Origin of the sequence: Methylobacterium sp. OAE515, assembly GCF_041806315.1 — a bacterium.
GTDB classification, from domain to species: domain Bacteria; phylum Pseudomonadota; class Alphaproteobacteria; order Rhizobiales; family Beijerinckiaceae; genus Methylobacterium; species Methylobacterium tardum.
The window spans coordinates 4,911,456-4,966,691 of the sequence record NZ_JBGMUV010000001.1 but is presented as its reverse complement, the minus strand read 5'-3'; the positions used below and the strand labels follow the sequence as shown (position 1 = coordinate 4,966,691).

Sequence of the window (55,236 nt, the reverse complement as noted above, 5' to 3'; positions counted from 1 at the left end):
TTCGGCATGGTCGGGCCACGAATAGGGGTCAAGGGTCCGCTGCCTGCCGCTTGACTTTGCCGCCACGGCAGCTCCCATCCGCGCCCTGATGGACAGCCTCGACGCCTTCGCCCGCGGGAAACTCGACGCCCTTCAAGCCGGCAGCCTGCGGCGTCGCTTGACGCCGACCGAGCGCGGCCCCGGCGCCGCGGCGGCGCGGGGCGGCCGGACGCTCGTGTCGTTCTCCTGCAACGACTATCTCGGCCTCTCGCACCATCCCCGAGTGATCGCCGCCGCCCAGGCGGCAGTCGCGGCCCACGGCGCGGGCGCGGGCGGCTCACGGCTCGTGACCGGCGATCATCCGTATCTCGGTGCGCTGGAGGCGGGGCTCGCGCGCCACAAGGGCGCCGAGGCCGCCCTTGTCTTCGGCAGCGGCTATCTCGCCAATCTCGGCATCACCCCGGCGCTCGCCGGGCGGGGCGACCTCGTCCTGCTGGACGACCTCTCCCATGCCTGCATGTGGGCCGGGGCGCGGCTCTCCGGGGCGCGGGTGCTGACCTTCCGCCACAACGATCCCGGCGACCTCGCGCGGGTGCTCGCCGAGCACCGCGCCCAGCATGGACGCGCCCTCGTGCTCACCGAGCGGGTGTTCAGCATGGACGGCGACCGGGCGCCGCTCGGTGACATCCTGGGCGTCGCGCAGGATTTCGACGCCTGGACGCTGGTCGACGACGCCCACGGGATCGGGGTGGTCGAGGATGGGCCGCGGGCGCCGCTCGAGATGGGAACCCTGTCGAAGGCGCTGGGCTCCTACGGCGGCTATCTCTGCGCCTCGCGCCCGGTGATCGACCTGCTGACGAGCCGCGCCCGCAGCTTCGTCTACACCACGGGCCTGCCCCCGGCCTCGGCCGCCGCCGCCCTGGAGGCGCTGGCGATCCTGGAGGCGGAGCCCGAGCGGCGTGCCCGGCCCCTGACGCTGGCCCGGCGCTTCACCGCCCGGCTGGGCCTGCCCGAGGCCGAGAGCGCGGTGGTGCCGGTCCTGATCGGGGAGGCCCAAGCTGCGCTCGAGATCTCGGCGGCCTTGGAGGCCGCCGGCTTCCTCGTCGTGGCGATCCGCCCGCCGACCGTGCCGGCGGGGACCGCGCGGCTGCGGGTCGCCTTCTCGGCGGCCCACGACGAGACACAGGTCGATGCCCTCGCGGCGGCGGTGGCGGCCCTCACCGGCCGCGCCTGACAGCCGCTTCCCGTCGGCCCCGCCGGCACCTATACCGGGCCCGACGGAGCGCGCGGCGCTCCGCAACACCCGTCACCGACGAACGGGCGAGCAGGATCGAGAGGACGACGCCATGGATGCCAGCGCGCTGCGGGCCCTTCAGGCTCCCATCAAGGACAAGTACCGCACCGCGCCGGATTCCGCGGTCATCACCCTGAAGGCCAAGGGCACGCTGGACGACACCAAGATCGCCTGCAAGGTCGAGACCGGCCGCGCCATCGCGGAGGCGGGCCTGCACCCGGCCACCGGTGGATCGGGCGCGGAGCTGTGCTCGGGCGACATGCTGCTCGAGGCGCTGGTCGCCTGCGCGGGCGTGACGCTCAAGGCAGTGGCGACCGCCCTGGAGATCCCGCTGCGCGCCGGCACGGTCAGCGCCGAGGGCGACCTCGATTTCCGCGGCACCCTCGGGGTCGACAAGGAGGCGCCGGTGGGCTTCCGCAGCATCCGGCTGTTCTTCGAACTCGACACCGACGCGCCGGAGGACAAGCTCGCGCAGCTCCTCAAGCTTACCGAGCGCTACTGCGTGGTGTTCCAGACCCTGAACCACAAGCCCGAGCTGTCGGTGGCCACGACCACGGTCTGAGAGCGGAGGGCATCATGGCGGGCGGCATCACGCAGACCGAGTACTGGAACGGCGAGGTCGGCACCCGCTGGGCGCGCAACCAAGCGGTCCTCGACGCGATGTTCGTCCCGCTGACCGAGGCCCTGTTCGCGCCGCTGGCGCTGCGCGCAGGGGCATCGGTCCTCGATATCGGCTGCGGCGCGGGGGCGACGACCCTGGAGGTCGCGCGCCGGGTCGGTCCCGGCGGCCGCGTGACCGGCGCCGACATCTCAGCGCCTTTGCTGGCCGTGGCGCGGGATCGCGCGGCGGCCGAGGCCCCCGGAGGCGCCGCGATCCAGTTCATCGAGGCCGATGTCGAGGCCGTCGATCTCGGTCGCTTCGATCATAGTCTTTCGCGCTTCGGCGTTATGTTCTTTCCCGATTCCGCCCGCGCCTTCGCGAACGTTCGCCGGATGCTCAAGCCGGGCGGCCGGCTGACCTTCCTGTGCTGGCGCACCCTGCCCGAGAACCTATGGGTGAGCGTGCCGCGCGACGCGGTGCTGCCGCTGCTGGCGGAGATCCCGCCGCTGCCGGAGCCCGACACGCCGGGGCCGTTCCGCTTCGCCGATCCCGACCCGCTGGTTGCCCTGCTGCGCGGCACCGGTTTCGACAGCGTGACCTGCGATGCGGTCGATCGGGACATCGTCCTCGGACAGGGCGAGACCGACGCGGCGGCGACAGCGGCCGCCACCCACGTCTCCCTGAACCTCGGTCCGAACTCGCACCTCGTCCGCGAGGCCGCGCCGGATCTGCGGGCGCGGGCCGAAGTGGCGGTGACCGAAATCCTCCGCCCTCACGCTGAAGGCGGGACCGTGCGCCTGCGCGCCGCCTGCTGGCTCGTTCAGGCCGAATAGGTTCTGCGCTGCTAATTCGGTCTGGGCCGTTGCTGCGAGCCTGCCGTCTTTGCCAGCGGAATGAAGCAATCCAGGGCAGCGCCACGATCCCAGACGTCCCGCTGCCCTGGGTCACGTCGCTCCGCTCGTGATGACGGAGCGCGTGACACGCGCCGAAGGAGCCGACCGGAAACGGTCTCAGAGTCCCAGCGCGCCGCCGTCCGAGCGTGGATCGTGGGCCGCCTCGATCCGCCCGTCGCGGGGATGCCGGACCAGCATCCCCGCATGCCCGAGGGAGTCGATGTAGGAGCCGCCCAGTTCCTCGATGTCATGGCCGAGGCGGCCGAGCGCCGCGATGCAGGCCGGATCGAACCGGTCCTCCACCTTCACGCTGAGCGAGGGCGCGCCCCAGGTCCGACCGTAGAGGAGGCGCGGCGCGTCGACGGCATCGGCGACCGACATCCCGTGATCGGCGTAGCGGGTGAAGATCTGGGCCTGGAATTGCGGCTGCCCGTCACCGCCCATGCTGCCGTAGCTCATCACCCGTCCGTCGTCGAAGGCGGCGATGGCGGGAATCAACGTGTGGAACGGCCGCCGGCCCGGCTCCAGCGGGTTGACGGCCTTCGGGTCGAGGGAGAACGACATGCCGCGGTTCTGCCAGCAGATGCCGGTGGCCGGCAGCACCGTGCCGGAGCCGTACTCCCAGTAGACCGACTGGATGTAGGAGACGGCGAGGCCATCCCGGTCGATCGCCCCCATCCACACCGTGTCGCCGTGGCCCGGATCGGGCAGGGGCACGCGGGCGGCGCGGCCCATATCGACGAGCGCCGCCTCGCGGGCGAGCCGCTCCGGGGTCAGGAAGGCGGCCGGGTCGTGCCGCAGGCGGCCGAAATCGGTGACCACCCGGTCGCGAATCGCGAAGGCCCGCTTCGTCGCCTCGATCAGGCCGTGATAGTGGGCGGTGGTCTCGGGCTCCGTGACGTTCAGCCGGTCGAAGATCCCGAGGATCAGCAGCGCCGCGAGACCCTGGGTCGGCGGCGGGAAGTTGTAGAGCGTCGCGTCGCGGCGGCGGATCGACAGGGGCGCCCGCTCGGCCGCCGCGAAGGCTTCGAGATCCGCCCGGGTCACCGGCGCGCCGAGGCGTTCGAGATCGGCGGCGATCTCCCGCCCGATATCGCCGCGGTAGAAATCGCCGAGGCCCGCATGGGCGAGCTGCTCCAGGGTGGCGGCGAGCCGGGGAAGGGTCCGGATCTCTCCGGCCGGGTAGGGTTTCCCGTCCTTCAGGAAGGTTTTCGAAAAATTCGGCGCGTCGTGAAGCGTGTCGAGTTCCTGGGGCACGTAGCGCGCCTCGGAGGGTGAAACCGGGACGCCGTCCCGCGCCTGCTTGATGGCGTCTGCGAGAAGCGTCTCCAGGGGCAGCCGGCCGCCGAGCGCCCGGGCCAGCTCCAGGGCGAGGCGCCAGCCGCCGACCGCGCCGGCCACCGTCACCATGGCGTCGGGGCCGCGCGCGGGGATCGCGTCGTACTGCTTCTCACGGTAGCGCTGCATCGTGGCGAGGCGCCCGGCCGGGCCGCAGGCCTCGATGCCGCGCACCCGGCCGCCGCGCTCGCGCACCAGCCAGAAGCCGTCGCCGCCGATCCCGTTCATGTGCGGGTAGACCACCGCGATCGAAGCGGCCATCGCCACCATCGCCTCGATGGCGTTGCCGCCCTGGGCCAGCACCGTCTGGCCGGCCTGGGCGGCCAGGCTGTGCGGCGCGGCAACGGCGGCGGTGGAGAAGACGGGGGTCTCGGGCATCGGCGGTCCTGTGGTGTACCAGCCGCAGGGTTAGGCGAGCTTGTGCATCCTGCAAAGTCCGGACGTATCCGGGCTGTGCACCGTGCTATGCTGTGCCTGTGTCGGGACCGATTGCCGAAGCGGCGGAGCGTGGAGTGTCGATCCGTCCAACCCGCTCCATCATCCTGAGGTGCCGCGCAGCGGCCTTGAAGGATCGCTCCGCCTTCCGGACGCCTCCTGCGAGGCCTCCGCTGCGCCGCGGCGTCCCAGGATGAGGGATTGGACTGGATCCGCCGGTTGCCTCACCGGTGAAGCGCGCATCGCGGATCGCAGCAGCGCGCACCGGAACGGAAGCCTCACGCTGCCGGCCCGTCTCGCGGTCGGCCTCGGCCTCCTGGTCACGCCGGCCATGGCCCAGCAGCAGGTCCGGACCGCGTTCGAGGGCGCGGGCGCCGATCCGCGCGTCTCGGTCTCCCAGCCGGAGACCACCAGCCAGGCCTCGGGCGGCTATGTCCGCTCGGTCGAGCCTTATCTCGGGCCGCTCGGCGATCCGCTGGGGATCCGCCCCGTTCTGAAGGAACGCGGCATCGAGTACAGCCTGACCTACATCGCCGATGTGCTCGGCAACCCTGTCGGCGGAGTCCGGCAAGGTGCGATCGTCGAGGACCGCCTCAACCTGCGGCTCAACCTGGACCTCGACCGGCTCGCGGGCTGGCAGGGCGCCACGGTCCACGCCAACGCCTACTTCATCCACGGCACCGGCCTGTCGCGCTACTATGTCGGCAACCTGCTCACCACCAGCGTCATCGAGGCGCTCCCGTCGAGCCGGCTCTACGTGCTCTGGCTCGACCAGAGCCTGATGGACGGCCAGCTCGGCATCCGGATCGGCCAGCAGGCCGCCGATACCGAGTTCTTCGTCAGCCAGACCGCAACCCTGTTCGTGAACTCCACCTTCGGTTGGCCCGCCATCACCGGGCTCAACCTGCCGAGCGGCGGCCCGGCCTATCCGCTCGCGGCGCCGGCGATCCGTGCCAAGTACGTGCCCGGCAACGGCTTCTCGCTGCAGGTCGGGCTCTACGACGGCGATCCGGCCGGTGCGAACCGTCCCGGGGACGATCCGGAGGCGCAGCGCCTCGACCGGACGGGCACCAATTTTCGCCTCCACGACCCGGCCCTGCTGATCGCCGAGGCGACCTACGCGTACAACATCGCCCCCGGATCCACGGGCCTGCCGGGCGACATCACCCTGGGCGGCTGGCAGCATTTCGGCCGGTTCGACAGCCTGCGCTTCGACATCACCGGCGTGCCGCTTGCCGACCCGAACGCCACCGGGATCGGGCGGCCGGTGCGCGGCAATGCCGGCCTCTACGCGATCTTCGACCAGACGCTCTATCGGGAATCGGGCAAGGACGACGAGGGCCTGGGCTTCTTCGTGCGGGCCGCGTGGTCGCCGACCCGCTCCAGCCTGATCGACGCCTACCTGGATACCGGCCTCGCCTATAAGGGCCTGTTCGGCGGCCGCGACGACGACACGATCGGCGTCAGCGTCGCCTACGCCCGCATCAGCGACGAGGCCCAGCGGGCCGACCGGGACACGATCCTCTACACGGGCCTGCCGATCCCCCGCCGCCGCGCCGAGGCGGTGATCGAAGCGACCTATCAGGCCGTCGTGGTTCCGGGCTTCACGGTGCAGCCGGATGCCCAATACGTCATCCACCCGGGCGCCGGCATTGCCGGTCCGGACGGCCGGCGGCTGCGCAATGCGGCGGTGCTCGGCCTGCGCGCGACCGTTCAGTACTGAGCCGGCCTGCGACGGCTCGACCGGGAACGCTCGCACGACCCCGCCTCTTTCAAAGGCATGTTGATCTTCGAGTGGGTCGTCGGCGTGCTGTTCGGCGCGGTCCTGTTGGCCGGGCTGGCGCGGCGGCTCGGGGCGCCCTATCCGGCCTTCCTGGCGCTCGGGGGCGTCGCCCTCGCCTTCGTCCCGGGCGTACCCAACCTGCAGCTCGATCCCGAGCTGGCGCTGGCGCTGTTCCTCGCGCCGGTGCTGCTCGATGCCGGTTTCGACGCCTCCGTGCGGGACATGAAGGAGAACTGGCGGGCGGTGCTCGGGCTCGCGGTCGGCGCCGTCGTGGTGACGACGCTCGCCGTGGCCTTCGTGGCGCGGCTCGTCGTGCCGGACATGCCGCTCTCCGCCTGCATCGTGCTCGGGGCCGTGGTCGCCCCGCCCGACGCGGTGGCGGCCCTGGCCGTGCTCAAGCATGCGCCGATGCCCCATCGCCTCGCCACGATTCTGCGCGGCGAGAGCCTGCTCAACGACGCGGCCTCTCTGCTGATCTACCGGCTCGGCGTCGCGGCGGCGATGGCCGGCAGCTTCCACCCGGCCGAGGTGGCGCCGATCTTCCTGCTCGGCGTGGTGGCGAGCCTCATCGTCGGCCCCTGTCTCGGGCTCCTGTTCGTGGCCGTCACGCGGCGCGTCACGGACCCGGCGAGCGCGATCGTGCTGCAGTTCGTGGTCGCCTTCGGAATCTGGCTCGCCGCAGAGCGGCTGGAACTGTCCGGGGTGCTGACCATCGTCAGCTTCGCGGTCACGGTCGCCCGGCGGGCGCCGGGCACCACGGCACCGCGCGCCCGGGTGATCTCCTACGCGGTCTGGGACACGGCGGTCTTCGTGCTCAACGTCCTGGCCTTCGTGCTGATCGGCATCCAGGTCGACCCGATCCGGGAGCGGCTGACCGGCGGGGATGCGTGGCAGGCCCTGGTCCTCGCGGCCGCGACCTTCGCCACCGTGGTGGTGACGCGCCTTGCCTGGGTGCTGCCGACTACCCGGATGCGCGGCCTCGGCATCCGCCAGGCCGGGGCTCCGGCGCGCCTCGGGCCCGGGCTCGCGATGTCCTGGGCGGGCATGCGCGGCATCGTGACCGTCGCGGCCGCCCTGGCACTGCCCGCCGAATTCCCGCACCGGGACCTCGTGGTGTTCACCGCCTTCTTCACCGTGCTCGGCACCCTGATCGTCCAGGGCCTGACCCTGCGGCCGCTGCTGGCCCACCTGCGCCTGGAAGACGACGATCCGGTGGGCCGCGAGACCGGCCGCGCCCGGGCCGCCGCCTACAAGGCCGCCCTGGACAGCCTCGCGGATGCCGAGGACGAGCCGGCGACGGATGCGCTGCGCGCCGAGTTCCGGGCGGCGCTCGCTGAGGCCGAAGAGCACGAGGAAGGCTTGGCGCCCGAAAGCCTGCCGGCGGATGCCGCCCGGCGACGAGCCGTCGAGGCCGCCCGCGACGCGGTGCTGGCCCTGCGCCGCAAGGGCCGGATCGGCGACGACGCCTATTTCCTGCTGGAGGAGGAGTTCGATTGGGCCGAGCTCAGCGCGACGCCGCGCGCGGAGACGTGAGGGCGGCGCGGATCGGTCGCGCAGCGCAGGGCGATCAGACGCCCTTTCGGGCCGCGACCCGCGCCTCGATCGCATCCCACACCGCCACCGACAGGTCTGGGCCGCCGAGTCGCTGGATCGCTCGGATGCCGGTGGGGGAGGTCACGTTGATCTCGGTGAGGTGGCCGTCGATCACGTCGATCCCCACCAGGATCAGGCCGCGGCGCGCCAGCTCGGGGCCGATCGTCGCGCAGATCTCGCGCTCGCGCTCGGTCAGTTCCGACGCCGATGCGGCGCCGCCCCGGACCATGTTCGAGCGGATGTCGTTGGCGGCCGGGACGCGGTTGACCGCGCCCATGGGGACGCCATCCACCAGGATGATGCGCTTGTCGCCCTCGGTGACCCGGTCGAGGTAGCGCTGCACCACCCAGGCCTCCCGGAAGGTCGCGGCGAACAGGTCGAACATCGAGCCGAAGTTCGGATCCTTCTCGGTGACCTTGAAGACGGCCGCGCCGCCGTGCCCGTGGAGCGGCTTCATCGCCACGGTGCCGTGCTCCAGCCGGAACGCCTCGATTTCCGCCTTGTCGCGGCTGATCAGGGTCGGCGGCATCAGCTCGGGGAAGTCGAGGACGAACAGCTTCTCGGGGGCGTTGCGGACCTCGAACGGATCGTTGACGACCAGCGTCTCCGGATGGATCCGCTCCAGCATGTGGGTGGCCGTGATGTAGGCCATGTCGAAGGGCGGATCCTGGCGCATCAGCACCACGTCCGTCTCCGCGAGGTCGATCCGCTCCGGCGGCGTCAGGGTGAAATGCGCGCCCTCGACGTCCTGGACGGTCAGCCGCTCGACCCGCGCGGTCACGCGCCGGCCCTGCATCGAGAGCCGGTCGGGCGTGTAGTACACAAGGGAATGACCCCGCCGCTGGGCTTCCAGCAGCAGGGCGAAGGTGGTGTCACCCGCGATCCGGATATTCTGGATCGGGTCCATCTGAACGGCGACGGTCAGGCTCATCCAATACGCCCCTTGTCGGCGGCGGGATCCTCGACCGCGCGCCGCCTCAATCGTCGGACAGCGACTTGCTGCCCGTGCGCTTGTCGTAGTCGCCGATGGCGGAGCGGCACTCGGGCGAGAGGCGCTTGCGGTTGCGCATCATGCAGCGGTCCGCGTCCTGGCTGTTCGGGTCGACGCCGGCGCAGAGGCGGAAGTAGTCATTCGCACAGCCAAGCTGCAAGCCCTGGTCCTCGCGTTGGGCGTAGGCGGGGCCGGCGCTGAGCGCGAGCAGCGCCAGCGCCGCCGTGGCCAGGCCGCGGCGGGAGAAGCGCAGGGATCGTTCCGGAACCAGTCGCATCCAGCGGTGTCCTCAAATTTCGCTCGGGCGGAGAACCGACGTGGCGGTCCCCCCTCCACCCGCGTCCGGCATATCGGTCGCGACAGGCGCTAGGCAAGCACCGGAGGTCCACAGCGGTTCCGCACAGCGCCGTCGCGGCCGCGGCTCTCCGGGCTGTGCCCTCCGGGACGCAGCATCGTTCGCGCCGGCAAGAAAAAGGCCCCGCCCGGGATCGGGCAGGGCCTTGAAGTCGAAGGGAGGAAACGCCCGCCATGGGCAGATCAACAATCGCAAGTCGCGCGCCAACTCGCCCGCACGCCCGTCCGGACCCTGGTCCGAGCCGTCGAGCCCCGGAAAGACTCCGTTAACCATGGCGTGCTGGATTGTTTCCGTAGCCCTTGCCGACGCCCTCCGCAGGGCCCGGGCCGGACGCTCGGACCGCCGACAGGAGCCGGAGACCATGACGCTTTTCAAACCACAGGAGATCGGCTGCCCCCGTCTGTCCGCGCAGGCGATCAGCCCGATGCGCGAATCGACCGCAGCCGCCTCGGCGGTCCTCATCCCGTTTCCCGGCCCGGAGGCGCGGCGGACCTGCCGCGTCCCGCGCTCCGGTGAGCGGCGCGGCGAGATCCTGCTGTTCCTCGGCGTGCGCTACGAGCGCCTCGCCTCCTGAGCGGGCGGATGCCCGGACGGCCGCGCGACGTCTCCCACGGTTCTCTCATGCCAGTCCCGGACAGAAGGCGTGTCACCCGCTTCCGCACGGCAGCCTGCCTCCTGCCGACCGGCATAGCCCTGGCCCTGCTCGCGGCTTGCACGCAGAGCGGCGATTTCGGGCGGCCGCGGACGGGCGTCTGGAACGGCCTCATCGACACCACGGGCAGCTTCAGCACCCATGACCGCGGCCGCCTGCTGCTGGACTCGGGCCTGACCGACGACGAGCAGGCGCTGCGCGACCGCGCCTGGCGCTTCGTGCAGCCCGCCAGCACCTTCTCGGCCTTCCAGGACGCCGTACTCGGCCTCGCGAGCGCCCATGCGACGCCGGCCACGTGGCGCGTCGAGGAGATCGGCGCCTACTACGCGACGTTGACCGCCGCACCGTCCCGCTCGCCCGTCTCCCGCTATCGCCAGCTCGGCGACGACGCCACCGCGGATGCCCGCCTGATCCCGATCTTCACGGCGCTCGCGGCCCGGGTCATCGACGCGGATGCCGCCCGGCTGCGCAGCCTGCCCTTCGCCAAGACCCTGAACGATGCCGACATCCGGCTGGCCGCGCAGCGCGTCGCCGAGAACCGCTGCCTCATCGCCTGGGTGCGGGTCGAGGCGGGCCTTCGGCTCGCCCGTTACCGGTTCGCCCTGGAGCACCTGTTCGCCGAGGCGCCGGCCGCCGAGTCGGTCGGGGCGGAGCGGTCGCTGACGATGCTGGCGGCCCGCCGCAACCTGCTCGACCCGCTCCTGCCGCCCGACGCCGCGGCGCGGTGCGGCTTGGAGCCTGTCCCGCTCCCGGTCGCCCAGGCCGGCCCGCTCGTCGTGAAGGACTGAAGCCGCCGCTAGCGGCCAGTGCCCTTGCCGGACGTGTCCTTCGACGTGTCATCCGTCGCCGTGTCGGTCGAGCAGGAGACGGCCTGGACCGCGGCATTGGCGGCGGGGCGCTGGCTCGGCAGGCCGGCGATCACCCGCACCACCACGAAGCCGCGATTGTCCGGCGCGACGATGCGCACGTCGCGGCTCGGGTCGTTCTCGTCGTCGTCGGCGAGCGCCTCGTCGTACTGGGCGCGGGTGAGGATCACGAGGTCGAGGGCGCCGCGGACCGCCGCCTGATCGGTCACCGCGTAGAAGGCGCCACGCCGCGCATGGGCGGCGAGCGACAGCGACAGCGGACCGGTCCGGGCCGAGACGCGCATGGGACCGTCGGTCAGGTCGTAGGCGCAGACACCCACCGCCACCGCCGGATCCGGGATCGGCAGCCAGGCCTCCGGCGGGGAGGGGTCGTCGCCGGTGGCGACCGTGTAGATCGGCTGCGGATGCTCCAGACTCTCGCTGGTGCGGGCGCGCGAGACGGCATCCGTCTCCGACAGGTGCGGGATGGCCAGGACCGCCGCGATGTGGACGATGCCGGCGATCACGAGCCCGAGCAGCGTGGCGTAGACGAAGCGCAGGCTCACGAGGCGCATCCCAGGCGGGTGATGGCCGGCACCGAGGTGCGGTCGAGGGATCCGACGCTCGCGGCGGCCGGTGTGTCGTAGAGGCGCAGCGCCAGCCGCACCGGGCCGCTCGCCCGGGGGCTCGGGAGCCAGTTCCCGGGCTGGACATCGGGCCCGAGCATCACGCTGAACCGTCCATCGGGCGTCCGCAGGACCTCCGTCGAGGTGAAACCCTCGCGCACCGGCGGACGGCCCGGCTCGCGCGGGCCGCGGCCCGCCACCGTGAGCGTCCAGGCGCGGGCCGGGGGCGTCGCGCCGCCGATCTGGTAGGTGCAGGTGGCATCGAGCGCTCGGCCCATGTCGTCCACCGCCGCCGTCATCAGCAGGCCCTCGCCGACCGCGAGCGGGATCTCACCCCGCCGGGCATTGACCGCACGCGTGTACGGATCAGCATTCGCCGCGCTGGCCCGGGGCCATGCGGTCCAGGCGCCAACCTGTACGCCGCCGAACGGATAGCCGCCGCTCGTGGCCCAGTCGGCGGTGGCGAGGCCGAGGGCGCCGCCGAGTGCGAGGGCGTAGACGGCCAGTCCCGCCACGGAGCTCTTGCGCCAGAGGCGGGCGACGAGCCGCACGGCGCCGCTACGCCGGGGCCCCTCGACCGCCGACATGCGGCCGAGGGCTTCGGAAATCGCGAGCTTCATGCGCTCACCGCATCTCGATGAAGCCGCCGGCCGAGCGGCCGCCTTCGGCCACAGCGCGGGGCTGGCCCGCCGGTCCGGCCGATGCCCTGTCGTCGGGCTTCTTTCCGGACTTCGGATCCGCGGCGCCGGACCGGGCGCCCGGATCCGCGGCGGGCGCCCGGTCGACCGTGCGGAACAGGCCGTTCAGGCCGCTGATCACCTCGAAGGAGCGGCGCGAGAGCTTGCCGTAGGCACTGGCATTCGGGTCGGTCGGGGCCGTCGGGCCGCCGGAGGCCTGCTGCTGGGCAGCGCGCGGGCTGTCCTTCAGGCCCGGCAGGCCCTTGATCTCGATGCCCTGGTGGGCCGGCTCCATCACATCGTGCCAGGTCTGGGCCGGGAGCGAGCCGCCGGTCAGCTTGTTGGTCGAGGTGTGGTCGTCGTTCCCGAACCAGACCGCGCCGACGTAATTGCCGGTGTAGCCGACGAACCACGCGTCCCGGTAGGCGTTCGTGGTGCCGGACTTGCCTGCGACCTTCACGCCCTCGAGCTGCGCCCGCTTGCCGGTGCCTTCCTCGACGACCTTGTTGAGCATGAAGTTCATGTCGGCCACGACCTGGGGCGAGAGCACCCGCTCGGGCGCCTCGTCGGCGTGCCGGTAGATCACCTCGCCCGAGGAGTTCTTCACCTCCATGGCCGCGTAGGGCTTGGCCCGGAAGCCGCCGTTGGCGAACACCGCGTATCCGGCCGCCTGATCGATCACCGTCACCTCGTCCGAGCCGATCGGCATCGAGACCGTGTCGATCAGGTTCGAGGTGATGCCCATCTTGTGGGCCAGTTCGGTGATCTTCGCGCGCCCGGCCTTGGCGGCCCGGGCCTCGTGGCTGATGCCCATGGCCTTGCCCAGCGCGATCGAGATCTTGATCGGGATGGTGTTGATCGACTTCGCCACGGCGAGCCACATCGGCACCCGGCCCGCATAGGAGCGGCCGTAATTCTGCGGGCACCAGTTGCCGATGCAGACCGGGCTGTCGACGACCGTCGTATCGGGCTTGAACAGGCCCGAGGCCAGGGCTGCGGAATAGACGTAGGGCTTGAACGACGAGCCGGGCTGGCGCAGCGCGTCCGTGGCGCGGTTGAACTGGCTCTCGCCGTAATCGGCGCCGCCGACCATGGCGCGCAGCGCCCCGTCGGGGTCGAGGATGACCATGGCGGCCTCGTCGACATCCATGGCGTCGCCGGACTTGCGCAGGATGTCGGCCACCACCTCGTCGGCGCGCTTCTGGATCCCGAGGTCGAGGGGCGTCTTCACGGTCAGCACGCGGTCGTTGCGCAGCTTTCCGGCGTCGGCCATGCCCTTGATCTCGCCGAAGGCCCAGTCGAGGTAGTAGTCGGCGGTGATGTCGCGGGTGCGGGTCACCGGCGTCGCCGGGTTGCGCAGGGCCGTCTGGATCTGGCCCTCGGTGACGAAGCCGGCCTCGACCATGTTGTGCAGCACGTCGGCCGCCCGGGCGCGGGCCGCCGGCAGGTTGACGTGCGGGGCGTACTTGGTCGGCGCCTTGAACAGGCCCGCCAGCATGGCGGCCTCGGCGAGGCTGATGTCCTTGAGCGGCTTGCCGAAATAGTAATCCGCCGCCGCCACCGCGCCGAAGGTGCCGCCGCCCATATAGGCCCGGTCGAGGTAGAGCTTCAGGATCTCGTTCTTGGTCAGGTGGCTCTCGAGCCAGAGCGCCAGGAACGCCTCGTTCACCTTTCTTTCGAGCGAGCGCTCGTTCGTCAAAAACAGGTTCTTGGCGAGCTGCTGGGTGATCGAGGAGCCGCCCTGCGTGCCGCCGCCGCCCTTCGAGTTGTTCACGAGCGCCCGGAGGGTGCCGATCGGGTCGATGCCCCAATGCTCGTAGAAGCGCCGGTCCTCCGTGGAGACCAGCGCCTTGATCATGATGTCGGGAAACTCGTCGAGCTTGAGCGAGTCATCATGCTTAATGCCGCGGCGCCCGACCTCGGTGCCGTAGCGGTCGAGGAAGGTTACGGCGAGGTCCTGCTGCTTCAGCCAGTTCTCGCTGGTGAGCTGAAAGGCGGGCTGCGCCAGCGCCAGCATCAGCACGGCGCCGCCGGTGCCGATGGTGACGGCCTCGCTGGTGAGGTCGAGGGCGACGCGCTTCCAGCCGCGCACCGCGAAGCGGCTCATGACGCGCTGGAAGCGCTCGTAGGCCTCGCCGGTGGACTGGCCGCCGTCGTACAGGCTGGCATTGACCCAGGCGTCGAACGCGAGGGCGGCGCGTTCGAAGCGGATCTTGATCTCGGTGAGCGTCGGCAGGCGCACGATGTCGAACCCGGCTTGTCGAGCGCCTCTGCGGCGGATGGTGACGCACCCGCGCCGCCGGCGCGAAGCCTGCGCCCGGACCACCGCGCGGCGCTCCCGTCCATAGCAGGATCCGGAACCGTCGGCGAGGCTCTGCGCAGTCTCACGAATCGCCGCGGACGAGCTTGGGCATAACGCGTGAGGGCGCGATCGGGTCACACCGCTGCGCCGATCAGGCTTGGAGCCCATCGACCCCCGTGGTTCCGGGGCGCCGAAGCCGAGCCCGGAAGGACGGCGTTGGTCGTGCAAGGCGGCCACACGCATCGCCCAAAAACTCTGGCGCTCATGGGCCGACTGCTACGCTTGCAGCGGTCCCGCGGCTCGGGCAGAGAGACGCACCTCCCGATCGAGAGACCTGAAAGATGCCCAAGCCCGAGGCGCCGCGCCGCGGGGCCGTCGAGCCGTTCTGGCGGACCAAGACCCTCGACGCCATGAGCCCCTCCGAATGGGAGAGCCTGTGCGACGGGTGCGGCCGGTGCTGCCTGATGAAGCTCGAGGACGAGGATACCGGCGAGGTCCACCACACGGATGTCGGCTGCACGCTCCTTGACGGGCTCACCTGCCGCTGCCGCGACTATCCGCGCCGCCAGAAGCGGGTGCCGGACTGCGTCCGTTTGACACCCGAGGCGGTGCGCACAATCGCGTGGCTGCCGCCGACCTGCGCCTACCGTCTCGTCCGGGACGGTGAGCCGCTGTACCCGTGGCACCCCCTGATCTCGGGACGGGCCTCGAGCGTCCACGAGGCCGGCATCTCGGTCCGTGGCAGGCTCTCCGGCAACGAGGAGGAATTCTCCGAGGACGAGTTGCCGGACCGGATCGTGGACTGGCCGGCCCGCGACCCCTACGGGGATTGAGGCCGGGACAGGCGCTCAGCCGGTTCCGGCATCGCGGCCGATCAACCTGCCCCCGGCCAGCCCGTTCAGGGCGATAACGATGGCGACCGCCGCCGCGTGGATCAGGAGGTCGGTCGCCGTCGCGTCGTGCGGATGAACCGGCATCAGCAGCGCCGCCGCCGCCGCCGCCACCGCGAGGCCGCCCAGGGCCGCCGTGAGATTCGGCCGCAGAGGACAGGCGCGCCGCAGCATCACGACGATCAGCGCCGAAAGGGGCACCGACACGCAGATCAGGAAGCTGAAGCAGCCCGTCACCGTGTGGGCGCCCGGAATGTCGGATCCCGGCGCGACCCACTCGCGCAGGCAGCCGAGACCACTCGCCCCGATCCACAGGGCCAGCGGCGGCACGGGCAGGAACGCCCAGCCGATCGAGCGACCCGGCACGCTGGTGGCAAACGCCGCGAACGCGGCCGCAGCAGCGGTCAGCACGGCGCCCACGGCGGCCAGGGCGAGATCGGGGACGCGCATCCGAAGCATGAACCCGCCCGTGCCGAACCAGGCCGCCAGCCCAAGGCCGATCAGCAGGGCCGAGCCGAGCCACAGGGCCGCGCGCAGGCCCGGAGCCGGGAGCGGCCGCACGGGTTCGAGGTCGCCCGCGAGGTCCTCGACGAGTTGCTCGTGGCGGGACAGGCTACAGCCGACGCGTTCGGGCATCATTCCCTCTCCTGCGTCAGGCTGGCCCGGAGCGCCTTCAGCGCGCGGTGTAGATTGACCTTGAGCGCGCCCTTGCTCCGGCCGGTGAGCGCCGCGGTCTCATCGAGCGAGAGTTCGCGCAGGCCGAGATGCTCCACCGCCTGCCGCTGCCCCTCGGGGAGGGACGCCACCGCGCGCGCCAGGGCGGCGGCGCGGTCCCGGGCCTCGAGGCCTTGGCCGGGGGCGGGTCCGGGATCGACCTCGGCCTCGTAGGCCAGGGGGTCGTTGACCTCCCGCGGCCGGCGACCCGAACGGCGCAGGCGGTCGATCACCCGCCGCTGGGTGATCGCGCGCAGCCAGGGCAGGAACGGGCGCGTCGGATCGTAGCTCGCCCGCGCCCGGTGGACCGTCATCAGCGTATCCTGCACGACGTCGTCCACCGCCTCGCCGCGCACGCCCTGCCCCCTGGCGATCGCCGACACGACCGGCAGGCAGGCCTTCAGCAGGGCGCGATAGGCGGCTGCGTCGCCGCCCTGCGCCGCCGCCATCAGAGCCGCAAGATCCTCTTCGAGCGCCATCCGGGCTCCGCCGTTCCGTCCGCCGGCACGCGCCGTCTTTTGCCCGCGTTCGGGTCCCGGCGCCAGCGCCCAGCTGCAGGCATCGGCGCCCGGCAGGGTCAGCATCATCGCAGCGCCTCCCGGTCCGTTGCGGTGCCGGGCTGATCCAGGCGGGCGGCCCCGAGGATGCGCCCGTCCTCCGCCTGCACGAGCAGGGCCGCGGTCTCGCCCTCCGGCAGGGCGGCCGTGAAGGTCGCGGCGGCGCCGGACCAGGGACCGAGCTCGCGGATCGAGCGGACGATGTTGGCCTGCTCGATGGTGCGCCCGGCATTCTCGCCGCGCAGCACCCGGGTGGTGTGGCTCGGATCGAAGCCGATCAGCAGGACCCGGGCGGTGCCGTGGCCGGCCCCGACCTGCGCGGCGACGTGGTCGCCGTCACGGGAAAGCCTCGCCGAGACCGCCGGCCCGGCCTCCCGGGCACGCGCGATCGCGCCCCGCAGACCGGCCTCGTCGGAGCCGACGAGGCCGGTCCGACCGTCGATCACCGCTTCCGGCGTGTAGGCGCCGCCACCGAGCCGGGCCGCGTAGGCCTCCTGGCGCGCTGTGGCGGCGGGCAGGGCGTAGGGGTCGCGCCAGTTCAGGTGGTTCCAGTAGGTGACGTGGAAGGCGAGCGGCAGGATGTCGGCGTGCTCCCGCGCCAGCCGGCCGAGCAGCGCCTCGGCGGGCGGGCAGGAGGAGCAGCTCTGCGAGGTGAACAGCTCGACGACGACGGGACGCGCCGCCGCGGGGGTCGGGCCAGCGGCCGCGCACATCAGGGCGGCGATCAGCGCCGCAGGACGCAAGATTGGACCAATGACAGGACGCATGGCCGGGGCTCCCGCGCCGGCCCTCTGGGCCGGCGTACCGGCTCTTTCGCAGCGCGGCGGCAGCGGTTACGCCGGTTCCTGCCCGTCGAGCTCGAACGCGTCGACGTCGCGCAGGAGCGCCACGAAAGCCTGCGCCCCGTATTCCAGCGCGGCGTGGCCGGCTTCGGCCGTGCCGAGCCGCGCGTCGCCGATGGCGCCGGAGGGGTGGAGATCCTCGGCTTTCCAGGCGAAAGCGGCAGGGCGGCCGGCGCGCAGATGGGTGAAATCGCGGACCATCGCGCGGGTCCGCGGCGGGAAATCGGCGATCCGGTCGGTCCGCACGAGATCGGGGCGCAGCGCCAGCATCAGCGCGGTCTCGATGCCGCCGGCATGGATGCCGTGGGCGATCTCCTCGGCCGGGAACAGGCCGTCCGGATAGCCGAACCGCGCCCAGGAAGTCGTCACCGCGACCATGCCGAAGCGCGACCGCAGCTCTCCCGCCACAAGGTCGATGAGCGGGCTGTTGCCGCCATGGCTCGTGACGATCACCAGCTTGCGGCAGCCGGCGCGGCTGATCGCGGCGCCGAGCCCCGTCCAGGCCGCCAGCGCCGTCCCGGTCTCCAGGGACAGCGTCCCCGGGAAGGCGTCGTGCTCGTCGGATTTGCCCACCGTCTGCACGGGCAGCAGCAGCACGTCGAGCTCCGCTGGCACTCGCCCGCGCACGCGGGCGAGGTAGCCCTCGGCGATGTCGCAATCGGTCGAGAGTGGCAGATGGGGACCATGCTGCTCGATGGCGGCCACCGGCAGCACCGCGATCGCCCGCCGCATGTCGCGACGGGCGAAGTCGTTCGTGGTGAGGTCGGACCAGAGCCGCGCCGCCATATCCTGCAGAGGCCTCCTGCCGGCGCCGTGCGGCAACCGGTTACGGACGGCGATCTAACCGGAGCGTGGCCACCGAGTCGACGCCCGGACCGGCGATCCGGAGCGGCGCATCAGGCGAAGAGCGCGTCGATGTCGTCCTGGGAGGGTGTCGCCTCGACTGCCTGGGGGCCGTTGAGCAGCAGATCCTCGGCACGGGCGCGGCGGGCGCGCTCGGCCGGGTCCATAGCGCCGGTATCGCGGGCCTTCACGGCCCCGACGAACCGGGCCAGGCGCTGCTCGAACAGCCTGAGCGACTCCACCACCTTGGCGATCCGCTGACCGGTGATGTCCTGGAACGCGCAGGCCTCGAAGATCGTGTTGATCCGCTCCTCGACGGCGTCGCGGTAGCCGGGGCCGTCCGGGAGCCCGAGCATCGCTTCCGCGGCTTCCATGATGGTGTTGGTGGCGCCGGCAGTCGCCGCGACGACGCTGCCGAGCTCCTCATGCGCCATGGGGATCCGGTCGCGGCTCATCTCGTTCGCCCGCAGCGCGCCGATCTCCTCGCGCAGGTGGGCGATATAGTCCGCGATCTCGATCAACTCGGCGATGACGGCCTGCGGCTCCCGCATCCGCAAATCGGCCTGCCGCGCGACGGCTAACGACATGCTGTCCTCCTGGGATCGATGACCGTCCTGGCCGACCGTGCCGGTCCCGCGTGCCTTACGGCGCGTCGGTGATCCGGCGGGTCGGCGCGGGGGGCGCTGCATGGGGCCGATCAGCTCCCGCAGACCGCCTCGATCTTCGACTTCAGCGTGGCGGCGTTGAAGGGCTTGACGATATAATTGTTCACGCCGGCCTTCTTGGCGGCGATGACGTTCTCGGTCTTCGATTCGGCCGTCACCATGATGAACGGCGTCGTCCGAAGATTTTCATCCGCGCGCACGTGCCGGAGCAGCTCGTACCCGGTCATCGGCTCCATGTTCCAGTCGGAGATCACGAGGCCATACTTGCGGCCCTTGAGGCGCGCAAGAGCCTCGGTGCCATCCGAAGCATCATCGACTTCCTCGAATCCGAGCTGCTTCAGAAGATTACGGATAATGCGGACCATCGTCTGGTAATCGTCGACAACGAGGATCGGCATGCTCAGATCGAGAGCCATCGAACAACTGCTCCGTATTGCCCGGCGGGAAGCCGCGCCGGCTCCCGGATAGATTAACGCTTCGCTAACGCGGCAATTTAGCTGCGCTGCTCGTCATTTTAAATAGCGCACGCGCATTGCGAAGCCGTTAATCGGCGCGGTCGGCGCATGGCCCGGCGTCACGGCCGCGTTCCATGGGCCGGTCGCAGGGGCCCGCTTCGAGGCCTCGCTTGACCCTCCGGGCGCCTTTGGGCAGGGTCCGGCCGCGTCGGGCCCCTCGCGGACATGTCAGGCGAACCCATCCGACCCTTCCCAGCATCCGACCCCGGAACGATGGCCACAGGCGACGCAACGGCCGCGCGACCCTTCACGATCTGCCGCGCCGATGCGCCGGTGCCGCCGGCCCTGGCGGGGGCCGTGGCGGCGATCGGCAACTTCGACGGCGTCCATCTCGGTCACCGGGTGCTTGTCGATAGCGTGCGCCTAGCCGCCGCCGAGGCCGGACGGCCGGCGGCGGTGCTCACCTTCGAGCCGCATCCGCGGGCCTATTTCATGCCGGACGCGCCGATGTTCCGCCTCACCGGGCTCGCCGCCAAGGAGATCGTGTTCGCCCATCTCGGCCTCGACGGGCTGATCGTGCGCCGGTTCGACGGCGCCCTGGCGGCCACGGGCGCGCGCGCCTTCGTGCTCGATTTCCTCAAAGGGTCGCTCGGCCTGTCCGGCGTGGTCGTCGGTCACGATTTCCATTTCGGCTGTGGCCGCGAAGGCACGCCCACGATCCTGGCCGAGCTCTGCCGCGAGGCCGGGATGAGCTGCCGGATCGTCGACCCGGTCGCCCTCGGGGGCGAGACCGAGCCGGTCTCGTCGAGCGCGATCCGCGCCGCCCTCGGCGCCGGCGACGTGACCCGCGCCAACGCGCTACTCGGCTATCGCTGGTTCGTCCTCGGCCCGGTCCAGCACGGCGACAAGCGCGGCCGCCAGCTCGGCTTTCCGACCGCCAATGTCCGGCTGCCGGATTGCGGGCTCGCCCACGGGATCTACGCGGTCCGGGTCCGCCTCGGGTCCGGTCAGTTCTACGACGGGGTGGCGAGCTACGGACGCCGCCCGACCTTCGACGACGGCGCCCCGCTCCTGGAGACCTATCTGTTCGACTTCTCCGGTGATCTCTACGGGCAGGAGATCGCCGTCGAATTCGTCGGCTACATCCGCGGCGAGGAACGGTTCGACAGCGCCGACGCCCTGGTCGCGCGCATGCACATCGATGCATCCGCCGCGCGGGACCTGCTGGCGAGCGATGAAACCCGGTCGATGCTGACCTGATTCTTCAGAGGCAGCGCGGCCGGCGCGGATCGTGTAGAAGGCCGACATCGATCGGGAGGCGAATGTGCTGGGTCGTTACGAACGCGCGAACAACGGCGAGGCGGTCGTCGAGTACGGCGACGGCACCATGCGGGTGGTCAAGCCGGGCAGCTTCGTGCGCTGCGCGGTGACCGGCGAGCCGATCCCGCTCGACGCCCTGCGCTACTGGAGCGCGGTCCGGCAGGAGGCCTACATCTCCCCCGAGGCGATCCTGAAGCGGCTCAAGGAAACCGGCCGTCCCTGACCGTCACGGCGCGCCGGCGAGCGCGCCCTGAACCTGTCGGCGAAGAGCCCCCGCGTCGTCGAAGGCGAGCCGGACGCGCAGCACGCGCACCCGGGCCGCGAAGGCGGGCGGCAGGCGCACCGCATCCTTCTCGGTGGTGACGAGATCGGCGCCGAGCCGCTGCGCCTCGGCGGCCAGGGTGGCCAGCTCGCCGGCCCGATAGCGATGATGATCGGGAAAGGGGCGCGTCGCCGCGATCACCGTCCCCGCCTCGGCGAGCGTTGCGAAGAACTTGTCCGGTCGGCCGATCCCCGCGAAGGCGAGACAGCGGCGACCCGCCAGATCGTCCGTCTCCCGGACGAGGCGCGCCCGGTGGACCGGCAGCCCCCGAGCCTCGGCCGTGCGGGCGACCGCCTCGCCCGGTGCCCCGTCCCCGACCAGGATCAGCCCGGCGACGTGTCGCCATTGGCGGTCGAGCGGGGCGCGCAGCGGGCCGGCCGGGACCGGTAGACCGTTGCCGAGGCCGGCGGGACCGTCGATCACGGCGAGGCTGAGATCCTTCACGAGGCTCGGATTCTGCAGCCCGTCATCCATCACGATGGTGTCGGCCCCGAGCGCCCGGCACAGGGCGGCTCCAGCCGGCCGGTCACGGGACACCACCGTCGGCGCCCGGCGGGCTAGGAGCAGCGGCTCGTCGCCGACCGCGTCCGCATCATGCCGGGCGAGATCGACCTGCACCGGGCCGGCCGTTCGGCCGCCATAGCCGCGGGACAGGAAGGCGGGCGTGCGGCCGAGGGCGGCGAGCACGGCGGCCAGGGCCAAGGCGGCCGGCGTCTTGCCGGCGCCGCCGAGGGTGAAGTTTCCCAGGCACAGGATCGGGCAGCCCGCCCGCGCGCCCGGCCGGTCCATGCGCCGGGCCACGAGCGCTCCGTAGGCGGCCCCCAGCGGCGCGAGGCAGCGGGCGGCCGGATGATCCGGCCCCGCCGCCCAGAAGGCCGGCGGCCGCATCAGACCCGCGCGAGCGGGCGCACGGGACCGCCGCGGTCGAGCCGCTGAAGCTTCATCTGTGCGACGAACGGATCGAGCACCGCGAGGGTGCGCGCGACCGCGCCCTCGAAGGGCCGCAGGGCGCTCTGCCCGGCCAGCATCATGCCGCCGAAGCGTCCCGGATCGCCCAGGAGTTCGCCGGCGACCGCCGCCAGCTCGACGCCGTCGCGCACCTGCAGGGCGCCGCCGGCCCGGTCGAGGGCGCTGTAGATCACCGCGAAGTTCTCGGTGTGCGGGCCGTGCAGGACGACCGTGTCCAGACGCACCGGCTCGATCGGGTTCTGGCCGCCGCGCGACACCAGGGAGCCGCCGAGGAACACCAGAGGGGCGAGACGATAGAACAGGCCGAGTTCGCCGATCGTGTCGGCGACGTAGACCTCCACGGAAGGGTGGGGCCGTCCACCGGTGGAGCGCCGGGCACTGCGCAGGCCGAGGGCGTCCGCGCACGCGACCACCTCGGCGCCCCGGACCGGATGCCGCGGGGCGATGATGGTCAGGAGTTGCGGGAACCGGGCTTTCAGCACCGCGTGCGCATAGGCGACCATCGCCTCCTCGCCGGGATGCGTGCTCGCCGCCACCCAGACCGGACGGCCGGCGAGCATGGCGCCCAGATAGGCGAGTTGCTGCGGGTCGGCCGGCGGCACCGGCGCGTCGAACTTCAGGTTCCCCGCGATGCTCACCCGCGGCGCGCCGAGCTTGGCGAAGCGCTCGCCATCCTCCTGCGTCTGGGTCAGGCAGATCGCGATCCGCGACAGAAGCGCCTTGGCGGTGCGGGGGCAGCGTTCCCAGCCATGGAAGGAGCGCTCCGACATGCGCCCATTGACCAGGATCAGCGGGATCTCGCGGTCGTCCAGGGCGAGGATCGTGTTGGGCCAGATCTCCGACTCGGCGATCACCGCCAGGTCCGGCTGCCAATGGTCGAGGAAGCGCGCCATCCAGCGCGGGGCGTCGAGGGGCATGTACTGGTGCACCGCGCCGGACGGCAGGCGGGAGCCGATCAGTTCGGCGGCCGCGCGCGTGCCCGTGGTCACCAGCACGGAGAAGCCGCGGGCGATCATGCCCTCGACGAGGCCGATCAGCGACAGCGCCTCGCCGACGCTGGCTCCGTGCATCCAGGCCAGCGGCCCGACCGGGCGCGCCCGGCCCGGCAGCCCGCGCCGCTCGGGCAGCCGCAGCGGATCCTCCTTGCCGCGCTGCGCCCGCCACGCGAGGAGCCCGGTCAGCGCCGGCTCGCCGATCCGCAGGCCCGCCCGGTAGGCCTGGAGCGGCAGGGTCACAGAGGGGCGCCTCACGCGACGTCTCCCGCCGAGGCCGGGGCGGCCGTCGCGGCCGGATCCCGATAGAGCGCCGCGCGGTCGGCGCGCCCGACCAGCGCGTAGGCGCGCGCATGCACGCGGTTCATCTCGGCCTCGACGAAGCGGCGCAGCGTCTCGAAGGCGTCCCCCTCGCTGTCGCGCGGCACGTAGATGGGATCGCCGAGCACGATCGCGCCGCGCCCGAACGGCAGGCCGAGACAGGCGCGGTCCCAGGATCCAAAGCGCAGGTGCCGGCTCGTGACCACGGCGGCCGGGACGATGGGACGGCCGGAAAGGCGTGCCAGCGTCAGGATCCCGGCGTCGCAGCGACGCGAGATCTTCGGCACGTCCGCGCTGAAGGCGACCGACTCACCCTCCTTCAGGGCCCGGAGCATGCCCCGCAATCCCTCGGCCCCGCCCTTGGCGCGGTGGTCGGTCGTCCGGTTCCGGCCCCGGGCGCCGGAGGCCCGCATCACCCGCACGCCGAGGTGCTCCAACGCGATGGTGTTGATGTTGCCGTCCGGATTCTTCGAGATGATCGTGGCCACCCGGTCTTTCGGACGGCTCATGAACGGCATCATGATGTGCTGGCCGTGCCACATCCCGGCGATGAGCGGGATGTGGGCGTCCATCCAGGCGTCCACGCCTCCCGGAGGCGCGCTCCCGGCATAAATCTCGAAGCGGTTCGTGCGCCGCACCAGCCGGAGATAGGAGGCCGCGAGGCGCCCGAGACTGCGCTGCACGAGGGGATGTCGGAGAAAACGCTTGCCGAGGCTCATGTCATGCCTGGGGCGGCTGGAAAGCCGCCGCCCGATCGGTTCCGGATCGAATTTGACCGCGCATGGTCTAGCTCCCGCGCCGAAGCCGAAACAACCGGCCACGTCCACAACCAGACGTTTGTGATCGGCCCGCCGGGGCGGCCGTCCCGGCGCAGCGCTTGCTCCCGCCGCACGGCAAAAACACGGCACGAGCCCTTGTTTAGACACGTTCCAAACTATAGATTGGAATTCGTCTAAACAGGAATCCAGCCCATGGCAGCTGTTCTCGAAAGCTCCGGTGGCGCGGCCGCGGACGCCCATCGCACCTTCGTCCTGCGCTACGTCCAGCCCGGCCTCGCCGGCTTGATCGACGGCTCCGTGTCGACCCTCGCGCCGATCTTCGCGGCGGCCTTTGCCACGGGTCACAATGGCGCGACCTTCCTGGTCGGCCTGGCTGCCTCGGTGGGCGCCGGGATCAGCATGGGATTCACGGAAGCCCTGTCGGACGACGGCAGCGTCACCGGGCGGGGCGACCCGCTGATGCGCGGTCTCGTCTGCGGGGCCATGACGACGCTCGGCGGCCTCGGCCACACCTTGCCTTATGCGATCCCCGACACGCTTCCCGCGGGCTGGCCGAACCCGTTTCTCCTCGCCACGACCCTCGCCGTGCTGGTGGTAGCCGTCGAGCTCGTCGTCATCGCGGCGATCCGCACGCGCTTCATGGCGACGCCGTTCTGGCGGGCCGCGATGCAGGTGATGCTCGGCGGCGCGTTGGTGCTCGCCGCCGGGATCCTCATCGGTAGCGCTTGACGACGGGCCCCGCGCCCGCGATGCGGAGCGCGTCCCGTGGCCGTCTCGAGGGTGACCTCCGGCGTTGAACTTCCGCCTCGCCCATCTCAGCGACCCGCATGTCGGCCCCCTCGGTCGCGTGCGCCTGCACCAGCTCATTGGCAAACGCGCCACTGGCTACGCGAACTGGCGGCGCGGCCGCTCGCGCAGCCACGACATGACCGTCCTGGAAGCCCTGGTTGCCGACCTGAAAGGGCAGGGGGCGGGGCACGTCGCCTGTACGGGCGACCTGTGCAACATCGGCCTGCCGAGCGAGTGGGAAACGGCGCGGACCTTCCTCGAAGCCCTGGGCCCTCCCGAAACGGTGAGCTTCGTCCCGGGCAACCACGACGCCTATGTCCGCGGCTCGCTGGAGGGTTTGCTCGCCGCCTGCGGCCGCTACACGGGCGACGACACCGGGTCTTCGGGACGCTTCCCCTATCTTCGGCGCCGCGGGCCGCTTGCCCTCGTCGGCCTCTCCAGCGCGATCCCGACCAAGCCCTTCGTGGCCACCGGACGGCTCGGCGCGCCGCAGCTCGCCGCCGCCGAGGTGCTGCTGCGGGCGCTGGCCACGGAGCCGGGCCGGCCGTTCCGCGTCGTGATGATCCATCACCCGCCGCAGCCGGGAGGGGCCTCGCCGGGGCGTGAGCTGAAGGACGCGGCCGCCTTCACGGCGATGATCGGGCGGGCCGGCGCGGACCTGATCCTGCACGGCCATAACCACGTCACCAGCAGCGCCGTCATCCCGGGTCCGGACGGGCGCGGCGTGCCGGTCGTCGGCGCGCCTTCGGCCTCAGCCCGCCCCGACGGCCACGGGGCGATCGCCTCGCGCCGGGCCTCTTATCTGCTGTACGAGATCGCTCGGGCCGGAGACGGCTACGCGGTCAGCGCCCGGCGCCGGGGCCTCGATGCGGTGGGGGCAATGGGCGACCTTGGGCCCGTCGACCTCGCCTGAGATGATCGGCCGGCACGGCTCCCGTCCTCGGTCGCGCCGGCCTGATGATCGTCGATGGTCGTCCGTGGGAGATCAGACGCCGACCGCCGCGAGATCGGCGCGCTGTTGCCGGCTGAGACTCGCTTCGTAGCGCTCGGCCTGAAGACGTGTCAGGCCGCAGATCAGCGCGAGTGCCCCGCGATACACGGTGTAAGTGCCGTCATGTGTCGGCTTGACGCGAATCACCTCTGCCATGGGAGCCTGCCTTTGTTGGAGGTTGCCTGCCTTCGTCTGAGGAGATCGTCCTTTTTGCTGGATTGGCGGGTCGAACGCGCGAACGACGACTAGGTTAGCCGTCGTTTACGGGCTGGCAAGAGTGCGAGGCGGACGAATGCTTAGGTAATTCTGCTGCAGCGCGGCAAACCCTTGCGGGCCCTGACGATCCCCAGCTGCATAAAAAAGCGGCCGCCCGCTTGCATATTGAATTAGGTTCGCGGAGCGCCCGAGGCGCCGCGAATCGCAGGATGGATCGGCCCTGTCGGGCCAGACGAAAGGAACCCCCATGCAGCTCTGGCGTCTGACGGCGACCGATCTCGCGGCCCTGATCCGCGCCGGCCAGGTCTCGGCGCGCGAGGCCGCGCAGGATGCCCTCGCGCGGCTCGACGCGGTCAATGGCCGGATCAACGCCGTGGTCGAGCATCGTCCCGAGGACGTGCTGAGGCAGGCGGACGCCGTCGACGCGGCGCGGGCGCGCGGTGCGGAAGCAGGGATGCTCGCGGGCGTGCCGGTGACCGTCAAGGTGAATGCCGATCAGCGCGGCTTCGCGACGACGAACGGCCTGCGCCTGCAGCGGGACTTGGTTGCCCAGGAGGACAGTCCCGTGGTGGCCAATCTCCGGCGTGCCGGCGCGGTGCTGCTCGGGCGGACCAACACGCCGGCCTTCTCGCTGCGCTGGTTCACCACCAACCAGCTGCACGGCGAGACCAAGAACCCGCGCGATCCGGCACTGACGCCGGGGGGCTCGTCGGGCGGGGCGGGCGCCGCGGTCGCTGCTGGAATTGGAGCGATCGCCCACGGCACCGACATCGCCGGCTCGGTGCGCTATCCTGCCTATGCCTGTGGGGTCCATGGCCTTCGGCCGAGCCTCGGCCGCATCCCGGCCTGGAATCCGTCCTCACCCGAGCGCGGGATCGGGCCGCAGCTCATGGCGGTGTCGGGACCGCTCGCCCGCAGCATCGCGGATATCCGCCTCGGCCTGGAGGTCATGGCAGCGCCCGATCCGCGCGACCCCTGGTGGGTCCCCGCGCCCCTGGTGGGCCCGGAATGCCCGCGGCGGGCCACGCTCTGCGTCCGGCCGGGCGGTCTCGCTGTGGTCCCGGAGGTCGAGGCAGCGCTGCGGGACGCCGCGCGCCGCCTGACCGAGGCCGGCTGGACGGTCACGGAGATCGCCGACACGCCGCCGATCCGCGAGGCGAGCGAGCTCCAGCTCCAGCTCTGGCTGGGCGACGGCTACGCGGCCGTCCGCGCCGCCGCGGAGCGTGAGGGCGACCCTGCCGCGATCGGCCTTCTGGAGAGCTTCCGGACGCGGGCGGAGACGATGACGCCCGACGCCATCGCCCGGGCCCTCACCCGGCGGGCGACCCTCGCCCGGGACTGGTGCCTGTTCCTCGCCGAGAACCCGGTTCTGTTGGTGCCGGTCTCCGGCGAGCTGCCGTTCCCGGACGGGCTCGACCGCACCGGCGATGCGGGCATCGCCCGGGCCTTCGAGGCGAACCTGCTGCAGGTCGGCCTGGCGCCCCTCGGCATCCCGGCGCTCACCGTCACCACGGGCCTCGTCGGGCGCACGCCCGTGGGCGTGCAGCTCGTCGCCGCGCGCTATCGGGAGGATCTGTGTCTCGCGGCGGGCGCGGCGATCGAGGCCGGCGGGGTGCCGGACATGCCGGTGGATCCCGCCTGACGGGCGCGGGCCGCAGCGGATGCGGGCTCAGGCCTGCGCCGCTGCACCCAGATCCGCCAGCAGAGCCGCGAACAACTGCGCTCGCTGGGCCAGCGTGTCGATCAGTAGGTGCTCCTCCAGGGTATGATAGCCCTGGCCGAGCGGCCCGAGGCCGTCCAGCGTCGGGATGCCATTGGCGCCGGTGAAGTTGCCGTCGGAGCCGCCGCCGGCGCTGCGGTGGGGCAGGAGGTGGCCGAGCGCCTCGCTCAGACGCTGCGCCCGCTCATAGAGGGCCAGGCCGCCGGCATCCGGCTCCCAGACCGGCCGGGTCACACCCCGGGTCACGGTAAAGCGGACGCCGTCCGCCTCGCCCGACAGGGCCAGCATTCGCGCGACGCCGCGGTCGAGGTCGGCCTGGCGCTTGGCCATGCTGAGCGCCTGCCCGCGGCAAACGGTCGGAACGCAATTCACCCATTGCCCGCCCGAGACCACGCCCGTGGAGAAGGTGCAGTCGGCATCCGACATGGCGTCGATCGCGAGGATCATACGGGCCATCGCGCGGATGGCCGAGCGGCCCTCGTGCGGCGAGGATCCGGCGTGGCTCGGCCGGCCCAGAGCCTCCAGATCGAAGCGCGCGATGGCATAGCGTCCGGTGACGACGCCGTTCTCGGGCTGACCCGGCTCCGGCACCAGCACGAAGGCGTGCCGGGCGGCCTCGGCCTCGATCAGGTCGCGGGTCGAGGGGCTGCCGACCTCCTCGTCGCCGGTGAACAGGACGGTCACCGGCAGGGGCGTCGCGATGCCGGAAGCCACCAGGGCGCGGAGCGCCGCCAGCGCGATCACGTTGCCGCCCTTCATGTCGAGGATGCCCGGCCCGTAGGCTCGGTTGCCCTCGATCCGCCAGGGCAGGCTCCCGAGCGTGCCGACCGGATGCACCGTGTCGAGATGGCCGAGCACCAGGATGCCCGGCACGTCCGGTCGGGGGTGCGGGAACCGTGCGCGGACGCAGTCGCTCAGCCCCATCCGGCCCGGGATCGTCTCGACGGCGGCTCCCAGGAGTGCGAGGTCGCGGGCGGCCACGCCCATCATCCGGTTCACCGCCGCCGCGTCGTGGGTCGGGCTCTCGCACTCGACCCAGGGGCGCAGGGTCGCGAGAATCTCGCGCGCGTCGAAGTGGAGATCCGGGATCATCGGGCTTTCTCCTCGGCGAAGGGATCGGCGACCCGCGGCCAATAGGCGCCCGACCGCTTGGTGTAGGGGATGGCCCCGTAATCCGGCGGCACCGCCCCGGGCGCCGCGACGTAGCGGACCTCGCTCGCGATCGGCGCGAAGGCGGCGTAGAAATGCTGCATCGACTTCACCACGACGATGCGCTTGTCGTCGAGGCTGAGGCCGAGACCCGTGAAGGCGTCGGGCGCGAAGGCCTGCTGGCGCTTGTGGGTCAGCACGACGTGGATTCCGTCCGCCTCCACCCAGGCCGCGGGGCCGAGATGGGCCCGGCCGCCGCTGAGCCCGGTCTGACTGTGATCCTCCGAGAGGCCGCGCACGGTGACGCGCAGGTCCACGGGGTTACCCGAGGTGACGCCGCACTTGCCGCCGATCCGGAGCGTGAAGGTCGCCCCGAGCCCGGCCTCGTGGCAGATGCCGACCGCGCCGGGATCCCAGATCAGGCCCAGCGCCGCGTCCTTGACGCCCCGCTCGGCGAGACGCGCGAGGATCGCGGTGTTGTCCGAGGGCGCGCCCGCGCCGGCATTGTCGGCGAAGTCGGCGAGCACCATCGGGCGCGGGTCGTCGGAGGCGAGGGTGAGATCGATCGCCGCGTCGATCGTGTCGCAGCGGCTCGCCGCCTCCTCGCGCATGGCCCAGACGACGCCGGCGAGTTCGTCCGCGAGCGCCTGCGCCTTGCCGGCATCGCCGTCGGCAACGACCAGCATCTTGGCGCCGACATCGGCCACGTCGCCCCACGGAAAGCCGTGCCCGAAGGAGACCGATAGGATCCCGTCGCGACCCTCCAGCGCCTCCATCCGGCGCACGAAGCCCGCCACCGGCTCGCGGCTGGTCCGCCACATGTTGATGATCCGGCAATCGGCGTAGGCCATCACCGGCCGGATCTCCTTCGACACCGTCCGCACCACCAGCGGATAGAGGTCGCGGGCGCGGTCGACGATGTCGGTGTGGGGGTATTCCTTGTAGATCACGATGACGTCGGCGCTCGTCCGCATCGTGTCGGTGAGATGGCAGTGCAGGTCGAGCTCGACGCCGATCGTGGCGTCCGGCCCGACGATGGCGCGGACCCGCTCCAGCGTGTCGCCCTCGCAATCGTCATAGCCCTCCGCGACCATGGCGCCGTGCATGAACAGCAGCACCGCGTCGACCGGCATCGCGGCCTTCAGATCCTCCAGCAGGGCGTCGCGCAACTCCTCGTAGACGGCGCGCAGGGTGATCCCGCCGGGCTGCGCGAAGGTCGAGAGACTCTCGACGACAGCGTGCCCGTCCGCCTCGGCCAGGTCGCGCCAGGCCTTGAGGCCGATATTGCTGAGGCTCGGCGGGTTCCGGGTGCCGTCGCGGCGCGCGTAATCGGCCCGGAACGCCGCTCGGCCCGTGGGCAGCGGCGCGAAGGTGTTGGTCTCGGTGGCGAGGCCCGCGATGAAGATCTTCAAAGGTCTGTCCCAATCCGTCCCGACGGCCCGGTCAGGACGCGCACGGGCTCAAGGTGATGATCGTCTCGGTCGCTGCATCCACGGCCGCGCGGCCGTAGAGCATCGGCACATGATCCTGGGCGCCCCAGACCGGGGCGAGGTCGGCGTAGTGCGGGCTTCGCGGGTCTCCCGACTGGCCCGGAACGTTGATGAAGACCGACTTGTCCCAGTCCCCCACGTCCACGACCATGCGGAACGAGGCGCCGTGGGTGAGCCGGAACGTGTCGGTCCGGTACTCCGCGTGCATGACCGATGCCGCGGACCCGCCCACGGGCAGCGGCCCGACATCCCAGCGGGTTTCGGGCTTCTCAAGCGCGGTGAGGGGATGGGCGAACAGCGCGTGGTGCAGGCGGCCCCAGGACCAGCCTGCGCGGGGTTCGGGATGCGCGGTCGTCTCCGCACCCCGGCCGCCCCCCTCTGTAGGGGAGGGCGTGACGGCGCCTGCCGCTTCCGGTGCGAGCCTGCCCATGGGATCCGGCCCCATCCGTTCCAGGCAGTCGCGGAACGCGGCACCCAAGGCCTCCGCCAACAGCGCGTCGCGCACCGCCGGGTCGAGACTGGTCTCCAGCCGCTCGATCAGGCTCTGCGTGTCGCCCGGCGGCAGCAGGCGGCGCGTTCCGGCATCGGGCACCAGTGCGCCGAGCAGCGACGGGCGCAGGTGGTGGACCCACAGGACCTCGATCAGGGCGGCCGCCGCGGAGTCAGGATGCAGCGCCCCGTCGAACGCCGCCAGCAGGGCCCGGGCGGAGGCGTCATCGGGATCCGAGGGCGCCGGCAGCGCCCGTATCAGATCGGCGAGACGCAGGGCCGGCTCGGAGACGATGTCGGCCTGGAGCGCCTGCGAGTCGGCGAGGCTGTGCCGGGTCTGCCCGCCGAGCACCGCCCGGATGCGGCGGGCGCGCCAGGGCTCGGCCCACTCGAACCCGACCTTGCGGTCCTCGGCCGGAAAGTCCGGCGGCAGGTTCATCTCGTTGGCGGTGGCGAGCCAGCCCGTCTCCGGGTCGACGCTGCGGGGCAGGGCGGCCGGATCGTGGAAGCCGGCCCAGTCGTAGCGGCCATCGCCCGGAACCGGCAGCAGACCGTCATGGGCCGGCCGGACGGGCGCCTTGCCGGCCATGAACCACGCGATCCGGCCGGTCGCGTCGGCGTAGAGCTGATTGACCGAGGGCGCCGACCAGTGACGCAGGGCCGCGCCGAAGGCCTCGGGGCTGGTGGCGCCGAGATAGGCGAGACTGCCGAGATAGGCGGCAGCGCCCGGTTCCGACCAGACGGTCCGCAACGCGAAGGCGCGGCCCCCGGCCTCGCGGATGATCGGCCCGTGCCGGGTGAAGCCCAGCACCACGGTCTCGTCCGGCCCGCCGCGCACCGGGATGCTTTCCGTGATGCGCGCGATCCTCTCCCAGCCATCGCCAGACCGGTAGCGATCGGGATCGGCCGGGTCGGTCGCACAGACAAAAAGATCCTCCTGATCCATCGGCGCGATGGTCAGGCTGAAGGCCGCGTGGCCGTTATGGCCGATGGAGATGCCCGGGAGCGCCGGCTCGCCGGCCCCGATCACGTCGAGACCCGGGGCGGTGAGGTGGACCGCGTAGCGCAGGGACGGCTGCAGGTAGACCCGGTGCGGGTCGCTCGCGAGGATCGGGCGGCCGGTCTCGCTGCGGGCGGGCCCGACCACCCAGTTGTTCGAGCCCTCGGCCGGCTCCTTCGGGGCGGCGCGCGGACCGCGGGTGACGGTGCCGTGCGCATCGACCTTGCTCCAGGCCCAGGCATCGTCGCGGGCGGCCGCCAGGCGCTCGGGGGAGAACCCGACCGTCGCCGTGGCGAGTCGGAAATCGTCGAGGAGGTCGTCCGGCCAGTCCGCCGCGTCGAGCCCGTCCGGGATGACCGGTTCGTGCGGCGGGCTGACGCGCTTGCGCAAATCGTCGGCGGCAAGCCCGGCCTTCCGGGATTTTGCGCGGGCCAGTACCCTGGCGCGGGCGACCTCGGAGAGGACGTTGCGGACCAGGCCGTGGCTGCGGATGCGCACCACGTCCTCCGGCTGCCAGCGGGCCGGGCGCGTGTCCGTCAGGGTGAATTCCGGCGGCAGCAGCTCGGGCCGCGCCGCGGTGAGCGCCACGTAGGCGTTCAGCCCCTCCACGAAGGCCGTGACGATCGCCTTCGTGTCCTGCGGCCCGTAGGCAGCCCATTCCGCCGCCATGTCGCCGCGGTAGAGGAACAGCCGGGCGGCGCGGTCCTGGGCGAGGTAGCCGGGCCCGAAATCAGCCGCCAGCAGGCCGAGGCCGCGCTTGCGCCACAGGTCGAGCTGCCAGAGCCGGTCCCGGCCGGCGTTGAACCCCTGCGCCCGAAAGGCATCGAGCGCGGTGCCGGCCCGGATATGCGCCAGCCCCCAGCGATCGACCCGGATCTCGACCGGGCCATCCAGCTCGGGGAGCGGGTATTGGGTCCCGCTCACAGAGCCACTTCGATGAGGTGCGGCCCCGGATTGGCCAGAGCGTGCTCGAACGCCGCGATGAAGTCGGCGAGCGTTTCGACTCGCCGCCCCTCGACCCCGAAGCCTTTGGCGAGGCTCACCCAATCCACTGCCGGCTCGTCGAGGCTCAGCATGCTGAGCGCCTTGGGGCCGGGATTGAGGGCGCCGACATTGGCGAGCTCCGCCCGCAGGATCGCGTAGGACCGGTTCGACCAGACCAGCGTCACCACGTCCAAGCGCTCGCGAGCCTGGGTCCAGAGCGCCTGCACGGTGTAGAGGCCGCTGCCGTCGGCCTGGAGGTTGATCACCTTGCGATCCGGGCAGGCGACGGCCGCGCCGGTCGCCATCGGGATGCCGAGCCCGATCGAGCCGCCGCTGAGCTGGAGCCAGGTGTGGGGCGCCGCATCCCGGGTAAGGGCGAAGAAGTTCCGGCCCGTGGTGATCGACTCGTCGCAGATCACCGCGCCCTCCGGGATCAACGCGCCGAGCACCTGCCCGATCGTGTCCTGATCGAGGGGGCCGGCGGCCGGGAGCTTCGGGCGGGGCCCGACGGCGACCGGCTCGGCCGGCGGAGCCGCGACGGCCTCGACCAGCCGCTCCAGGGCGTCGATCTGGTCCTCCTCGGGGGTCGCCAGCGTGATCGTCGTGCTGCCCTCCGGCGCCAGCAGGCTCGGCTTGCCGGGATAGGCGAAGAAGCCCACCGGCGGGGTCGCGCCGATCAGGATGATGTGGCGGAAATCCTTCAGCGCCGCGATGCCCTGGTCGATCGGGTAGGGCAGGCGCTCGATCGGCACGGTGCCGGCGCCGCGGTCGATCCGGGCATTGGAGGTCATCGCCAGCATCTGCGCGCCGGTCTTGCGGGCGATCCGGTCGGCGAGCACCCGGCCCTCGCTCCGGACCGCCCGGTCGCCGAGATGCAGGAGCACCTTCTCGCCGCTGTGAAGCGCCTTCACGGCGGCCGCGATCGCGTCGTCGCCGGCCTTTGCCCGCGCGGGGATATCGGGCACGGGCGCCGGCCCGGTGCCGGGATCCCAGGCGGTGTTGGCCGGCAGGATCAGGGTCGCGACCTGACCCGGGGCGGTGCGGGCGGCCGCGATGGCGGCGGCGCCGTCCGGGCCGATCTCGCCGGCACTCATCCCGGTCCGCACCCAGGACGACATCGGGTGGGCCAGACCCTCGATGTCGGAGGTCAGCGGCGCGTTGTATTCCCGGTGATAGGTCGCGTGCTCGCCGACGATGTTGACGACGGGGGTGCGCGCCTTCTTGGCGTTGTGGAGATTGGCGAGCCCGTTGGCGAGGCCGGGCCCGAGATGGAGCAGCGTCGAGGCCGGCTTGTCGGCCATGCGGGCGTAGCCGTCCGCCGCGCCGGTCGCCCCGCCCTCGAACAGGAACAGGACGCAGCGCATGCCCTCGACCCGGTCCAGGGCGGCGACGAAGTGCATCTCCGAGGTGCCGGGATTGGTGAAGCAGACCTCGACCCCACCCTCCACAAGGGTCCGAACGAGGCTCTCGGCCCCGTTCATGGTGCTCGGCGTTCCATCGCTCACGGGCAGCTCCCTCGCGCGCCGGCCCAGCCGGCCGGTGACTCGCATTTTTTATTATCGTGGCGCAGCCGGCGCCACGCGCAAGGGGCGACGTCCGGCATCTTCTGTTCGCCGGACGCAGGGCCTAAGCCTGAGCGTGGCGCGGGATTTGCGGTTGGCGCGCCGCAACTTCGACGAATGGAAGCACATGACAATTCGCCGCCTGATTGCCGCCGCCCTGGCCGGTACCGTCGCTCTGACCGCGCCGGCCAGCGCCGAGAGCGTGCTGCGCATCGCCATGACGGCGTCCGACATCCCCACGACCACCGGCATGCCGAACAACGGCTTCGAGGGCATGCGCTTCCTCGGCTACCCGATCTTCGAGGGGCTGGTGCAGTGGGACCTCAAGAGCACCACCAAGCTCGCCGGCATCGTCCCGGCGCTCGCCGAAAGCTGGGAGCAGGATCCGAACGACAAGGCAGTCTGGACCTTCCACCTGCGCCAGGGGGTCAAGTTCCATGACGGCACGCCGTTCAACGCCGATGCGGTGATCTGGAACCTCGACCGCTACTTCAGGAACGACAGCCCGCAATTCGAGGCGCAGGCCGCCGGCATCTCCCGCGCCCGGGCGCCGATCGTCGGATCTTACAAGAAGATCGACGACGCGACGGTCCAGATCACCACCACGCAGGTGGCGTCCTACTTCCCCTACATGGTGGTCTACCTGCTGTTCACCTCGCCGGCCTCGTTCGACAAGGCCGGGCGCGACTGGAGCAAGGTGGCCGCGCTGCCGGCGGCCGGCACGGGCCCGTTCAGGATCACCCGCGTCGCGCCCCGGGAGGCGGTCGATCTTGCCAGAAACGACGGCTACTGGGACCCGAACCGGATGGCCAAGGTCGACAAGGTCCGGCTGATGCCGATCCCGGAGGCCAACGCCCGAGTGGCGGCGCTGCGAGCCGGTCAGGTCGACTGGATCGAGGTCCCGGCCCCCGACGCGATCCCGTCGCTGAAGCAGGCGGGCTTCACCATCACCACGGGCTCGTACCCGCATGTCTGGCCCTATTTCTTCAACATCGGCGCCAAGGACAGCCCGCTGAAGGACGTCCGCGTCCGGCAGGGTCTGAATTACTGCATCGACCGGGCCGGCATCGTCGAGCTGCTCAACGGCACGGCCGAGCCGGCCTCAGGCTGGCTCAACGACAAGGACCCGAATTTCGGCACCCCGAAAAACCGCTACACGTTCGACGCCGCCAAGGGGAAGGCGCTCCTGGCCGAGGCCGGCTACACCGATAAGAAGCCGCTCAGCCTCAAGGTGATGATCTCCTCCTCCGGCTCGGGCCAGATGCTGCCGATGCCGATGAACGAGTACCTTCAGGAGAACCTGAAGCAGGCCTGCAACGTCGACGTCAGCTTCAATGTGGTCGAGTGGCAGGTGCTGCTGAACGGCGGCCGGGCGCTGCCCGACGCGCCGAGCCTCCAGGGCGCGATGGCGCTCAACGTCTCCTCGCCCTCGTCGGACGCCGCCGTCATGGCGCGCTACTTCGCGGGCGACCGGTTCCCGCCGAACGGCTTCAACTTCCCGACCTGGAAGGACGACCAGTTCGACGCCGCCCTCAAGGCGCTCGCCGAGACGACCGATGCCAAGGTGATCGACGCGCAGACCAAGATCGCCCACGAGCGCTTGGTGGACAATCCGCCGTGGCTGTTCGTCGTCCACGACCTCAATCCCCGCGGGATGTCGAAGAAGATCCACGGCTTCGTCTCGCCGCAATCCTGGTTCGTCGACCTCACCCTCGTCAGCGTGCAGTAATCCCGATGCCCGATATCGATCCCGTCCACGCCTCCGCGGCCGAGCTCGGCCAAGCGATCCGGTCGCGCAGCCTCTCGCCGGTCGACGCGGTCGACGCGCTGCTCGGCCGGGTTGAGCAGCTGGAGCCGAAGCTCCAGGCCTTCACGGAGGTCTTCGGCGCCGACGCGCGACTCGCCGCCGAAGGCGCCGACCGGGCGATCCGGTCGGGCCACGCGGTGGGACCGCTGCACGGCGTCCCGGTGGTGCTCAAGGACCTGATCGACCTGGAAGGCCGGATCACCATGGGCGGCTCCGCCGCCCACCGGGCGCGCCGGGCCGAGCGCACGGCCACGATCGCCCGGCGGCTGATCGGCCAGGGCATGATCGTCCTCGGCAAGACCCACACGGTGGAGTTCGCCTACGGCGGCTGGGGCACCAACCAGCATCTCGGAACGCCCTGGAATCCCTGGGATGTCGAGACGCCGCGCACGCCCGGCGGATCGAGCAGCGGCACCGGCGTCGCGGTCGCCGCCCGGATGGCGCCCTGGGGCATCGGCACCGATACCGGCGGCTCGGTGCGCCTGCCCTCCGCCTTCTGCGGGCTGACGGGCCTCAAGGTGACGGTGGGGCGCGTCTCGACTTGGGGGATCGTGCCGCTCTCGACCACGCTGGACTCGCCCGGTCCGCTGGCCCGTACCGTAGAGGACGCCGCACTCCTCTACGAGGCGATCTCCGGACCCGACCCCCTCGATCCGACCACCCGCGGCATCCAGCCGGACGCGCCCTGGGCGACGCTCGACCGCGGCGTGCGCGGCCTGCGGCTCGGGCGCATGCCGGCGGCCGAGCGGGAGGGCGTCGCCGCCGACATGCTGGCCGCCTACGACGCGGCTCTGGATGTCCTCGCCGGGCAGGGGGCTGAGATCGTCGATGTCGCGTTGCCGTTCCGGTTCAGCGACTGCGTGGCGATGAGCGGCATCACGAATGCCGAGGCCTATTTCGTCAACGGCGCGCTGGCCGAAGATCCAGCCGCGCAGCTCGGTGACGCCGTCCGGGCCCGGATCCTGGCCGGCGCCAAGGTCTCGGCGCAGGAATATCTCGGCACGCTTCATCGCCGCGCCGCGATGAAGCTGCACTACGCGGCCGCCCTGGACGGGATCGACGCCCTGCTGACGCCGACGACGGAATGCGCGGCCGTGGCTCTGTCCGAGGTGGACGAGGCGCATCTGCCGTCCCGTTTCACTCGGTTCGGCAATCTGCTCGATCTCTGCGCCCTGGCTCTGCCGGACGGCTTCACCGCCTCCGGCCTGCCGCTGTCGCTCCAGATCGTCTGCCGGGCCTACGACGAGGCCATGGCCCTGCGGATCGGGCAGGCCTACCAGCGCGCGACCGACTGGCACCTGCGCCGGCCGCCGGTAGGATAGCGCCGGCCGCGCTCCAGATGAGAAGCCGGCGCGCGGTGGAAGAACGTCCGGCTTCCGAGACTAGGTCTCAGCATCGGCCGTCGCGAGCTTGACTATTCATCGCGTCATCGCGCCGGCCGATGCCAGTCGTCATCGAACCGCTCGCGGTCATACTCTCGCCGTTTCTTTCGTTCAGGCTCGCGTCATCCTTCATCAACGAGACTGATCACGCGCGCTGCACGAGGCGGCGCGCACAACGTCGAGAGTTTCCCCGCATGATCAAGCTGACCGCGGTCGCGGCCCTCGCCGCCGGCCTGACCCTTCCGACATGCCGGCCCGCCAGCGCGGAGCCGAGCACGCATAACGGGCGCTGGTCGGTGGAGCTGGTGACGGAGAGCGGCCTGTGCAGCGCCCGGTACACCTACGCCCTCGCCATCCGTGAAGGGCAGGTGCAGCTCATCTCGGGCGGCGCGGGTGCCCGGGTGAACGGGCATGTCGGCGCCGACGGCAGCGTCGGGCTGACCGTCAGCAACGGGACGGCGAGCGGCACCGGGACCGGGCGGCTCCAGTCCGGCAGCGGTGCGGGCACCTGGAAGGTGTCGTCCCTCTGCTCCGGCCACTGGACCGCGCGGCGCAGCGACACCCGCACCGCGCAGGCTGATTGACGGCGCTCAGGCCGCCGCGGCGAGCCAGGTGCGCGCCTCGTCGAGGCGGGCGCGGTCGAAGACCTTGATCTGGGTCGGCGAGACGAAGTTGAACGTCTCGGCGAGCGCCTTCAGCCACGGTGCGTCCGTCACCAGGGCGACGTGGCTGACGCTCTTCATCATCGAGAAGCCGAAGCGCGGGTCCTTGAAGAAGGCCGCCGGCTCCATGCCCTCGAAGGCGCGGATATCCTCCAGCAGCTTGATCTTGCCGCCCTTGTCGAGGTCGGCCTTCATGGCGGTCATCGCCGCGTTCATCTCCTCGTCGGTGATCTTCCCGTCGACCACGATCTCGGCGACATTGGAATCCGGCGTCTTGGTGTAGGTCAGCACTGATCGCTCCTCCGGGAACCGCCCGCGTCCCGTCGCCGGTCTCCGGCCAGGGTCCGCCGCCCGTGGCAAGAGCCATACCCGATCGCGCCGCGATCGGACACGGCTCTGAACCCCTGCTCTCATACTTCCGGCGGGCGATCCGGCTTCGGCTTCGCCGGGAAGCCCGCGAAGTCTCCTACAAAAAGCTCTGCGGGTCGACATCGATGGCGACCCGGACGTTGCCGCGCACCTTCGGGCCGCGGGCGATCCAGGCGCGCAGGTAGCCTTGCAGGTCGACGTTGCGCTCGGTCTTCACCAGGAGCCGGAAGCGGTATCGCCCGCGCACCAGGGCCAGCGGCGCCTCGGCGGGCCCCAGGACCATCACGCCCTCGGGCGGCTCGGCGGCGCGGGCCAGCGCCTGCCCGTGCGCCTCCGCCACCTCGCGCTCGCTGGCCGAGACGATCAGCGCCGCGAGCCGCCCGAACGGCGGCAGGCCGGCCGCCTCGCGGGCCTCGATCTCCTCGGCGTAGAAGCGCTCGGCGTCGCCCGACAGCAGGGCCGCGATCACCGGATGGTCCGGCTGATAGGTCTGGACGAGGGCCCGGCCGGGCTTCTCGCCGCGACCGGCGCGGCCGGTCACCTGCTGGAGCAACTGGAAGGTCCGCTCCGCCGCCCGCGGGTCGCCCGAGGTCAGGCCGATATCGGCATCGAGCACGCCGACCAGGGTCAGGAACGGGAAATTGTGGCCCTTCGCCACGAGCTGCGTGCCGATGACGACATCGCATTCCCCGGCCGCCACCGCGTCGAGTTCCTGCCGCAGGCGCTCGGCGCCGCCGGGAAAGTCGCTCGACAGCACGACGACGCGCCGGTCCGGAAACAGCGCAGCGGCTTCCTCGGCGATCCGCTCGACGCCCGGCCCGCAGGCGGTGAGGTTGTCGAAGGTGCCGCACTCGGTGCAGGCCTCCGGCCGGCGCTCGGCGTAACCGCACTGGTGGCAGACGAGCGCCCGGCGGAACCGGTGCTCCACCAGCCAGGTCGAGCAGTTCTTGCACTGGTAGCGGTGCCCGCAGGCCCGGCACAGGGTCAGCGGCGCGTAGCCCCGCCGGTTGAGGAACAGCAGCGCCTGCTCGCCACGCTCCAGGGTGTGCTTCACGGCGCTGACCAGCGGCGGGCTCAGGAAGCGGCCGCGCTCGGGCTGGTCGAGGCGCATGTCGACGGCGGCGATGTCGGGCAGCCGCCGTCCACCGAAGCGCTCGGGCAGCCGCACGTGCCGGTAGCGCCCCCGGGCGGCATTGACCCGGGTCTCGATCGCCGGCGTCGCCGAGGTCAGCACCACGGGGCAGCCCTCCAGCCGCCCGCGCACCACCGCCATGTCGCGGGCGTGATAGTGGACGCCGTCCTCCTGCTTGTAGGCGGTCTCGTGCTCCTCATCGACCACGATCAGGCCGAGACGGGCGAAGGGCAGGAACAGGGCCGAGCGCGCACCCACCACCACGAGCGCCTCGCCCTCGGCCACCGCGGCCCGCAGGCGCTCGCGCCGCTTGCCGCCGATCCCGGAATGCCACGCCGCCGGCCGCACCCCGAACCGGGCCGCGAACCGGTCGAGGAACTGCGCCGTCAGGGCGATCTCCGGCATCAGGATCAGCGCCTGCCGGCCCGCCCGGATGCAGGCGGCCACCGCCTCGAAATAGACCTCGGTCTTGCCGGAGCCGGTGACGCCCTCCAGCAGGACCGGCCGGAGGTCGGTTTCCGCGAGCTCGGGGCGATCTGCGGGCGGGGACGGCTTCCAGGGGAACGGTTCGATCAGCGCCGCCACGGCCTCGGCCTGAGCAGGAGAGAGCGGCGTCCGCGGGAAGTCGGGGTCAGGTGGCGGCGCGACCGGCTCGGGCTCGACCGCAACGGTCTCCAGGACGCCGTCATCGATGAGGCCGTCGACCACAGAGAGCGAGACGCCCGCCTCCTTGGCCAGCGCGCTCTTCCCGCGCAGGGCGCCATCCATGGCGACGGCCAGCACCTTGGTCCGGGCCGGCGTGGGCCGGGACGGGGGCTTGTCGGTGATCCGCACCGCGACCCGGACGGTCTCGGCGGCGGCCGCCTCATCGGGCAGGCGCAGCACCATGGCGAGCGCCGAGCCCTTCGGCGCCAGCGTGTAGCGGGCGATCCAGTCGACGAGGCTGCGCAACGGCTCCGAGAGCGGCGGGTAGGGCAGGCGGCCGGTCACCGGACGCAGGTTCGAGCCGCCGGCGGTCTCGGCCAGCCCCCAGACGACCCCGACGATCTCGCGCGGACCCAGCGGTACCTGCACGACGTCGCCTGCCGCAAGCTCCAGCCCGGCCGGGACCACGTAGCTGTAGGGCGTATCGAGGGCCAGCGGGATCAGGATCTCGGCGACGATGGGCATGCAGGGCTTTTCGGGCGGCTCCGTTCCGGGTCCGTACCACAGGCTCGGAAAAAGAACCCCCCGCCTCAGCGACGCCGCAACCCGGGGACCAGCGGCAGGGCGGCGAGGCTCAGGGCGGCCATCGCCCAGAAGGCCCGGGCGCCGAAGGATCCGTAGAGCGCCCCGGAGGCCAGGGTCGCCAGCACGCCCGACAGGCCGAGGCCGAAGGTGCCGTAGAGCGCGAGCGCGGTCGCGCGCAGGTGGGACGGCGTCGATTCCTCGATCAGGCCGAGGCAGGCGAGGTGCAGCAGGGCGAAGCTCAAGCCGTGCAGCGCCTCCGCGGCGGCCAGCCACGGCACGGCGACGGTCGAGCCCAGCACCGCCCAGCGCAGCGCGCCGGCGCAGGCCGCCACCGCGACGCCGGCCGGGAGCCCGATCCGCGCCAGCAGGAGCGGCCCGACCAGCAGGAAGACCAGCACCTCGGCCGCCACCGACACCGACCAGAGCAGGCCGGCCGTGCCGGCCCCGATCCCGGACGCGCGCCACAGGATCATGGCGAAGCCGTCATGCAGGGCGTGGGCGCCGATTACCAGGGCGGCCGCCAGCACGGTGCGGCGGAAGCGCGGGCGACGGACCAGGTCGGCGAAACCGCGCAGCAGCGGCCGGGTCTCGACCGGCGCGGCCGACACCGCCGGCAAGGCCAGCGCCGCCGCGGCGGCGGCCAGGAACAGGATTCCGCTCGCCGCCAGGGCGGCGGCGAGATCCACGATCCCGATCAGCCAGCCCGCGGCGCCGGTCCCGACGATGAAGGCGGCCGAGCCGGCGGCGCGGACCCAGCCGTACTGGAACGCGGTCCCGCCCCGCGCGGCGGCGAGCGCGAGCGCGTCGGCCAGCGGCGCCGGGGCGGCCGTCCCCGCCGCGTAGAGGAGGGCCGGGCCGATCAGCTGGGCGAACCCGGTGCCCGGGAGATGGGCCAGGGTGGCCAGGCCCGCCAGCGCGAGGCTCGCCGCCAGGATCGGACGGCCCGCGCCGCGCCGGTCCGCGACCGACCCGGCCAGCGGGCCGATCACGAGGCGCAGGGCGCCCGCGGCGGCGAGCAGGACGCCGATCGCGCCGGGATCCAGGCCGCGCGCCGCCAGGAACGCCGGAAGGATCGGCGACAGGCCGCCATAGGCTCCGTAGAGCGCCGCGTACAGGAGCAGGAATCGGGCAAGCCCGCCGCGCCGTCTCGCCCTGTTCACCCCCGCCCGCATGCGCGGAGCGTAGCATTGCGGGGCGGGTGGGCGTCAGTGTCTCGAAGCCGGTCTGCGTCCTGAGGGCCGTTCCCGATCACGTGGGGACGGCCAACGGCAGGAAGCCGGTTACTGCGCCCGGTCGCATCATCCCCTCCGCGGCCTCATCCTGAGGTGCGGCGAAGCCGCCTCGAAGGAGGGTTCCAGCCAGCCGCGCGATCCCTGGAAGCCTCCTTCGAGGCCTCCGCTGCGCTCCGGCACCTCAGGATGAGGGCGGGAATGGGACAGACGCTCCTTATCGCAGCCCGCCAACGCCCCGCTCGCGAAGCGAGGCGCAACCCGGACAGTCGAAGCCCTAGTAGATCGGCCCGGTGCTCTGCGGCGCGCCGAGCTGAAGCGGCTCGTCGGACACCTCTTCGGGTTCCTCGGGGGCGACGGTCGCGACCCGCGGCGCCGGCCGGGCCGGGGGCGCCGAGGTGTAGGCCGAGGCCGCCGGCAGGCGCGCCGGTGCGCGGGCGACCTGGGTCGGGCTGGCGGCCCGCGACATCGGCGAGACGCCGTACGGATCGTCCTCCTCGACATCCACGGGCGCCTGCGGGGCGGCCGGCTGGCGCGGGGGCGGGACCGGGCGGGAGAAGGGCCGCTCGACGCCGGTGCCGAGCTGCGGCGTGAACTTGATCAGCGGCTGGCAGATCCGCTTCAGCCCGCGCGGGTCGTGCCGGGCGAGGTCCACGTGAATGTGATCGTAGTGGAAGACGTTCGAGCCGGGCGCCAGCACCGTGGTGAAGCGCTGGCAGGCGCCGAGGAAGATCTCGCGCAGGAAGCCCTGCTCGGCTTCCGTGCCGCGCCAGCCGCCCTTGACGGTGATCACGTGACCGTCGGCGAGCTTGATCGACATCACGTCGATGGCATTGCCGAAGCCGTGCTCGGAGAGCTTGGCGCCGGGCTGGTTGTTGCGGCCGCGGCAGGAATAGGAGCCGGCGTTGATCTCGGCCACGGGCACGCCGAAATAGAGGTTGGCGGCCGGCTGGATCGTATCGGCGAGCCACGCCTCGGCCTCGGCCAGCGCCGGGCAGCCGAGCGTCATCCGCTGCTTCAGCACCACGGAACCGCCGGCGAGCCGCGTCACCCGGAAGGGCTGCTGCATCCCGCAGGGTCCCGGACCGTCCATCGCCGCAATGGGCGTGATGAACTCCGACGGCTCGACGAGCTTCTTGGCCAGGCAGACCTGCTCCGCCTGATCGCGCCACGGGTCGCGTCGCTCGAAACGGTTGATCGAGCACGCGGTGAGGCCCGCGCCGAACAGCGCCAGGGCCGAGAACAAGGATACGCCACGCCACATGACACGGACGATGCGCACTTTCGCGTAAAGCGTTCGTCAACGGCGTTTTTGGAATGACGCGGCCTGTGGCGGCTCGGTTGACAGCGCGCCGGACCGCGGACTGAATGCATTATGCTTTCGCTCCTCGACCTTCGCGCCCGCATCGCAGCCGGCACCCTGACGCCCGCGGGCGCGATCGACCTGTGTCGCGCCGCGATCGCCGCGCGGGAGCCGGACCTGCGCGCCCTTGTCACCCTCGATCCGGCGCCCGCGATCCCGGAGGCCGGCCCCCTCGCCGGCATCGCGGTCGGCGTGAAGGACATCATCGACAGCGCCGGCCTGCCGAGCCAGATGGGCTCGTCGATCTACGCGGGCTGGACGCCCCGGGGCGACTCCGCCGTGGTCAGCCGGCTGAAGCGGCTCGGCGCCGTCGCGCTCGCCAAGACGACCACCACGGCCTTCGCCAGCAGCGACCCGACCGAGACGGTCAACCCGCACGATCCCGGCCACACCCCGGGCGGCTCCTCGGCGGGTTCGGCTGCCGCCGTCGGGGCCGGGATGCTGCCCCTGGCCCTGGGCACGCAGACGGCGGGCTCGGTGATCCGGCCGGCGAGCTATTGCGGCTGCGCGGCGGTGAAGCCGTCGTTCCGGCTGATCCCGACCGTGGGGGTGAAGACCTATTCCTGGGCGCTCGACACGGTCGGCCTGTTCGCCGCCGGGGTCGCGGACGTCGCCCACGCCCTGGCGCTGGTGACCGGCCGGCCGGAGATCGACGGCGCCGAGGCCGGCTCGGCGCCCCGCATCGGTCTCGTGCGCCAGGATTTCGCCGAGGCCCCTGAGCCCGACGCCGAGGCCGCCCTGGCGCAGGCCCGGCAGGCGGCCGAGCGGGCGGGCGCGCGGGTCACGGACCTCGCGCTGCCGGCCGAGCTGGCGCAGGCCTGGGAGCGCCACCGGATCATCCAGAACTACGAGGGCCGGCTGGCGCTCGCCTGGGAGTACGACACCCAGGCCGACGCGCTGCCGCCGCGGGTCCGGGAGCATCTCGATGCGGGCGAGGCGTTCAGCCCCGCCCAATACGACGATGCCCGTCGCCACGCCCATCGCGCCCGGCGGGTGCTCAAGAGCCTGTTCACGGATTACGACGCGATCCTGACCTTCTCGGCCCCCGGCCCGGCGCCCGCGACGCTCGCCTTCACCGGCGATCCCCGCTTCAACCAGCTCTGGACGCTGATGGGCGTGCCGTGCGTGAACGTGCCGGTGCCGGGCCATCGGCTGCCGGTGGGCGTGCAGGTGATCGGCCGATTCGGCGATGACGGCCGGGCCCTGGCGGTCGCCCGGATGATCGAGGACGCCCTGCGCCGCTGACCGGCCGCGCCCGTCATTCCGGGACCGCGAAGCGGAGCCCGGAACGACGGCGCTCAGCTGCTCGGCTGCTCGTGGAGGGTGTCCTCTACGTAGAGCTGCTCCAGCAGGACCTTGATCACCGCCATCAGCGGCAGGGCGAGGGCGATCCCCCACAGGCCGAAGATCACGCCCAGGATCAGCTGCCCGGCGAAGATCGTCGCCGGCGGGATGTCCAGCGCCCGCTTCTGGATGAACGGCGTCAGGCCGTAGCTCTCCAGGCACTGCACCGCGAGGTACACGCCCACGGCGCCGATCACCGCCTTGGTACCCGAGGCGAGGGCGGCGAGCACGATCACGATGCCCGCCACCAGCGGCCCGACCGTGGGCACGAAGGCGAGCAGGCCCGCCTGAAGCCCCAGGATCAGCGCCCCGCCGATCCCCAGGAAGGCCAGACCCGCCCAGGTGCACACGAAGATCACCGCCATGATGATCAGCTGGCCGAACAGCCAGTGCCGCAGGGTCTCGCCGGCCCCATCGAGGACCTGCGTCGCCCGCCAGCGCCCCTGCGGCGGCACGAACCGGACCGCCCCGTCGCGGTAGGCCTTCGGATCGGCCGCGAAGGCGAGCCCGAGGAAGGCGATCACCAGGACGTTGCCCAGCGCGTCGAACAGCCCGAGGATCACCGTGGCCGCCGGGCCCAGGACGCTGCCCGCGTCGGAGACGAACGAGCTGCCGCCCTTGAGCAATCCGTTGGCGAGGCCGCCGAGGCCGCCCTCGCGCTGGCTGGATTCCGTCGAGCCGTCCTTTCCGCCGCCCTGCTGCGACAGGTTCGGAACGTCGATGCCGCGCTCGGCAAGCCAGCCGGTCACCGTGCCGGCCTGATCCTTGATCGTGGTGCCGAGGTCGCGCCCCTGCTGCACGATCGTGGCGCCGCCGTAGCTGGCGAAGCCGATCACCGCGACCGCGACCGCAAGGCTGGCGATGGTCAGCCGCACGCCGCGGGGCAGGGGCAAAACGCGGCCGAGCCCGCGCGTCAGGCCGTCGAGGAAGACCCCGAGGAGCACGCCGGCGAAGATCAGCAGGAGCGTGCCCACCGACATCCAGGCGAGCGCCAGCGCCGCCACGAAGCAGACGACCGCGATGCCCGACACGGCGAGCGGCGCCACGCCGCGCCAGGGCCCGACCGGGCCTTCGAAATCCTGAATCTTTCCGTCTGACATCATCGCTCCTGCGCCGCGGACTCACGAACGCCGCGGACCCGCCGGGGTCAAGTGCGGTCGGCGCGCGGCCTGTGCGCGGCGGCGGCGGGACCGGACGGCCCGTCGCGCGTTGTCCGCCCGCGTGACGGCCGGCCCGATGGGGGCCGGCCCCTCAGGAGAGCCCGACATGAGCAGCCCGTACGGCGAGACCCCGACCCGCTCCCTCGGCCCCGGCCGGACCGTCGATAACGGCGACCAGCTCAGCAGCGTCATCATCCTGGGTATCGCGGTCGCCGGCGCGGCCGTGGCCGTGCTGCTGAACGCCCTGATCGTGTAGGCTGCCTCAGCCCCACCGGCCGGCCGCCGCATCGTCCTGGGTGGTCGCCGCGACCCAACCGCCGGTGGTTCCGTCGGCCAAGTGCTCGCGCTTCCAGAACGGGGCGCGGGTCTTGAGGTAGTCCATCAGGAAGTCCGCCGCCTCGAAGGCGGCGACCCGGTGGCTGGAGGCGGTGACCACGAGCACGATCCCGTCGCCCGGGCGCACGCGCCCGTGCCGGTGAATCACCCGCAGGGCCTGGAGCGGCCAGCGCGCCACGGCCTCCTCGGCGACCCGGAGGATCTCCGCCTCGGCCATGCCGGGATAATGCTCCAGTTCGAGCGCCGCCAGGCGCCCGTCCTCGTCTCGGCACAAGCCCGTGAAGGTCACGACGGCGCCGGCGCGGCCGCCGAGTTCGGCACCGATCCGGGCGATCTCGGCCGCGGTGTCGAAGGGCTCGGCCTGGATGTCGATGCTCGGAACGGTCGCGCTCATGGTGCGATCCATAGGTTTTCGCGGCTTTGCGGGCCAGCCCCGCGCCTGTCACGCCGGCCCGTGCCCCTATATGACACGGTCTGCCGCGCCCTGCCGCGCCGCAGGACGCCGTCCCATGCGGTCGCCGCGTGTCCGGTGCGTTGTGCGCGGTTGTCCGGATCACCGCGCGTGATCCGGCCGGCGGTGGAGAAGGATACCCGTGTGACCCCCGACCTGATCCTGCCCTACGACGGCGTCCAGCCCGATTTCGCCAGCCGACCCGTCTGGTGCGGCCGCGGCAGCACGGTGATCGGCGCGGCCCGGATCGGCGCGCAGGCCTGGATCGGCGACGAGGCGGTGATCCGGGCCGACGGGCAGAGCGTCGTCCTGGGGGACCGCTTCTGGCTCGGCCACCGCTCGACCGTCCACATCGCCACCTTCGCACAGGGGACGCAGGTCGGCGACCGGGTGACGGTCGGGCGCAACAGCGTCGTGCATGCCTGCACGGTCGGCTCCGACGTGGTGATCGAGGACGACGTGGTGATCCTCGACGGCGCGACGATCGGCGACGGGACGGTGATCGAGGCGGGTTCGACCGTCTTCCCGCGGGCGAACCTGGCCGGCGGCCACGCCTATGCCGGCAGCCCCGCGCGGCAGAGCCGGCCGGTGGGGCCGGACGAGGTCGCCGAGCGCGCCGAGCGGCTGCGCGAGCGGATGGGAGACGGTCCCGCGCTCCCGGCCGGAGAGGCGCCCGAGATCGAGGCCAGCGTGTTCGTGGCGCGCACCGCCCATCTGCGCGGGCGCGTCAGCCTGGGGGCTGGCACGAGCGTGCTGTTCTGCTGCGATCTCAACGCCGAGGTCGGCCCGATCGTGGTCGGCGCCGACACCAACATCCAGGACAACACGGTGATCCGCACCCGGGGCGAGGGCGTCGTGATCGGGCGGGACACGACGATCGCCCACAATGTCCGCATGACCGATTGCCGGATCGGCGCGCGCTCCCTGATCGGCATCGGCGCGAGCATCACGTCCGGCACCCTGATCGCCGACGACGTCATGCTGGCGGCCGGCGCCACCACCGATCCCGGCCAGATCCTGGAGGCCGGCTATCTCTGGGGCGGCCGCCCTGCACGGATCCTCGCGCCCCTCGATGCCGAGAAGCGCGCGATGATGATCCGCATCGTCGAGGGCTATTGCCAGCACGGTCGGGAATACCGGGCCGCGCAGGAGGCGCTGGCCTAGCGCCCGGCCGTCCTCGGCTCTCCCGCCGCCCTCAGTGCTGCAGGATCTTCGACAGGAAGGTCTGCGCCCGCTCGGAGCGGGGGCTGCCGAAGAACTCGTCCTTCCGGGCGTCCTCGACGATCTCGCCGCGATCCATGAAGATCACCCGGTCGGCGACCTTGCGGGCGAAGCCCATCTCGTGGGTCACGACCATCATGGTCATGCCCTCCTTGGCGAGTTCCACCATCACGTCGAGCACTTCCCCGACCATCTCGGGGTCGAGCGCCGAGGTCGGCTCGTCGAACAGCATCACCACCGGGTTCATGGCGAGCGCCCGGGCGATCGCCACGCGCTGCTGCTGGCCGCCCGAGAGCTGGCCCGGGAACTTGTTCGCGTGGGCGCTGAGGCCGACCCGGGCGAGCAGGTCGAGGCCGCGCTTCTTCGCGTCCTCGGCGCCGCGGCCAAGAACCTTGCGCTGGGCGATGGTGAGGTTCTCGGTGATCGACAGGTGCGGGAACAGCTCGAAGTGCTGGAACACCATGCCGACCCGGGAGCGGAGCTTCGGCAGGTTGGTCGCCTTGTCGGCGACCTTGGTGCCCGCCACCGTGATCTGGCCTTTCTGGAACGGCTCCAGGGCGTTGACGCACTTGATCAGGGTCGACTTGCCGGAGCCCGACGGGCCGCAGACGACCACGACCTCGCCCTTGGCGACCTTCGTGGTGCAGTTGGTCAGCACCTGGAAGTCGCCGTACCATTTGCTGATGTTGTCGATGGCGATCATCGTCTCGCCGGGCGCCGCGACGGGCGCGCCGGAGATCAGACTGCCGGACTGCAGGCCGGCATCCTTCGGCGCGTGGGCCGCATCGACGACGGGTTCGGCGGCGGTGGGGGCCGGCATCGGGGACGAGGTCATGACACGGTCTCCAGTGTCGGTCAGCGGATGATGGCCACGCGGCGCTGCAGGCGGCGCACCAGGAACGAGGCCGAGAAGCAGATCGCAAAATAGACCACGGCCGCGAAGATATACATCTCGACGAGGCGGCCGTCGCGCTGGGCCACCTTCGAGGCGGCGCCCATGAAGTCTGTGAGCGACAGGACGTAGACCAGGGACGTGTCCTGGAACAGCACGATGGTCTGGGTCAGCAGCAGCGGCAGCATGTTGCGGAAGGCCTGGGGCAGGACGACGTTGCCCATGGTCTGCCAGTAGTTCATCCCCAGCGCCTGCGCGGCGGCGGTCTGCCCCTTCGGGATCGACTGGATGCCCGCCCGCATGATCTCCGAGAAGTAGGCGGCCTCGAAGGCCATGAAGGTGATCAGCGCCGACGGGAAGGCGCCCACCTGGATCGGCGTCGTCGATCCGGTCACGTAGGCGCCGATATACGGCACCAGGAAGTAGAACCAGAAGATCACCAGCACGAGGGGCAGCGAGCGGCACAGCTCGACATAGCCCTTGGCGAGATGGCTGACGCCGGGAATGCCCGAGAGCCGCGCCATCGCCAGAAGCGTGCCGATGATCACGCCGCCCACGGCCGCCATGGCGGTGAGCGTCACGGTGAAGACCATGCCCTGACCGAACAGGTAGGGCAGGGACGAGACGATGACGGAGAAATCGAAATTCGAGAGCATCGGGGCCTGTTACCGGTGGCCGTCGGGCGGGGTGGCGGGGCGGAAGCGGGTGGCCGTCAGCGCTGGCCGGGGATCGTCACCGCCTTCTCCAGGAAGGTCGCCGCCGTGACGACCACGAGGTTGATGATCACGTAGAGGATCGTCGCCGCCGTGAACGCCTCGAACACCTGGAAGGAGAATTCCTGCATCGAGCGCGCGCGGGCGGTCAGCTCGAGGAGGCCGATGGTCAGCGCCACCGACGTGTTCTTCAGGTTGTTGAGGAATTCCGAGGTCATCGGCGGCAGGATGATCCGGTAGGCGTTGGGCAGCAGGACGTAGCGGTAGGTCTGGTAGGTCGTGAAGCCCATGGCGGTGCCGGCCATGCGCTGGCCCCGCGGCAGCGACTGGATGCCGGCGCGGACCTGCTCGGCGACGCGCGAGGCGGTGAAGAAGCCGAGGCAGACCACCGCCGTGTAGAACGGCGCGTCGGGCAATTGCTTGATCGCGTCGCCGATCCGGGTCGGGACCACTTCGGGCAGCACGAAGTACCAGAGGAACATCTGCACCAGCAGCGGCACGTTGCGGAACACTTCCACGTAGGCGGTGCCGATGGCGTTCGCGGGCTTCGACGGCAGGGTCCGCAGCACGCCGATCAGGGACCCCAGGAAGAAGGCGATCACCCAGGAGCAGAGCGCGGTCGTGATCGTCCACATGAGCCCCGAGAGCAGCATGTCGAGATACGTGCCGTTGCCCTCCGGCGAGGCGTCGAAGAAGATCCGCCAGTTCCAGTTGTAGTTCATCGCGCCGCTTCTACTGTGAACTTATAGAGACGCACCGCAGGCCGGAGCCCGCGGTGCGCATCATGGCATGAAACCGTACCGAACGGATCTCAGTAGGCCGCCGGATCGGGGCTGGAGATCGGCGTCGTGAACTGCTTCTTCATCTCCGCGCTCATCGGCAGGTTGAGGTTGATGTTGCGCGGCGGGATCGGCTGGGTGAACCACTTGTCGTAGAGGGCCTTGCCCTCGGCGCTCGTGTAGAGCTTGGCGGTGGCGTCGTCCGCGACCTTCTTGAACTCCGTGTCGTCCTTGCGCAGCATGATGCCGTAGGGTTCGGGCTTCGACAGGGCCTCGGTGGAGATCTCGTAGGCCGACGGGTCCTTCGACGAGGCGGCGAGCGAGGCGAGCAGCACGTCATCCATCACGAAGGCGGCGGCGCGGCCGGTCTCGACCATCAGGAACGCCTCGGCGTGGTCCTTGGCCGGCAGGATCGTCAGGCCGAGCTTCCGCTCCGTGTTGGCCTCGTTGATCTGCTTGATGTTCGTGGTGCCCGAGGTCGACACGACGGTCTTGCCCTTCAGGTCCTCGATCGTGTGCAGGTTGGCCGACTTCTTCGAGACGTAGCGGGTCGCGGTCAGGAAGTGCGAGTTGGTGAACCACACCTGCTTCTCGCGCTCGGCATTGTTGGTGGTCGAGCCGCACTCGAGGTCGATGGTGCCGTTCGCCATCAGCGGGATGCGGGTGGCGGAGGTGACCGGGTTCAGCTTCACCTCGAGATTCGGGAGGTTGAGCTTGGCCTTCACGGCGTCGGCGATCTTGAAGCAGATGTCCATCGCGTAGCCGACCGGCTTCTGGTCGCCGCCGAGATACGAGAACGGCACGGACGCGTCACGGTAGCCGATGACGATGGCGTTGGAATCCTTCACCTTCTTGAGGGTGCCGGTCAGCTCCTGCGCCTGCAGGCCCATCGGGGCCAGGGCGAAGGTCAGGCCCAGCGCCGCGGCAACGCCGCGGCGAGTGAAATCAGACTGCATCGGTACGGAACTCCTGGATCAGGCCGAACGGTGTCGGCTGGCGGCGGCGCACGCGGGCCCGCCCGCTCGGGCGACGCCTTTGCAATGATGGTGCCGGGAGACGGGTCGAGGGGCCGCGCGGCGCTGCGGCCGAGTACGGAGAGGGCGCGGCCAAGCTCGTGCGCACGTCCGCAGACGCGATCCCCGCCGTCCTCATGGCCTCCTCCCAGGCGTCGAGCCGGCCCATCGCCCGCGCCGCCGGCATCATGCACACTTCTTAGGCGTACGCACGCGGTGTAGAGGACCGATCCGCCAACTTGGCTGACGAATCCACGGCATAGAAAACGACAGTGCCGCCCCGCACAGTCCTGCGAGGCGAAAACGGCTTGAGACTTACAGAACGACAGCGTGCCGAGACTCACCGATCCCGGAACTTCACTTATTCGGTTGGCGCGTGATCGGACCAAACGACCACCCCGTCATCCCGGGGCCGCGCAGCGGAACCCGGGATCCATGGCCGCCGGCGCGCCAAGCCCTGGCGATGACGGCGGGTCTGGACTCCGGATCCGCCTGCGGCGTCCCGGAATGACGGTGGTCGCGGCCCGTGCGGCTTACTTCGTCAGCTCGTTGCCGCTGTAGTCGATCTTGCCGTCGGCGCCCTTCTTCCACTCGTACATGACGTAGTCGGGCCGGGTGATGTCGCCCTTCTTGTCGTAGGCGATCGGGCCGACCACCGTGTCTACCGCCTTGCCCTGGTGCAGCCACTCGGCGAGCTTCTTGCCGTCGCTGGAGCCGGTCTCGGCCATGGCCTTGGCCAGGACCTGAACGGCCGCGTACGAGTAGAGGGTGTAGCCCTCGGGGTCGATGTTCTTGGCCTTGAAGGCGGCCAGCGCGCCCTTGGCGTTCGGGTTCTTGCGGGCGTCCGGCGGGAAGGTGGTCAGCGTGCCCTCGGCGGCCGGACCCGCGATCGCCACGAGCTCGCGGTCGACCATGCCGTCGCCGCCCATCATCGGCGCCTTGAGGCCCTGGTCGCGCATCTGGCGCAGGATCAGCCCGGCCTCGGTGTAGTAGCCGCCGAAATAGACGACATCGACGTTGGCCGACTTCAGCTTGGACACGAGCGCGGAATAATCCTTCTCGCCCGGGTTGATGCCCTCGTACATCGCCTCCTTGCCGCCCTTGGCCTTGAGCGCCTTCAGGGTCTCGTCGGCGAGGCCCTTGCCGTAGGGGGTCTTGTCGTGGACGAAGGCGATCTTCTTGCCCTTGAAGTGCTCGGCCAGATAGGTGCCGGCCACCGCGCCCTGCTGGTCGTCACGGCCGCAGGTGCGGAACGTGTTCCACATGCCGCGCTCGGTGAACTTCACGTTCGTGGAGGCGGGGGTGACCTGGATGATGCCGGCATCGAGGTAGACGTCGGAGGCCGGGATCGAGACGCCGGAATTGTAGTCGCCGACGACCATCTTCACGCCTTCGCTGGCGAACTTGTTGGCCACCGAGACGCCCTGCTTCGGGTCGGAGGCGTCGTCGCCGACCGTAACGGTGAGCGTCGTGCCCTTGAGGGTGCCGGCCTTGTTGAGGTCCTCGACCGCCTGGCTGGCCCCGTTCTTGAGCTGCGCGCCAATGGCGGCGCTGTTGCCGGTGATCGGCGCGGCGACGCCGAGCTTGACCTCGGCGGCCTGCGCGGCCGCCACCATCGCGCCGAGGGCGAGCCCGGCCAGCAGAATCGATCTCATCGCGTACTTCCCCTTTAGTGTCAGGACCGCACGTGCGGATCCGGCCGCACTCATCGGACCTCGCCCGCCGCGGGCGCCCGTGCACGCCAGGTCAGCGGTGAGGTCTTCTCGTAGAGCCAGCGGTACTGGCTCGTCATCTGGCGCGTCCGCGTGTAGCGGAAGCCCGCCGCGCCGATGATCATGACGACGGCTGCGTCGACCGCATAGTAGTGCAGCGACAGCAGCGTGCCCGAAAACAGGGCGTAGTGGATGAAGCGCACGGCAGCCGCCACCAGGAGCAGCGCCAGGGCGCAGTGCGAGAACGGCCGCCAGCCCCGGGCGATGCCGCGGGCCGCCATCCAGCCGGCCCAGCCGCCCATCACGACGGTCACGAGCAGGAACAGCCAGGCCGACGGCTCCTCGTACAGGATCCCCTGCAGCACGCTCATGCCCCGACCGGGCCGGCATGGCCCCCCTCCAGATAGGCGGCCTTGACGTTCGGATCGTCCAAGAGCGCGCGCCCGGTGCCGCTCATGGTCACCCGGCCGTTGACCAGCACGTAGCCGCGATGGGCGAGCTTCAGGGCGTGGTAGGCGTTCTGCTCCACGAGGAAGATCGTCATGCCGTCGGTCCGGTTCAGCTCGCGGATCGCGTCGAAGATGCCCTTCACCACCAGCGGCGCGAGGCCGAGCGACGGCTCGTCGAGGAGCAGCAGCCGCGGACGGCTCATCAGCGCCCGGGCGATGGCCAGCATCTGCTGCTCGCCGCCCGACATGGTGCCGGCGCGCTGGTTCAGGCGCTCCTTCACCCGCGGGAACAGGACGCAGACCTTCTCCAGATCCTCGGCGAAGAAGCGCCCGTCGTGGAGCGCGGCGCCCATCTGGAGGTTCTCGTAGACACTCATCCGCGGGAAGACCCGGCGGCCCTCCGGCGACTGGGCGATGCCGAGGCGGGCGATGGCGTGGGTCGGCATCCGGGTGATGTCGCGCCCGTCATAGGTGATCGTCCCCGAGCGCGCCTGGGGGCTGCCGAAGATCGTCATCATCAGGGTCGACTTGCCGGCGCCGTTGGCGCCGATCAGCGTGACGATCTCGCCCTCGGCGACGTCGAGATCGACCCCGCGCAGGGCCGCGACGCTGCCGTAATAGGTCGAGACGTCGCGCACCGCGAGGAGCGGCGGCTTGGCCCCCGCACGGATCGCCCGGGTCTCCTCGACCAGGACGTTGATGCCGGCGACACTCATGCCGGGGCTCCCGTCTGGGCGTCGGCGTGCGGCACGGTGATCCCGACCTCGGCCTCCACGGCCTCGACCTCCTCGTCCTCGACGCCGAGATAGGCGGCGATCACCTTCGGGTCGGCCCGGACCTCGGCGGGGGAGCCGTCGGCGATCTTCACGCCGTAATCGAGCACGACCACGTGGTCGGAGATCTCCATCACCACCGACATGTCGTGCTCGATCAGCAGCACCGAGGTGTCGTGCTCGTCGCGGATGTGGCGCAGGAGGCCGTTCAGCTCGGCCGATTCCCGCGGGTTGAGGCCGGCGGCCGGCTCGTCGAGGCAGAGCAGCACCGGGTCGGTGCACATTGCCCGGGCGATCTCCAGGCGCCTTTGCGCGCCGTAGGGCAGGGCGCCGGCCGGGTCGTCGGCCCGCTTCATCAGGTCGATCCGGTCGAGCCACGCCTTGGCGCGCTCGATCGCGGCTCCTTGCGCGTCCCGGTAGGTTTTGAGGCCGAGGAGCCCCAGGATCGTGTAGCCCGAGGCGCGCATCAGCGGCGCGTGCTGGGCGACCAGCAGGTTCTCCAGCACGGTCATGCCCTGGAACAGGCGGATGTTCTGGAAGGTGCGCGCCACCCGCGCGGTGCGGTTCACTTTGTGGTTGGGCAGCCGCTCCAGCAGGTGCGCGGTGCCATCCGTATGGGACAGCGTCAGCATGCCCTCGGTCGGCTTGTAGAAGCCGGTGATGCAGTTGAACACCGTGGTCTTGCCGGCCCCGTTCGGCCCGATCAGCGCGGTGATGTCGCCGCGGCGCGCCTCGAACGACAGGTCGGACACGGCGGTCAGGCCGCCGAACCGCATGGTCAGGTGCTCGACCGCGA

Annotated in this window: 52 protein-coding genes and 1 pseudogene (1 of these 53 cut by a window edge); 19 read left to right on the top strand and 34 right to left on the bottom strand. The window is 71.4% G+C overall.

Translation table 11 applies throughout. The annotated features are described in order from the left end of the window. Positions 1-88: 88 nt before the first annotated feature. From ABIE45_RS24275 to ABIE45_RS24265, 3 genes are all read left to right on the top strand, one after another. A complete protein-coding gene (locus tag ABIE45_RS24275) occupies positions 89-1,213 on the top strand; it encodes an 8-amino-7-oxononanoate synthase (protein WP_192708875.1) in 1,125 nt (374 codons plus the stop codon). Positions 1,214-1,325: 112 nt separating this feature from the next. Continuing rightward, the gene (locus ABIE45_RS24270) at positions 1,326-1,835 is read left to right on the top strand and encodes an OsmC family protein (protein WP_192708874.1); all 510 of its coding nucleotides are present in this window, start codon (positions 1,326-1,328) and stop codon (positions 1,833-1,835) included. A gap of 14 nt (positions 1,836-1,849) precedes the next feature. Continuing rightward, a complete protein-coding gene (locus ABIE45_RS24265; protein ID WP_192708873.1) occupies positions 1,850-2,707 on the top strand; it encodes a methyltransferase domain-containing protein in 858 nt (285 codons plus the stop codon). Positions 2,708-2,884: 177 nt separating this feature from the next. Here the strand turns inward: ABIE45_RS24265 and ABIE45_RS24260 are convergent, their stop codons facing one another. Then, positions 2,885-4,483 (bottom strand): gamma-glutamyltransferase family protein, encoded by a 1,599-nt coding sequence (locus ABIE45_RS24260; protein WP_192708872.1) that lies wholly within the window; start codon positions 4,481-4,483, stop codon positions 2,885-2,887. A 388-nt stretch (positions 4,484-4,871) separates the two neighbouring features. Between ABIE45_RS24260 and ABIE45_RS24255 the strand changes: the two genes are divergently transcribed. Together ABIE45_RS24255 and ABIE45_RS24250 are read left to right on the top strand one after the other, a co-directional pair. Then, positions 4,872-6,263, top strand: coding sequence for a carbohydrate porin (locus ABIE45_RS24255; RefSeq protein WP_192709065.1), 1,392 nt, complete (start codon positions 4,872-4,874; stop codon positions 6,261-6,263). A 57-nt stretch (positions 6,264-6,320) separates the two neighbouring features. Next, the gene (locus tag ABIE45_RS24250) at positions 6,321-7,856 is read left to right on the top strand and encodes a sodium:proton antiporter (protein ID WP_192708871.1); all 1,536 of its coding nucleotides are present in this window, start codon (positions 6,321-6,323) and stop codon (positions 7,854-7,856) included. A gap of 34 nt (positions 7,857-7,890) precedes the next feature. Here the strand turns inward: ABIE45_RS24250 and gshB are convergent, their stop codons facing one another. Together gshB and ABIE45_RS24240 are read right to left on the bottom strand one after the other, a co-directional pair. Further along, entirely contained in the window at positions 7,891-8,847 is a 957-nt protein-coding gene (gene gshB, locus ABIE45_RS24245) for a glutathione synthase (protein WP_192708870.1), read from the bottom strand. Between the two features lie 46 nt (positions 8,848-8,893). After that, positions 8,894-9,184, bottom strand: a complete 291-nt coding sequence (locus ABIE45_RS24240; protein WP_192708869.1) for a hypothetical protein — start codon at positions 9,182-9,184, stop codon at positions 8,894-8,896. A 439-nt stretch (positions 9,185-9,623) separates the two neighbouring features. Here ABIE45_RS24240 and ABIE45_RS24235 point away from each other — a divergent pair, with 439 nt between their 5' ends. Together ABIE45_RS24235 and ABIE45_RS24230 are read left to right on the top strand one after the other, a co-directional pair. After that, positions 9,624-9,836, top strand: a complete 213-nt coding sequence (locus ABIE45_RS24235; RefSeq protein WP_192708868.1) for a hypothetical protein — start codon at positions 9,624-9,626, stop codon at positions 9,834-9,836. Between the two features lie 47 nt (positions 9,837-9,883). Next, positions 9,884-10,702, top strand: coding sequence for a hypothetical protein (locus ABIE45_RS24230; RefSeq protein ID WP_192708867.1), 819 nt, complete (start codon positions 9,884-9,886; stop codon positions 10,700-10,702). Between the two features lie 8 nt (positions 10,703-10,710). Here ABIE45_RS24230 and ABIE45_RS24225 read toward each other — a convergent pair whose 3' ends face one another. From ABIE45_RS24225 to ABIE45_RS24215, 3 genes are read right to left on the bottom strand one after another with little or no spacing between them, the layout of a single operon-like run. Next, a complete protein-coding gene (locus tag ABIE45_RS24225; protein WP_192708866.1) occupies positions 10,711-11,334 on the bottom strand; it encodes a hypothetical protein in 624 nt (207 codons plus the stop codon). After that, a complete protein-coding gene (locus ABIE45_RS24220; RefSeq protein ID WP_192708865.1) occupies positions 11,322-12,005 on the bottom strand; it encodes a DUF1214 domain-containing protein in 684 nt (227 codons plus the stop codon). The genes ABIE45_RS24225 and ABIE45_RS24220 overlap by 13 nt, the downstream gene beginning before the upstream one ends. A gap of 4 nt (positions 12,006-12,009) precedes the next feature. Continuing rightward, positions 12,010-14,304, bottom strand: a complete 2,295-nt coding sequence (locus ABIE45_RS24215) for a PBP1A family penicillin-binding protein (RefSeq protein ID WP_192708864.1) — start codon at positions 14,302-14,304, stop codon at positions 12,010-12,012. Between the two features lie 401 nt (positions 14,305-14,705). Between ABIE45_RS24215 and ABIE45_RS24210 the strand changes: the two genes are divergently transcribed. Further along, positions 14,706-15,197, top strand: coding sequence for a YcgN family cysteine cluster protein (locus tag ABIE45_RS24210; protein ID WP_192708863.1), 492 nt, complete (start codon positions 14,706-14,708; stop codon positions 15,195-15,197). Positions 15,198-15,212: 15 nt separating this feature from the next. Here the strand turns inward: ABIE45_RS24210 and ABIE45_RS24205 are convergent, their stop codons facing one another. The 6 genes from ABIE45_RS24205 to ABIE45_RS24180 form a co-directional block, all read right to left on the bottom strand. After that, positions 15,213-15,893 (bottom strand): NrsF family protein, encoded by a 681-nt coding sequence (locus ABIE45_RS24205; RefSeq protein WP_373622596.1) that lies wholly within the window; start codon positions 15,891-15,893, stop codon positions 15,213-15,215. Next, positions 15,890-16,447, bottom strand: coding sequence for a sigma-70 family RNA polymerase sigma factor (locus tag ABIE45_RS24200; RefSeq protein WP_192709063.1), 558 nt, complete (start codon positions 16,445-16,447; stop codon positions 15,890-15,892). Before ABIE45_RS24200 ends, ABIE45_RS24205 begins: the two co-directional genes overlap by 4 nt. A 104-nt stretch (positions 16,448-16,551) precedes the next feature. Continuing rightward, positions 16,552-17,268: a DUF1223 domain-containing protein gene (locus ABIE45_RS24195; RefSeq protein WP_192709062.1), complete on the bottom strand. Its 717-nt coding sequence runs from the start codon at positions 17,266-17,268 to the stop codon at positions 16,552-16,554. Between the two features lie 90 nt (positions 17,269-17,358). After that, positions 17,359-18,153, bottom strand: a complete 795-nt coding sequence (locus tag ABIE45_RS24190; protein WP_192708862.1) for a creatininase family protein — start codon at positions 18,151-18,153, stop codon at positions 17,359-17,361. Positions 18,154-18,263: 110 nt separating this feature from the next. After that, positions 18,264-18,797 carry a protein phosphatase CheZ gene (locus ABIE45_RS24185; RefSeq protein ID WP_192708861.1) on the bottom strand — a complete coding sequence of 178 codons (534 nt, stop codon included), beginning with the start codon at positions 18,795-18,797 and terminating at the stop codon, positions 18,264-18,266. A 110-nt stretch (positions 18,798-18,907) separates the two neighbouring features. Next, entirely contained in the window at positions 18,908-19,291 is a 384-nt protein-coding gene (locus ABIE45_RS24180; RefSeq protein WP_012317888.1) for a response regulator, read from the bottom strand. Between the two features lie 312 nt (positions 19,292-19,603). Between ABIE45_RS24180 and ABIE45_RS24175 the strand changes: the two genes are divergently transcribed. Continuing rightward, positions 19,604-20,590: a bifunctional riboflavin kinase/FAD synthetase gene (locus ABIE45_RS24175; RefSeq protein WP_192708860.1), complete on the top strand. Its 987-nt coding sequence runs from the start codon at positions 19,604-19,606 to the stop codon at positions 20,588-20,590. Between the two features lie 64 nt (positions 20,591-20,654). Next, a complete protein-coding gene (locus tag ABIE45_RS24170; protein WP_192708859.1) occupies positions 20,655-20,873 on the top strand; it encodes a DUF2093 domain-containing protein in 219 nt (72 codons plus the stop codon). Between the two features lie 3 nt (positions 20,874-20,876). On the opposite strand, the gene lpxK is transcribed toward ABIE45_RS24170, so the two are convergent. Genes lpxK through ABIE45_RS24155 form a run of 3 tightly spaced genes read right to left on the bottom strand, consistent with a single transcriptional unit; the run spans position 20,877 to position 23,973 of the window. Then, positions 20,877-21,860, bottom strand: a complete 984-nt coding sequence (gene lpxK, locus ABIE45_RS24165; protein ID WP_192708858.1) for a tetraacyldisaccharide 4'-kinase — start codon at positions 21,858-21,860, stop codon at positions 20,877-20,879. Continuing rightward, positions 21,860-23,191, bottom strand: coding sequence for a 3-deoxy-D-manno-octulosonic acid transferase (locus tag ABIE45_RS24160; protein WP_192708857.1), 1,332 nt, complete (start codon positions 23,189-23,191; stop codon positions 21,860-21,862). The genes lpxK and ABIE45_RS24160 overlap by 1 nt, the downstream gene beginning before the upstream one ends. After that, a complete protein-coding gene (locus ABIE45_RS24155) occupies positions 23,188-23,973 on the bottom strand; it encodes a lysophospholipid acyltransferase family protein (protein ID WP_192708856.1) in 786 nt (261 codons plus the stop codon). The genes ABIE45_RS24160 and ABIE45_RS24155 overlap by 4 nt, the downstream gene beginning before the upstream one ends. 300 nt (positions 23,974-24,273) lie before the next feature. Here ABIE45_RS24155 and ABIE45_RS24150 point away from each other — a divergent pair. Together ABIE45_RS24150 and ABIE45_RS24145 are read left to right on the top strand one after the other, a co-directional pair. Beyond that, positions 24,274-24,762 (top strand): annotated as a pseudogene (locus ABIE45_RS24150) (VIT family protein); the annotation flags it as partial. Between the two features lie 64 nt (positions 24,763-24,826). Further along, a complete protein-coding gene (locus ABIE45_RS24145) occupies positions 24,827-25,735 on the top strand; it encodes a metallophosphoesterase (RefSeq protein ID WP_192708854.1) in 909 nt (302 codons plus the stop codon). 72 nt (positions 25,736-25,807) lie between these two features. Here ABIE45_RS24145 and ABIE45_RS24140 read toward each other — a convergent pair whose 3' ends face one another. Beyond that, positions 25,808-25,969, bottom strand: coding sequence for a hypothetical protein (locus ABIE45_RS24140; RefSeq protein ID WP_192708853.1), 162 nt, complete (start codon positions 25,967-25,969; stop codon positions 25,808-25,810). A 307-nt stretch (positions 25,970-26,276) separates the two neighbouring features. Between ABIE45_RS24140 and ABIE45_RS24135 the strand changes: the two genes are divergently transcribed. After that, on the top strand, positions 26,277-27,671 hold the full coding sequence (locus tag ABIE45_RS24135; protein WP_192708852.1) for an amidase family protein: 1,395 nt from the start codon (positions 26,277-26,279) through the stop codon (positions 27,669-27,671). 27 nt (positions 27,672-27,698) lie between these two features. On the opposite strand, the gene ABIE45_RS24130 is transcribed toward ABIE45_RS24135, so the two are convergent. From ABIE45_RS24130 to ABIE45_RS24115, 4 genes are read right to left on the bottom strand one after another with little or no spacing between them, the layout of a single operon-like run. Beyond that, a complete protein-coding gene (locus ABIE45_RS24130) occupies positions 27,699-28,841 on the bottom strand; it encodes a M20/M25/M40 family metallo-hydrolase (protein ID WP_192708851.1) in 1,143 nt (380 codons plus the stop codon). Continuing rightward, on the bottom strand, positions 28,838-30,310 hold the full coding sequence (locus ABIE45_RS24125; protein ID WP_192708850.1) for a M81 family metallopeptidase: 1,473 nt from the start codon (positions 30,308-30,310) through the stop codon (positions 28,838-28,840). Before ABIE45_RS24125 ends, ABIE45_RS24130 begins: the two co-directional genes overlap by 4 nt. 31 nt (positions 30,311-30,341) lie before the next feature. Further along, positions 30,342-32,801 (bottom strand): penicillin acylase family protein, encoded by a 2,460-nt coding sequence (locus ABIE45_RS24120; protein ID WP_192708849.1) that lies wholly within the window; start codon positions 32,799-32,801, stop codon positions 30,342-30,344. Continuing rightward, positions 32,798-34,342, bottom strand: a complete 1,545-nt coding sequence (locus ABIE45_RS24115; protein ID WP_192709061.1) for an acetolactate synthase large subunit — start codon at positions 34,340-34,342, stop codon at positions 32,798-32,800. Before ABIE45_RS24115 ends, ABIE45_RS24120 begins: the two co-directional genes overlap by 4 nt. A gap of 208 nt (positions 34,343-34,550) precedes the next feature. On the opposite strand from ABIE45_RS24115, the gene ABIE45_RS24110 reads away from it, so the two are divergent. From ABIE45_RS24110 to ABIE45_RS24100, 3 genes are all read left to right on the top strand, one after another. Further along, positions 34,551-36,152: an ABC transporter substrate-binding protein gene (locus ABIE45_RS24110; protein WP_192708848.1), complete on the top strand. Its 1,602-nt coding sequence runs from the start codon at positions 34,551-34,553 to the stop codon at positions 36,150-36,152. Between the two features lie 5 nt (positions 36,153-36,157). Further along, complete coding sequence (locus ABIE45_RS24105; RefSeq protein WP_192708847.1) at positions 36,158-37,552, top strand: amidase; 1,395 nt, start codon at positions 36,158-36,160, stop codon at positions 37,550-37,552. 254 nt (positions 37,553-37,806) lie between these two features. Beyond that, a complete protein-coding gene (locus ABIE45_RS24100; RefSeq protein ID WP_192708846.1) occupies positions 37,807-38,196 on the top strand; it encodes a hypothetical protein in 390 nt (129 codons plus the stop codon). 6 nt (positions 38,197-38,202) lie between these two features. Here ABIE45_RS24100 and ABIE45_RS24095 read toward each other — a convergent pair whose 3' ends face one another. The 4 genes from ABIE45_RS24095 to ABIE45_RS24080 form a co-directional block, all read right to left on the bottom strand. Beyond that, entirely contained in the window at positions 38,203-38,565 is a 363-nt protein-coding gene (locus tag ABIE45_RS24095; protein WP_192708845.1) for an STAS/SEC14 domain-containing protein, read from the bottom strand. A gap of 175 nt (positions 38,566-38,740) precedes the next feature. Beyond that, positions 38,741-40,945 carry a primosomal protein N' gene (locus tag ABIE45_RS24090; protein WP_192708844.1) on the bottom strand — a complete coding sequence of 735 codons (2,205 nt, stop codon included), beginning with the start codon at positions 40,943-40,945 and terminating at the stop codon, positions 38,741-38,743. Between the two features lie 65 nt (positions 40,946-41,010). Further along, the gene (locus ABIE45_RS24085) at positions 41,011-42,165 is read right to left on the bottom strand and encodes an MFS transporter (RefSeq protein ID WP_373622593.1); all 1,155 of its coding nucleotides are present in this window, start codon (positions 42,163-42,165) and stop codon (positions 41,011-41,013) included. Positions 42,166-42,511: 346 nt separating this feature from the next. After that, on the bottom strand, positions 42,512-43,498 hold the full coding sequence (locus tag ABIE45_RS24080; protein WP_192708842.1) for an extensin family protein: 987 nt from the start codon (positions 43,496-43,498) through the stop codon (positions 42,512-42,514). A gap of 111 nt (positions 43,499-43,609) precedes the next feature. Here ABIE45_RS24080 and ABIE45_RS24075 point away from each other — a divergent pair, with 111 nt between their 5' ends. After that, positions 43,610-44,842, top strand: coding sequence for an amidase (locus ABIE45_RS24075; protein ID WP_192708841.1), 1,233 nt, complete (start codon positions 43,610-43,612; stop codon positions 44,840-44,842). A 53-nt stretch (positions 44,843-44,895) separates the two neighbouring features. Here the strand turns inward: ABIE45_RS24075 and ABIE45_RS24070 are convergent, their stop codons facing one another. Beyond that, positions 44,896-46,041: an AI-2E family transporter gene (locus ABIE45_RS24070; RefSeq protein WP_192708840.1), complete on the bottom strand. Its 1,146-nt coding sequence runs from the start codon at positions 46,039-46,041 to the stop codon at positions 44,896-44,898. 166 nt (positions 46,042-46,207) lie between these two features. Between ABIE45_RS24070 and ABIE45_RS24065 the strand changes: the two genes are divergently transcribed. Continuing rightward, complete coding sequence (locus tag ABIE45_RS24065) at positions 46,208-46,357, top strand: hypothetical protein (RefSeq protein WP_192708839.1); 150 nt, start codon at positions 46,208-46,210, stop codon at positions 46,355-46,357. 6 nt (positions 46,358-46,363) lie between these two features. On the opposite strand, the gene ABIE45_RS24060 is transcribed toward ABIE45_RS24065, so the two are convergent. Continuing rightward, positions 46,364-46,831 (bottom strand): molybdenum cofactor biosynthesis protein MoaE, encoded by a 468-nt coding sequence (locus tag ABIE45_RS24060; protein ID WP_373622592.1) that lies wholly within the window; start codon positions 46,829-46,831, stop codon positions 46,364-46,366. Between the two features lie 201 nt (positions 46,832-47,032). Between ABIE45_RS24060 and ABIE45_RS24055 the strand changes: the two genes are divergently transcribed. Then, positions 47,033-48,052, top strand: a complete 1,020-nt coding sequence (locus ABIE45_RS24055; RefSeq protein ID WP_192709060.1) for a gamma carbonic anhydrase family protein — start codon at positions 47,033-47,035, stop codon at positions 48,050-48,052. A gap of 31 nt (positions 48,053-48,083) precedes the next feature. Here the strand turns inward: ABIE45_RS24055 and ABIE45_RS24050 are convergent, their stop codons facing one another. The 8 genes from ABIE45_RS24050 to ABIE45_RS24015 all read right to left on the bottom strand — a co-directional run. After that, the gene (locus tag ABIE45_RS24050; RefSeq protein WP_192709059.1) at positions 48,084-48,812 is read right to left on the bottom strand and encodes an amino acid ABC transporter ATP-binding protein; all 729 of its coding nucleotides are present in this window, start codon (positions 48,810-48,812) and stop codon (positions 48,084-48,086) included. Between the two features lie 152 nt (positions 48,813-48,964). Then, complete coding sequence (locus tag ABIE45_RS24045) at positions 48,965-49,657, bottom strand: ABC transporter permease subunit (RefSeq protein WP_192708837.1); 693 nt, start codon at positions 49,655-49,657, stop codon at positions 48,965-48,967. Between the two features lie 56 nt (positions 49,658-49,713). Continuing rightward, positions 49,714-50,436, bottom strand: coding sequence for an amino acid ABC transporter permease (locus tag ABIE45_RS24040; RefSeq protein WP_192708836.1), 723 nt, complete (start codon positions 50,434-50,436; stop codon positions 49,714-49,716). 89 nt (positions 50,437-50,525) lie between these two features. Further along, on the bottom strand, positions 50,526-51,449 hold the full coding sequence (locus ABIE45_RS24035) for an amino acid ABC transporter substrate-binding protein (RefSeq protein ID WP_192708835.1): 924 nt from the start codon (positions 51,447-51,449) through the stop codon (positions 50,526-50,528). Between the two features lie 590 nt (positions 51,450-52,039). Further along, positions 52,040-53,161 (bottom strand): branched-chain amino acid ABC transporter substrate-binding protein, encoded by a 1,122-nt coding sequence (locus tag ABIE45_RS24030; RefSeq protein WP_192708834.1) that lies wholly within the window; start codon positions 53,159-53,161, stop codon positions 52,040-52,042. A 50-nt stretch (positions 53,162-53,211) separates the two neighbouring features. Then, entirely contained in the window at positions 53,212-53,580 is a 369-nt protein-coding gene (locus ABIE45_RS24025; protein ID WP_192709058.1) for a DUF6867 family protein, read from the bottom strand. Between the two features lie 5 nt (positions 53,581-53,585). Then, complete coding sequence (locus ABIE45_RS24020; protein ID WP_192708833.1) at positions 53,586-54,383, bottom strand: ABC transporter ATP-binding protein; 798 nt, start codon at positions 54,381-54,383, stop codon at positions 53,586-53,588. Continuing rightward, a protein-coding gene (locus tag ABIE45_RS24015; RefSeq protein ID WP_192708832.1) for an ABC transporter ATP-binding protein crosses the window boundary here: on the bottom strand, positions 54,380-55,236 show its 3' portion. 31 nt of this gene lie beyond the right edge of the window; only the last 857 of its 888 coding nucleotides appear in the window; its start codon lies beyond the right edge, outside the window; it ends in the stop codon at positions 54,380-54,382. Before ABIE45_RS24015 ends, ABIE45_RS24020 begins: the two co-directional genes overlap by 4 nt.

Excerpts from the sequence above, each read along its gene's own strand:
- ABIE45_RS24260 (WP_192708872.1), bottom strand. The coding sequence starts at position 4,483 with ATGCCCGAGACCCCCGTCTTCTCCACCGCCGCCGTTGCCGCGCCGCAC.
- ABIE45_RS24220 (WP_192708865.1), bottom strand. The coding sequence starts at position 12,005 with ATGAAGCTCGCGATTTCCGAAGCCCTCGGCCGCATGTCGGCGGTCGAG.
- ABIE45_RS24225 (WP_192708866.1), bottom strand. The coding sequence starts at position 11,334 with ATGCGCCTCGTGAGCCTGCGCTTCGTCTACGCCACGCTGCTCGGGCTC.
- ABIE45_RS24045 (WP_192708837.1), bottom strand. The coding sequence starts at position 49,657 with ATGCTCTCGAATTTCGATTTCTCCGTCATCGTCTCGTCCCTGCCCTAC.
- ABIE45_RS24205 (WP_373622596.1), bottom strand. The coding sequence starts at position 15,893 with ATGATGCCCGAACGCGTCGGCTGTAGCCTGTCCCGCCACGAGCAACTC.
- ABIE45_RS24020 (WP_192708833.1), bottom strand. The coding sequence starts at position 54,383 with ATGAGTGTCGCCGGCATCAACGTCCTGGTCGAGGAGACCCGGGCGATC.
- ABIE45_RS24030 (WP_192708834.1), bottom strand. The coding sequence starts at position 53,161 with ATGAGATCGATTCTGCTGGCCGGGCTCGCCCTCGGCGCGATGGTGGCG.
- ABIE45_RS24115 (WP_192709061.1), bottom strand. The coding sequence starts at position 34,342 with ATGAACGGGGCCGAGAGCCTCGTTCGGACCCTTGTGGAGGGTGGGGTC.
- ABIE45_RS24180 (WP_012317888.1), bottom strand. The coding sequence starts at position 19,291 with ATGGCTCTCGATCTGAGCATGCCGATCCTCGTTGTCGACGATTACCAG.
- ABIE45_RS24110 (WP_192708848.1), top strand. The coding sequence starts at position 34,551 with ATGACAATTCGCCGCCTGATTGCCGCCGCCCTGGCCGGTACCGTCGCT.
- ABIE45_RS24035 (WP_192708835.1), bottom strand. The coding sequence starts at position 51,449 with ATGCAGTCTGATTTCACTCGCCGCGGCGTTGCCGCGGCGCTGGGCCTG.
- gshB (WP_192708870.1), bottom strand. The coding sequence starts at position 8,847 with ATGAGCCTGACCGTCGCCGTTCAGATGGACCCGATCCAGAATATCCGG.
- ABIE45_RS24230 (WP_192708867.1), top strand. The coding sequence starts at position 9,884 with ATGCCAGTCCCGGACAGAAGGCGTGTCACCCGCTTCCGCACGGCAGCC.
- ABIE45_RS24275 (WP_192708875.1), top strand. The coding sequence starts at position 89 with ATGGACAGCCTCGACGCCTTCGCCCGCGGGAAACTCGACGCCCTTCAA.
- ABIE45_RS24065 (WP_192708839.1), top strand. The coding sequence starts at position 46,208 with ATGAGCAGCCCGTACGGCGAGACCCCGACCCGCTCCCTCGGCCCCGGC.
- ABIE45_RS24190 (WP_192708862.1), bottom strand. The coding sequence starts at position 18,153 with ATGGCGGCGCGGCTCTGGTCCGACCTCACCACGAACGACTTCGCCCGT.
- ABIE45_RS24135 (WP_192708852.1), top strand. The coding sequence starts at position 26,277 with ATGCAGCTCTGGCGTCTGACGGCGACCGATCTCGCGGCCCTGATCCGC.
- ABIE45_RS24105 (WP_192708847.1), top strand. The coding sequence starts at position 36,158 with ATGCCCGATATCGATCCCGTCCACGCCTCCGCGGCCGAGCTCGGCCAA.
- ABIE45_RS24040 (WP_192708836.1), bottom strand. The coding sequence starts at position 50,436 with ATGAACTACAACTGGAACTGGCGGATCTTCTTCGACGCCTCGCCGGAG.
- lpxK (WP_192708858.1), bottom strand. The coding sequence starts at position 21,860 with ATGCGGCCGCCGGCCTTCTGGGCGGCGGGGCCGGATCATCCGGCCGCC.
- ABIE45_RS24075 (WP_192708841.1), top strand. The coding sequence starts at position 43,610 with ATGCTTTCGCTCCTCGACCTTCGCGCCCGCATCGCAGCCGGCACCCTG.
- ABIE45_RS24200 (WP_192709063.1), bottom strand. The coding sequence starts at position 16,447 with ATGGCGCTCGAAGAGGATCTTGCGGCTCTGATGGCGGCGGCGCAGGGC.
- ABIE45_RS24060 (WP_373622592.1), bottom strand. The coding sequence starts at position 46,831 with ATGAGCGCGACCGTTCCGAGCATCGACATCCAGGCCGAGCCCTTCGAC.
- ABIE45_RS24265 (WP_192708873.1), top strand. The coding sequence starts at position 1,850 with ATGGCGGGCGGCATCACGCAGACCGAGTACTGGAACGGCGAGGTCGGC.
- ABIE45_RS24100 (WP_192708846.1), top strand. The coding sequence starts at position 37,807 with ATGATCAAGCTGACCGCGGTCGCGGCCCTCGCCGCCGGCCTGACCCTT.
- ABIE45_RS24140 (WP_192708853.1), bottom strand. The coding sequence starts at position 25,969 with ATGGCAGAGGTGATTCGCGTCAAGCCGACACATGACGGCACTTACACC.
- ABIE45_RS24050 (WP_192709059.1), bottom strand. The coding sequence starts at position 48,812 with ATGATCGCCATCGACAACATCAGCAAATGGTACGGCGACTTCCAGGTG.
- ABIE45_RS24235 (WP_192708868.1), top strand. The coding sequence starts at position 9,624 with ATGACGCTTTTCAAACCACAGGAGATCGGCTGCCCCCGTCTGTCCGCG.
- ABIE45_RS24080 (WP_192708842.1), bottom strand. The coding sequence starts at position 43,498 with ATGTGGCGTGGCGTATCCTTGTTCTCGGCCCTGGCGCTGTTCGGCGCG.
- ABIE45_RS24130 (WP_192708851.1), bottom strand. The coding sequence starts at position 28,841 with ATGATCCCGGATCTCCACTTCGACGCGCGCGAGATTCTCGCGACCCTG.
- ABIE45_RS24070 (WP_192708840.1), bottom strand. The coding sequence starts at position 46,041 with ATGTCAGACGGAAAGATTCAGGATTTCGAAGGCCCGGTCGGGCCCTGG.
- ABIE45_RS24155 (WP_192708856.1), bottom strand. The coding sequence starts at position 23,973 with ATGAGCCTCGGCAAGCGTTTTCTCCGACATCCCCTCGTGCAGCGCAGT.
- ABIE45_RS24255 (WP_192709065.1), top strand. The coding sequence starts at position 4,872 with ATGGCCCAGCAGCAGGTCCGGACCGCGTTCGAGGGCGCGGGCGCCGAT.
- ABIE45_RS24090 (WP_192708844.1), bottom strand. The coding sequence starts at position 40,945 with ATGCCCATCGTCGCCGAGATCCTGATCCCGCTGGCCCTCGATACGCCC.
- ABIE45_RS24185 (WP_192708861.1), bottom strand. The coding sequence starts at position 18,797 with ATGTCGTTAGCCGTCGCGCGGCAGGCCGATTTGCGGATGCGGGAGCCG.
- ABIE45_RS24210 (WP_192708863.1), top strand. The coding sequence starts at position 14,706 with ATGCCCAAGCCCGAGGCGCCGCGCCGCGGGGCCGTCGAGCCGTTCTGG.
- ABIE45_RS24240 (WP_192708869.1), bottom strand. The coding sequence starts at position 9,184 with ATGCGACTGGTTCCGGAACGATCCCTGCGCTTCTCCCGCCGCGGCCTG.
- ABIE45_RS24250 (WP_192708871.1), top strand. The coding sequence starts at position 6,321 with ATGTTGATCTTCGAGTGGGTCGTCGGCGTGCTGTTCGGCGCGGTCCTG.
- ABIE45_RS24270 (WP_192708874.1), top strand. The coding sequence starts at position 1,326 with ATGGATGCCAGCGCGCTGCGGGCCCTTCAGGCTCCCATCAAGGACAAG.
- ABIE45_RS24175 (WP_192708860.1), top strand. The coding sequence starts at position 19,604 with ATGGCCACAGGCGACGCAACGGCCGCGCGACCCTTCACGATCTGCCGC.